The 57,671-nt window shown below is 61.1% G+C and carries 43 protein-coding genes (2 of these 43 only partly in view); 17 read left to right on the forward strand and 26 right to left on the reverse strand.

Annotation, left to right across the window (positions count from 1 at the left end):
* Window positions 1–1,069, reverse strand: the 5' portion of a protein-coding gene (oadA, locus tag AC1MEK_RS16615) for a sodium-extruding oxaloacetate decarboxylase subunit alpha (RefSeq protein WP_480397372.1). Its footprint begins 737 nt before the window's first position; 1,069 of the gene's 1,806 nt are visible here — the first part of the coding sequence; its start codon is at window positions 1,067–1,069; its stop codon lies off the left edge, out of view.
* Between the two features lie 11 nt (window positions 1,070–1,080).
* Entirely contained in the window at window positions 1,081–2,496 is a 1,416-nt protein-coding gene (locus AC1MEK_RS16620) for an acetyl-CoA carboxylase biotin carboxylase subunit (RefSeq protein WP_480397373.1), read from the reverse strand.
* 205 nt (window positions 2,497–2,701) lie between these two features.
* Here AC1MEK_RS16620 and AC1MEK_RS16625 point away from each other — a divergent pair, with 205 nt between their 5' ends.
* Window positions 2,702–3,652 (forward strand): LysR family transcriptional regulator, encoded by a 951-nt coding sequence (locus AC1MEK_RS16625; protein WP_480397374.1) that lies wholly within the window; start codon window positions 2,702–2,704, stop codon window positions 3,650–3,652.
* Here the strand turns inward: AC1MEK_RS16625 and AC1MEK_RS16630 are convergent.
* The 3 genes from AC1MEK_RS16630 to AC1MEK_RS16640 all read right to left on the reverse strand — a co-directional run bounded on the left by AC1MEK_RS16630 (window position 3,606) and on the right by AC1MEK_RS16640 (window position 7,075).
* On the reverse strand, window positions 3,606–3,824 hold the full coding sequence (locus AC1MEK_RS16630; protein WP_480397375.1) for a PA3496 family putative envelope integrity protein: 219 nt from the start codon (window positions 3,822–3,824) through the stop codon (window positions 3,606–3,608). The genes AC1MEK_RS16625 and AC1MEK_RS16630 overlap by 47 nt on opposite strands.
* A gap of 200 nt (window positions 3,825–4,024) precedes the next feature.
* Complete coding sequence (gene hexR, locus AC1MEK_RS16635) at window positions 4,025–4,891, reverse strand: transcriptional regulator HexR (RefSeq protein ID WP_480397376.1); 867 nt, start codon at window positions 4,889–4,891, stop codon at window positions 4,025–4,027.
* Window positions 4,892–5,035: 144 nt separating this feature from the next.
* Complete coding sequence (locus tag AC1MEK_RS16640) at window positions 5,036–7,075, reverse strand: putative bifunctional diguanylate cyclase/phosphodiesterase (protein ID WP_480397377.1); 2,040 nt, start codon at window positions 7,073–7,075, stop codon at window positions 5,036–5,038.
* Window positions 7,076–7,240: 165 nt separating this feature from the next.
* On the opposite strand from AC1MEK_RS16640, the gene uvrD reads away from it, so the two are divergent.
* From uvrD to AC1MEK_RS16655, 3 genes are all read left to right on the forward strand, one after another.
* Window positions 7,241–9,427 (forward strand): DNA helicase II, encoded by a 2,187-nt coding sequence (gene uvrD, locus AC1MEK_RS16645; protein ID WP_480397378.1) that lies wholly within the window; start codon window positions 7,241–7,243, stop codon window positions 9,425–9,427.
* Window positions 9,428–9,778: 351 nt separating this feature from the next.
* Complete coding sequence (locus AC1MEK_RS16650; protein WP_480397379.1) at window positions 9,779–10,627, forward strand: Tim44 domain-containing protein; 849 nt, start codon at window positions 9,779–9,781, stop codon at window positions 10,625–10,627.
* Window positions 10,628–10,758: 131 nt separating this feature from the next.
* The gene (locus AC1MEK_RS16655; RefSeq protein ID WP_480397380.1) at window positions 10,759–11,166 is read left to right on the forward strand and encodes an SMI1/KNR4 family protein; all 408 of its coding nucleotides are present in this window, start codon (window positions 10,759–10,761) and stop codon (window positions 11,164–11,166) included.
* A gap of 55 nt (window positions 11,167–11,221) precedes the next feature.
* On the opposite strand, the gene AC1MEK_RS16660 is transcribed toward AC1MEK_RS16655, so the two are convergent.
* Entirely contained in the window at window positions 11,222–12,985 is a 1,764-nt protein-coding gene (locus tag AC1MEK_RS16660; RefSeq protein WP_480397381.1) for a cation:proton antiporter, read from the reverse strand.
* Window positions 12,986–13,292: 307 nt separating this feature from the next.
* Here AC1MEK_RS16660 and AC1MEK_RS16665 point away from each other — a divergent pair, with 307 nt between their 5' ends.
* Window positions 13,293–13,778, forward strand: coding sequence for an acyl-CoA thioesterase (locus tag AC1MEK_RS16665; protein ID WP_480397382.1), 486 nt, complete (start codon window positions 13,293–13,295; stop codon window positions 13,776–13,778).
* A gap of 133 nt (window positions 13,779–13,911) precedes the next feature.
* Here the strand turns inward: AC1MEK_RS16665 and pdxY are convergent, their stop codons facing one another.
* On the reverse strand, window positions 13,912–14,784 hold the full coding sequence (gene pdxY / locus AC1MEK_RS16670) for a pyridoxal kinase PdxY (RefSeq protein ID WP_480397383.1): 873 nt from the start codon (window positions 14,782–14,784) through the stop codon (window positions 13,912–13,914).
* Between the two features lie 134 nt (window positions 14,785–14,918).
* Here pdxY and AC1MEK_RS16675 point away from each other — a divergent pair, with 134 nt between their 5' ends.
* Window positions 14,919–15,311: a DUF3301 domain-containing protein gene (locus AC1MEK_RS16675; RefSeq protein ID WP_274132142.1), complete on the forward strand. Its 393-nt coding sequence runs from the start codon at window positions 14,919–14,921 to the stop codon at window positions 15,309–15,311.
* A gap of 70 nt (window positions 15,312–15,381) precedes the next feature.
* Here AC1MEK_RS16675 and AC1MEK_RS16680 read toward each other — a convergent pair whose 3' ends face one another.
* Window positions 15,382–16,344, reverse strand: a complete 963-nt coding sequence (locus AC1MEK_RS16680; RefSeq protein WP_480397384.1) for a CobW family GTP-binding protein — start codon at window positions 16,342–16,344, stop codon at window positions 15,382–15,384.
* Between the two features lie 54 nt (window positions 16,345–16,398).
* On the opposite strand from AC1MEK_RS16680, the gene AC1MEK_RS16685 reads away from it, so the two are divergent.
* The gene (locus AC1MEK_RS16685) at window positions 16,399–16,770 is read left to right on the forward strand and encodes an NADH:ubiquinone oxidoreductase (protein ID WP_480397385.1); all 372 of its coding nucleotides are present in this window, start codon (window positions 16,399–16,401) and stop codon (window positions 16,768–16,770) included.
* 113 nt (window positions 16,771–16,883) lie between these two features.
* Here the strand turns inward: AC1MEK_RS16685 and zigA are convergent, their stop codons facing one another.
* The gene (gene zigA / locus AC1MEK_RS16690) at window positions 16,884–18,086 is read right to left on the reverse strand and encodes a zinc metallochaperone GTPase ZigA (protein ID WP_480397386.1); all 1,203 of its coding nucleotides are present in this window, start codon (window positions 18,084–18,086) and stop codon (window positions 16,884–16,886) included.
* An 89-nt stretch (window positions 18,087–18,175) separates the two neighbouring features.
* On the opposite strand from zigA, the gene AC1MEK_RS16695 reads away from it, so the two are divergent.
* Complete coding sequence (locus AC1MEK_RS16695; RefSeq protein ID WP_480397387.1) at window positions 18,176–18,568, forward strand: glutamine synthetase; 393 nt, start codon at window positions 18,176–18,178, stop codon at window positions 18,566–18,568.
* 111 nt (window positions 18,569–18,679) lie between these two features.
* Here AC1MEK_RS16695 and AC1MEK_RS16700 read toward each other — a convergent pair whose 3' ends face one another.
* Both AC1MEK_RS16700 and AC1MEK_RS16705 read right to left on the reverse strand, forming a co-directional pair.
* Window positions 18,680–19,927, reverse strand: a complete 1,248-nt coding sequence (locus AC1MEK_RS16700) for an N-acetylmuramoyl-L-alanine amidase (protein WP_480397388.1) — start codon at window positions 19,925–19,927, stop codon at window positions 18,680–18,682.
* Between the two features lie 253 nt (window positions 19,928–20,180).
* Entirely contained in the window at window positions 20,181–20,702 is a 522-nt protein-coding gene (locus AC1MEK_RS16705) for a DUF3617 domain-containing protein (protein ID WP_480397389.1), read from the reverse strand.
* A 167-nt stretch (window positions 20,703–20,869) separates the two neighbouring features.
* Here AC1MEK_RS16705 and cls point away from each other — a divergent pair, with 167 nt between their 5' ends.
* Complete coding sequence (gene cls, locus AC1MEK_RS16710) at window positions 20,870–22,309, forward strand: cardiolipin synthase (RefSeq protein ID WP_480397390.1); 1,440 nt, start codon at window positions 20,870–20,872, stop codon at window positions 22,307–22,309.
* Window positions 22,310–22,425: 116 nt separating this feature from the next.
* Here the strand turns inward: cls and cfaB are convergent, their stop codons facing one another.
* The 5 genes from cfaB to hflK all read right to left on the reverse strand — a co-directional run bounded on the left by cfaB (window position 22,426) and on the right by hflK (window position 29,985).
* Window positions 22,426–23,610, reverse strand: coding sequence for a C17 cyclopropane fatty acid synthase CfaB (gene cfaB, locus AC1MEK_RS16715; protein WP_480397391.1), 1,185 nt, complete (start codon window positions 23,608–23,610; stop codon window positions 22,426–22,428).
* A 294-nt stretch (window positions 23,611–23,904) separates the two neighbouring features.
* Window positions 23,905–25,776: a cation-translocating P-type ATPase gene (locus tag AC1MEK_RS16720; RefSeq protein ID WP_480397497.1), complete on the reverse strand. Its 1,872-nt coding sequence runs from the start codon at window positions 25,774–25,776 to the stop codon at window positions 23,905–23,907.
* A gap of 80 nt (window positions 25,777–25,856) precedes the next feature.
* The gene (locus tag AC1MEK_RS16725; RefSeq protein ID WP_480397392.1) at window positions 25,857–26,924 is read right to left on the reverse strand and encodes an SPFH domain-containing protein; all 1,068 of its coding nucleotides are present in this window, start codon (window positions 26,922–26,924) and stop codon (window positions 25,857–25,859) included.
* Entirely contained in the window at window positions 26,921–27,952 is a 1,032-nt protein-coding gene (gene hflC, locus AC1MEK_RS16730; RefSeq protein ID WP_480397393.1) for a protease modulator HflC, read from the reverse strand. The genes AC1MEK_RS16725 and hflC overlap by 4 nt, the downstream gene beginning before the upstream one ends.
* A gap of 11 nt (window positions 27,953–27,963) precedes the next feature.
* Window positions 27,964–29,985, reverse strand: coding sequence for a protease modulator HflK (hflK, locus tag AC1MEK_RS16735; RefSeq protein WP_480397394.1), 2,022 nt, complete (start codon window positions 29,983–29,985; stop codon window positions 27,964–27,966).
* A gap of 352 nt (window positions 29,986–30,337) precedes the next feature.
* Here hflK and AC1MEK_RS16740 point away from each other — a divergent pair, with 352 nt between their 5' ends.
* A complete protein-coding gene (locus tag AC1MEK_RS16740; RefSeq protein WP_480397395.1) occupies window positions 30,338–31,213 on the forward strand; it encodes a LysR substrate-binding domain-containing protein in 876 nt (291 codons plus the stop codon).
* Between the two features lie 157 nt (window positions 31,214–31,370).
* Here AC1MEK_RS16740 and AC1MEK_RS16745 read toward each other — a convergent pair whose 3' ends face one another.
* From AC1MEK_RS16745 to fae, 4 genes are all read right to left on the reverse strand, one after another.
* Window positions 31,371–32,732 (reverse strand): MFS transporter, encoded by a 1,362-nt coding sequence (locus AC1MEK_RS16745; protein WP_480397396.1) that lies wholly within the window; start codon window positions 32,730–32,732, stop codon window positions 31,371–31,373.
* 151 nt (window positions 32,733–32,883) lie between these two features.
* Entirely contained in the window at window positions 32,884–34,317 is a 1,434-nt protein-coding gene (locus tag AC1MEK_RS16750) for an NAD-dependent succinate-semialdehyde dehydrogenase (RefSeq protein ID WP_480397397.1), read from the reverse strand.
* The gene (locus AC1MEK_RS16755) at window positions 34,314–35,348 is read right to left on the reverse strand and encodes an aldo/keto reductase (RefSeq protein ID WP_480397398.1); all 1,035 of its coding nucleotides are present in this window, start codon (window positions 35,346–35,348) and stop codon (window positions 34,314–34,316) included. The genes AC1MEK_RS16750 and AC1MEK_RS16755 overlap by 4 nt, the downstream gene beginning before the upstream one ends.
* A 10-nt stretch (window positions 35,349–35,358) precedes the next feature.
* Window positions 35,359–35,871 carry a formaldehyde-activating enzyme gene (gene fae, locus AC1MEK_RS16760; protein WP_480397399.1) on the reverse strand — a complete coding sequence of 171 codons (513 nt, stop codon included), beginning with the start codon at window positions 35,869–35,871 and terminating at the stop codon, window positions 35,359–35,361.
* A 357-nt stretch (window positions 35,872–36,228) separates the two neighbouring features.
* On the opposite strand from fae, the gene AC1MEK_RS16765 reads away from it, so the two are divergent.
* A complete protein-coding gene (locus tag AC1MEK_RS16765) occupies window positions 36,229–36,870 on the forward strand; it encodes a CDP-alcohol phosphatidyltransferase family protein (RefSeq protein WP_480397400.1) in 642 nt (213 codons plus the stop codon).
* A 209-nt stretch (window positions 36,871–37,079) separates the two neighbouring features.
* Window positions 37,080–38,480 carry a dihydrolipoyl dehydrogenase gene (lpdA, locus tag AC1MEK_RS16770; protein ID WP_480397401.1) on the forward strand — a complete coding sequence of 467 codons (1,401 nt, stop codon included), beginning with the start codon at window positions 37,080–37,082 and terminating at the stop codon, window positions 38,478–38,480.
* Between the two features lie 57 nt (window positions 38,481–38,537).
* Here lpdA and AC1MEK_RS16775 read toward each other — a convergent pair whose 3' ends face one another.
* On the reverse strand, window positions 38,538–39,011 hold the full coding sequence (locus AC1MEK_RS16775) for an Lrp/AsnC family transcriptional regulator (protein WP_480397498.1): 474 nt from the start codon (window positions 39,009–39,011) through the stop codon (window positions 38,538–38,540).
* Between the two features lie 153 nt (window positions 39,012–39,164).
* Here AC1MEK_RS16775 and AC1MEK_RS16780 point away from each other — a divergent pair, with 153 nt between their 5' ends.
* Together AC1MEK_RS16780 and AC1MEK_RS16785 are read left to right on the forward strand one after the other, a co-directional pair.
* Window positions 39,165–39,794 carry a LysE family translocator gene (locus AC1MEK_RS16780; protein ID WP_480397402.1) on the forward strand — a complete coding sequence of 210 codons (630 nt, stop codon included), beginning with the start codon at window positions 39,165–39,167 and terminating at the stop codon, window positions 39,792–39,794.
* A 180-nt stretch (window positions 39,795–39,974) separates the two neighbouring features.
* A complete protein-coding gene (locus tag AC1MEK_RS16785; protein WP_480397403.1) occupies window positions 39,975–41,594 on the forward strand; it encodes a glucan biosynthesis protein in 1,620 nt (539 codons plus the stop codon).
* Window positions 41,595–41,691: 97 nt separating this feature from the next.
* On the opposite strand, the gene AC1MEK_RS16790 is transcribed toward AC1MEK_RS16785, so the two are convergent.
* From AC1MEK_RS16790 to AC1MEK_RS16810, 5 genes are all read right to left on the reverse strand, one after another.
* On the reverse strand, window positions 41,692–42,315 hold the full coding sequence (locus AC1MEK_RS16790) for a hypothetical protein (RefSeq protein WP_480397404.1): 624 nt from the start codon (window positions 42,313–42,315) through the stop codon (window positions 41,692–41,694).
* A 271-nt stretch (window positions 42,316–42,586) separates the two neighbouring features.
* A complete protein-coding gene (locus tag AC1MEK_RS16795; protein ID WP_480397405.1) occupies window positions 42,587–43,063 on the reverse strand; it encodes a hypothetical protein in 477 nt (158 codons plus the stop codon).
* Window positions 43,064–43,201: 138 nt separating this feature from the next.
* Complete coding sequence (locus AC1MEK_RS16800; protein WP_480397406.1) at window positions 43,202–43,441, reverse strand: hypothetical protein; 240 nt, start codon at window positions 43,439–43,441, stop codon at window positions 43,202–43,204.
* Between the two features lie 16 nt (window positions 43,442–43,457).
* Window positions 43,458–52,430: a hemagglutinin repeat-containing protein gene (locus tag AC1MEK_RS16805; protein WP_480397407.1), complete on the reverse strand. Its 8,973-nt coding sequence runs from the start codon at window positions 52,428–52,430 to the stop codon at window positions 43,458–43,460.
* A gap of 30 nt (window positions 52,431–52,460) precedes the next feature.
* Window positions 52,461–54,116: a ShlB/FhaC/HecB family hemolysin secretion/activation protein gene (locus AC1MEK_RS16810; RefSeq protein WP_480397408.1), complete on the reverse strand. Its 1,656-nt coding sequence runs from the start codon at window positions 54,114–54,116 to the stop codon at window positions 52,461–52,463.
* Between the two features lie 598 nt (window positions 54,117–54,714).
* Here AC1MEK_RS16810 and AC1MEK_RS16815 point away from each other — a divergent pair.
* The 3 genes from AC1MEK_RS16815 to AC1MEK_RS16825 all read left to right on the forward strand — a co-directional run.
* On the forward strand, window positions 54,715–56,019 hold the full coding sequence (locus tag AC1MEK_RS16815; RefSeq protein WP_480397409.1) for a hypothetical protein: 1,305 nt from the start codon (window positions 54,715–54,717) through the stop codon (window positions 56,017–56,019).
* A gap of 2 nt (window positions 56,020–56,021) precedes the next feature.
* A complete protein-coding gene (locus tag AC1MEK_RS16820; RefSeq protein ID WP_480397410.1) occupies window positions 56,022–57,305 on the forward strand; it encodes a hypothetical protein in 1,284 nt (427 codons plus the stop codon).
* 159 nt (window positions 57,306–57,464) lie between these two features.
* Window positions 57,465–57,671 carry the beginning of a substrate-binding periplasmic protein gene (locus AC1MEK_RS16825; RefSeq protein WP_480397411.1) on the forward strand. 558 nt of this gene lie beyond the right edge of the window, so 207 of the gene's 765 nt are visible here — the first part of the coding sequence; its start codon is at window positions 57,465–57,467; its stop codon lies off the right edge, out of view.

A 57,671-nucleotide genomic window follows, 5' to 3' on the forward strand; every position in this document is an offset into this window, starting at 1 on the left:
CGCCGGCCAGCACGTTGAAGAACGCCTGGGTGCCGACGATCTGCGAGGTCGGGGTCACCAGCGGCGGGTAGCCCAGGTCCTTGCGCACGCGCGGGATCTCGGCCAGCACTTCCGCCATGCGGTTCAGTGCGCCCTGCTCCTTGAGCTGGTTGGCCAGGTTGGAAATCATGCCGCCCGGCACCTGGTTGACCTGAACGCGGGTGTCGACTGCGGTGAATTCGCTCTCGAACTGGTGATACTTCTTACGCACGGCGTAGAAGTACAGGCCGATTTCCTGCAGCAGTTCCAGGTCCAGGCCGGTGTCGAATTCGCTGCCCTTGAGCGCGGCGACCATCGACTCGGTGCCCGGATGGCTGGTGCCCCAGGCGAAGCTGGAGATCGCGGTGTCGATGTGGTCGACGCCGTTTTCCACCGCCTTGAGCTGGCACATCGCGGCCAGGCCTGCAGTGTCATGGGAATGGATGAACACCGGCAGCGACTGCTCGGCCTTCAGCGCCTTGACCAGCTCGCCGGTAGCGAACGGGGTCAGCAGGCCGGCCATGTCCTTGATCGCTACCGAGTCGCAACCCATGGCTTCCATCTGCTTGGCCTGGGCCACGAACGCGTCGATGGTGTGCACGGGGCTGACGGTGTAGGCGATGGTCCCTTGAGCGTGCTTGCCAGCAGCCTTCACGGCTTCGATGGCCACGCGCAGGTTACGCACGTCGTTCATGGCGTCGAAGATGCGGAACACGTCGATGCCGTTGACCGCCGCCTTGGCGACGAAGGCCTTGACCACGTCGTCGCTGTAATGGCGGTAGCCCAGCAGGTTCTGGCCGCGCAGCAGCATCTGCAGGCGGGTGTTGGGCAGTGCAGCGCGCAACTGGCGCAGGCGCTCCCATGGGTCTTCCTTCAGAAAGCGCACACAGGCGTCGAAGGTCGCGCCGCCCCAGACTTCCAGCGACCAGTAGCCGACTTTGTCGAGCTTCTCGCAGATCGGCAGCATGTCTTCGGTGCGCATGCGGGTGGCGAGCAGCGATTGGTGAGCGTCGCGCAGGATGGTGTCAGTTACAAAAATCTTCTTGGACATTGTTGTGTTCCTCACAGGCCTGCGTGGGCGGCGATGGCGGCGGCGATGGCCAGGGCCAGCTCTTCGGGTTTGCGCTTGATCGAGTAGTTGGTCAGTTCAGGGTGGCTTTCCACGAAGCTGGTATTGAACTGGCCGCTGCGGAATTCCGGATTGCGCAGGATTTCCTGATAGTAGGCGGCGGTGGTCTTCACGCCCTGCAGGCGCATGTCGTCGAGCGCGCGCAGGCCACGGTCCATCGCCTCTTCCCAGGTCAGCGCCCAGACGATCAGCTTCAGGCACATCGAGTCGTAGAACGGCGGAATGGTGTAGCCGGTGTAGATCGCCGTGTCGGTTCGCACGCCAGGCCCGCCGGGTGCGTAGTAACGGGTGATCTTGCCGAAACTGGGCAGGAAGTTGTTTTTCGGGTCTTCGGCGTTGATCCGGAACTGCAACGCGAAGCCACGGTGAATGATGTCTTCCTGCTTGACCGACAGTGGCAGCCCGGACGCAATGCGGATCTGCTCGCGGACGATGTCGATCCCGGTGATTTCCTCGGTGATGGTGTGTTCCACCTGCACCCGAGTGTTCATTTCCATGAAGTACACCTCGCCCTCGGCGAGCAGGAACTCCACGGTACCGGCGTTCTCGTAGCCCACGGCCTTGGCCGCGCGCACCGACAGGTCGCCGATGTAGGCGCGCTGTTCGGGGGTCAGCTGTGGGCTGGGAGCGATTTCGATGAGCTTCTGGTTGCGGCGCTGGATCGAGCAGTCACGCTCGAACAGGTGCACCACGTTGCCAAAGCTGTCACCAATGATCTGCGCCTCGATGTGTTTGGGGTTGACGATGCATTTTTCGAGGAACACTTCGGCCTTGCCGAACGCCTTGGTCGCTTCGGAAATGACCCGCGGGAAGGCCTGCTCGAGCTCATCGCGGCTGTTGCAGCGCCGAATACCGCGCCCGCCACCACCGGAAGTGGCCTTGAGCATCACCGGATAGCCGATGCGGTCGCCTTCGGCCAGCGCCTCTTCGACGTCGGCCACGTTGCCTTCGGTGCCCGGCGTGACCGGCACGCCCGCCTTGATCATGCTGCGCCGCGCTTCGGTCTTGTCGCCCATGCGGCGAATGACTTCAGCGGACGGACCAATGAATTTGATTCCACGTTCGGCGCAGATCTCCGCCAGTTCGGCGTTTTCCGAGAGGAAGCCATAACCGGGGTGCAGTGCGTCGCAACCGGTTTCCACGGCCAGGTTCACCAGCTTGCGCGGGTTCAGATAACCCTCCAGCGGCTCGGAACCAATGCCATACGCCTCGTCTGCACGCTTCACATGGAGCGCGTGACGGTCTGCGTCGGAATAGATCGCCACCGAACGGATGCCCATTTCGGCGCAGGCGCGCACGATACGGACAGCGATTTCTCCACGGTTGGCGATCAGGATTTTTGTTATCACTGGCATTTCCTCGACCGATGTTCAGACGGACCGGTGAGCCGGTCAGTACGCGGCGACTTTGCGCATCAATGTTGCAGCATGTTGCGTCGCAGCGATGGGCTCACCCTATGACGAATCAGCAATTAACAAAAATGAGTAAAAATTGGGTTAAACATAAGTAAAACCTTATAGTCTGCCTTTCAGCCATTTGCGGAGCCTTTGAAAATTGCGTAAGTCATTGATGCGTATGACATTGCGTCAATTGCGGATCTTCAATGAAGTCTGCGATCTGCGCTCCTACAGCCGCGCGGCCGAGGAAATGTCGCTCACTCAACCGGCGGTCAGCCTGCAGATTCGTCAGCTCGAAGAGCTGATCGGCCAGCCCCTGTTCGAGTACGTGGGCAAGAAGCTCTACCTGACCGAAGCCGCCGAGGCGCTGCAACAGGCCAGCCGTGACATTTTCGGCCGCCTGGAGAACCTCGACATGCAGTTGTCCGACATGCAAGGCTCGCTGCAGGGGCAACTGAAACTCGCCATCGAATCCAGCGCCAAGTACTTCGTTCCCCACCTGTTCGCCGCATTTAAACGCCAATACCCCGAAGTCATGCTGAATCTGACCGTGGTCAATCGTGCGCAGGTGATTCGCAGGCTTTCCGACAACCGCGATGATCTGGTGGTGATGTCGATGGTGCCGCAAGACATGGGCCTGGAGTTTCTACCGTTCCTCAACAACCCGATCGTTGCCGTGGCGCGCCCGGACCACCCGCTTTCGCAGCTGCCCAACCCCTCGCTCAAGGATCTGGAAAGCCACACACTGGTGATCCGCGAGCAAGGCTCGGGGACGCGCAGGGCATGCGAGGAATATTTCAAGGAAAAACGCATCCACTTCGAACACACACTGGAGGTGTCCTCGGCCGAAGCGCAGCGCGAATGCGTGGTGGCAGGGCTGGGGGTCGCCCTGCTTACACGGCATGCACTGAGCCTGGAACTGGCCACTGCAACCCTCAAGGAGCTGCCGGTGGCCGAGTTGCCGCTGTATCGCAGCTGGTGCGTGGTGCAGGCTCGGGAAAAGCGGCTATCGCCCGTGGCTCACGCCTTTCTTGCGTTCATCCGCACCGAACGTGCACAGATCAGCGAGCTGATGTCACGCTTTGACGGCCAGCTTCCGACGCGCTAGCGCCTTGCCAGAAATTGCCGGCCACTTCCAGGTAATCGTCGTATTCGAGGGTCAGGCGGCGGTCTTCGAAACGGGTTTCAATCGCACGCCGAAACGCCATGCGGCGCTGGTCTTCCTGCTGACGGCGGGTTTTGACGCTGGAGTTCTGCGAGTCATCGTAGTGCCGAGGCATATCCTGTCTCCCATTGCGTGTGCGGAGTTACAGAGTGGCCGCAGGGAGTGACGATCAGGAGGCGAAAGCGTTACAAGTTGGTGAAGGATGTTTTTACACAATCTGTAGGAGCGCGCTTGCCCGCGATTGCAGAGTGTCAGACGCAACAACATTGCATGGCACACAGCAATCGCGGGCAAGCGCGCTCCTACAACGGGATTTCAGTCTTCAGCGGATTTGATCGACTTGGGCGACAACCGCAGGCTGCGCAAGCTGCGTTTCACGCTCTTGAGGTGGTTGACCAGGCTTGGGCCGCGCGCCATGGCCACGCCCATCGCCAGCACGTCGATCACCACCAGATGCGCGATGCGCGAGGTCAACGGCGTGTAGATCTCCGTGTCTTCGTGCACGTCGATGGCCAGGTTGACCGTCGACAGCTCGGCCAGCGGGGTCTGGCTCGGGCACAGGGTGATCAGGTTGGCGCCACTCTCGCGCACCAGGTTGGCGGTGATCAGCAGGTCCTTCGAGCGGCCGGACTGCGAGATGCACACCGCGACGTCGGTCGGCTTGAGCGTCACCGCCGACATGGCCTGCATGTGCGGGTCCGAGTAGGACGCCGCCGTCAGCAGCAAGCGGAAGAACTTGTGCTGCGCGTCCGCGGCCACAGCGCCCGACGCACCAAAGCCGTAGAACTCGACGCGATGAGCCGAAGCCATCACCGACACCGCGGCCTGCAGCGCATGGGGGTCGAGCTTCTCGCGGACCTCCATCAGCGTGTGCAGCGTGGTGTCGAAGATTTTCAGGCTGTAGTCGGAAACCGAATCGTCTTCATGGATCGCGAACTGGCCGAAACTGGCGCCCGCCGCCAGGCTCTGGGCCAGCTTGAGCTTCAGGTCCTGAAAGCCGGTGCAGCCGATGGCACGGCAGAAACGCACGATGGTGGGTTCGCTGATGCCGACGCTGTGGGCCAGATCGGCCATGGAGCTGTGCATCACGGCTGCCGGATCGAGCAGCACATGGTCTGCTACCTTGAGCTCCGACTTACGCAAGAGATGGCGGGACTGGGCAATGTGCTGCAACAGATTCAAAGGACAGGACTCATGAGAAGGATGGGCCGGGTTGTAGCTTTCTTGTAGTTATACTACATGACCTGCAAGCCGCACAGCTAAACGAGGCTGGATAACGCAAACGATCGTCCATGCAGGACTCGTCGCGATGGAGTGTAGGACTTTTCACGCATGACTCCAGGCATTCACTACACAATCGCGCAGGACATCGCCCATCGAACTCGCCTCCACCGGCCGACTGATCAAGTAGCCTTGCACCTCATCGCAGTGGTGCGCCTTTAGAAACGCCAATTGCTGCTCATCTTCCACGCCCTCGGCCACCACCTTCAACTCCAGGCTGTGGGCCATGGCGATGATGGCGCGGGTGATCGCGGCGTCTTCGGTGCCTTCGTTCAAGCCGCGGATAAAGGCCTGGTCGATCTTCACGTAGTCCACCGGAAAGCGCTTGAGGTAACTCAATGAGGAATAGCCGGTGCCGAAATCGTCGATGGCCAGCTTCACGCCCAACTCGCGCAACTGCTGGAAGGTGCTGATGATGTGCTCGACGCTGTCGAGCAACTGGCTCTCGGTCAGTTCCAGTTCGAGGTACTCGGGCATCAGCCCGGTTTCGTCGAGCACCTGGCGCACCAGACTCACCAGCTTGCCTTGGCGCAACTGATGCACCGACAGGTTCACCGAGACCCGTATCGGCGCCAGGCCACTGCGCTGCCACTCGCAGGCCTGGCGACAGGCGCGGCGCAGCACGAACTCGCCGATGTCGGCGATCAGCCCGGTTTCCTCGGCAAGCCCGATGAACTCGCCCGGCGGCACCATCCCGCGCACCGGATGGCGCCAGCGCACCAAGGCTTCGGCGGAACTCAGATGCCCGGTCGCCAGCTCCAGCTTGGGTTGGTAGAAGACTTCCAGCTGCCCTTCCTCGATGGCCCGGCGCAGTTGGATCTCCAGCTGCAGACGCTCCAGCGTGCGCGCCTGAAGGCTCTCGGTGTAGAACTGGAAATTGTTGCCGCCCAAATGCTTGGCGTGCTGCATCGCCATGTTGGCCTGGCTGACCAGTGCAGCAACGTCCCTGCCTGACTCCGGCAGAAAGGCGATGCCGATGGACGCATTGACCACCAGCTCATGCCCGGACACCGACAACGGCGAGCGCAGCTTGGCCAGCAGGCGCGTAGTGATGCGCGCCAGCGTGGTGAGGTTGCCGTAAGTGTCGAACAGCACAGCGAACTCATCGGCCGACAGCCGGGCGATGGTATCGGCCTCGGAGAGCTCGGTGCTCAGCCTGCGCCCGACCTGGCGCAGCAGCTGGTCGGCGACCTCCAGCCCGAGGCTGTCGTTGAGCAGCTTGAAACGATCCAGATTGATGTGCAGCAAGGCCAGGTTCTGCCTGCCCTGGCCCACGCGCAGATTGGCCTCGCGCAGCCGCTCGTTGAACAGCGAACGGTTCGCCAGGCCGGTCAGCTCGTCGTAGTGCGACAGGTAGCGGGTGCGTTCCTCGTAGTGTCGGGCCAGTTCCTGATTGAGCGCGTCGCTTCTGGCCTGCGCCTCCTGCAGGTGCTCGATCAGCGCCTGATTCTGGAAGCGCCGGGTCAGGCCGCGCTGGATCAGGCGGTTGACCTGGGCGGTCACCACGATCAGCGCCAGCAACAGAATCAGCCCCAGCCACGCCCAGCCGCGCAACGGCACGTCGCCGCCCCAGAACAGGTACACGATCGGCGGCAGCAGGCACGGCACGGTAAAGGTCAGGAAGGCCGGAATGCTCGCCGCGTAGGCCACGCTGGCCGACAAAGTCGCCGCGCCGACCAGGCCGAACACCCAGGCCTGCTGGATGAAACTCTCGACCGGCACCACCATCAGCGCGGCGCTGGACAGCGTGAAACCACTGACGCAGGCACCGGCCAGAAACATCCGCCGCCATATCGGCCGGGCCTGTTGCTCGGGCGCCGCGGCACGAAACGCCGCCACCTGCAGCACGCGCAGACACACCAGCGCCGACAGCCAGCCGACCCAGATGCCGACCAGCACATAGCGTTCCGGGCTCCAGAGCAGCCAGGCGCAGAGCATGCCGTTGATGAACATGAACAGGGTCGGCAGCAGCGACCCCTGATAAAGAAGACGGGTGCGCTCGACTGCAAGCTGGGTCGCGAACTGTTTGCGGATGACACGGCGTGTCGCCACAGAGTTGGCCGGGGCGTCTGAGCTGGTGGTCATGGCGATTCTTGTAATTAGTGGGCCTTGATCGTCAGCGGAGCATACACAAGCCACCGACGAGACCATACAGTCAGAAAAATTAATTCTGTGAATGGCTCATCGCGCACGACGACCGACCGGCGTTAGCGTTTGCCCGCCGTCCCCGCCTCACCCTAGAATGCGCCGATGCATAATGACGACCTCTCCCTCCTGCTCAATTCCCTCAACGATGCCCAGCGCCAGGCCGTAGCCGCCTCCGTTGGCCGTCAGTTGGTCCTGGCCGGCGCTGGTTCCGGCAAAACCCGCGTGCTCGTGCACCGCATCGCCTGGCTGATGCAGGTCGAGAACGCCTCGCCGCATTCGGTCCTGTCGGTGACGTTCACCAACAAGGCCGCCGCCGAGATGCGCCACCGCATCGAGCAACTGATGGGCATCAGCCCGGCAGGCATGTGGGTCGGCACCTTCCACGGGCTGGCGCATCGCCTGTTGCGGGCGCACTGGCAGGAAGCGGGGCTGAACCAGAACTTCCAGATCCTCGACAGCGACGACCAGCAGCGCCTGGTCAAGCGGGTGATCCGTGAAATGGGCCTGGACGAGCAGAAATGGCCCGCGCGTCAAGCGCAGTGGTTCATCAACGGCCAGAAGGACGAAGGCCTGCGGCCCAAGCACATCCAGGCTGCGGGCGACCTGTTCCTGAGCACCATGAAGGCCATTTACGAGAATTACGAAGCGGCCTGCCAGCGCGCCAGCGTCATCGATTTCTCGGAGCTGCTGCTGCGAGCGCTGGACCTGTGGCGCGACAATCCGGGCCTGCTGGAGCATTACCAGCGCCGTTTCCGACACATTTTGGTGGACGAGTTCCAGGACACCAACGCCGTGCAGTACGCCTGGTTGCGCCTGTTGGCCAAGGGCGGCGACAGCCTGATGGTGGTCGGCGACGACGACCAGTCGATTTACGGCTGGCGCGGGGCGAAGATCGAGAATATTCATCAGTACTCCGATGACTTCCCTGACACCGAAATCATCCGCCTGGAGCAGAACTACCGCTCCACGGCCAGCATCCTGAAGGCCGCCAACGGGCTGATCGTCAACAACAGCGGGCGTCTGGGCAAGGAATTGTGGACCGACGTCGGCGACGGCGAGCTGATCAGCCTGTACGCCGCGTTCAACGAACACGACGAAGCGCGTTACGTGGTGGAAACCATCGAAAGCGCGATCAAGACCGGCCTGTCGCGCAGCGATATCGCCATTCTGTACCGCTCCAACGCCCAGTCGCGGGTGCTGGAAGAAGCCTTGCTACGCGAACGCATCCCGTACCGCATCTATGGCGGCCAGCGCTTCTTCGAGCGCGCCGAGATCAAGAACGCCATGGCGTACCTGCGGCTGATCGATGGCCGCGGCAACGATTCTGCGCTGGAGCGGGTGATCAACGTGCCACCGCGCGGCATCGGCGAGAAGACCGTCGAAGCCATCCGAGAACACGCGCGCCACGCCGACGTTTCGATGTGGGAATCCATGCGCCTGCTGGTGGCCAACAAAGGCCTGACCGGTCGCGCGGCCAGCGCGCTGGGTGCCTTTATCGAGCTGATCGAAAACCTCGCGGCCAAGGTCACCGACATGCCGCTGCACCTGATGACCCAGACCGTCATCGAGCAGTCCGGGCTGATCACTTATCACCAGGAAGAAAAAGGCGAGAAAGGCCAGGCCCGGGTGGAAAACCTTGAGGAACTGGTCAGCGCCGCCCGCGCCTTCGAAACCAGCGAAGGCGAGGAAGACCTGACACCGCTGGCGGCTTTCCTCGGCCATGCGTCGCTGGAAGCCGGCGACACCCAGGCCGACGAGCACGAAGACAGCATTCAGCTGATGACGCTACACAGCGCCAAGGGCCTGGAATTCCCGTACGTGTTCCTGGTAGGTATGGAAGAAGGCCTGTTCCCGCACAAGATGAGCTTGGAAGAACCGGGGCGTCTCGAAGAAGAACGCCGCCTGGCCTACGTCGGCATCACCCGCGCCATGCAGCATCTGGTGCTGACCTACGCCGAGACCCGACGCCTGTACGGCAGCGAGACCTACAACAAGGTGTCGCGTTTCGTACGCGAGGTTCCGCCGAATCTGATTCAGGAGGTGCGCCTGTCCAACAGCGTCTCGCGGCCGTTCGGCGGCTCCAAGACGATGGCACCGAGCCGCCTGTTCGACGGCGAAGGCATTCCGCAAAGCCAGTTCTCCCTCGGCCAACGCGTGCAGCACGCGGTGTTCGGCGAGGGAGTGATCCTCAACTTCGAAGGCGCCGGTGCCCAGGCACGGGTGCAGGTGAATTTCGCCGAGGGCAGCAAGTGGCTGATGCTGGGCTACGCGAAGCTGGAGCCGGTTTGAAGCTTCGCCTCTAACCTATGTGGGAGCCGGCTTGCTGGCGAATGCGGCATATCATTCAACGCTAATGTGAATGAAACACCTCGCTCTGTAGCAGCACGGCTTGCCGGCGGGATCGGTCTCAAGATCGCCCCGCCGGCAAGCCGTGCTGCTACGGGGCGTATTGCGTTGGCCCCTTGCATTCCTACAACGCGCCCTCATCTTTCCTACAGAACTTTCTCCATAGCCCTACGACCCAAGTATTACGGGCGCTATTGAGATCCACGCAAAAGCCAGAAACATTTGGTCGCTGGTCAGACACATTTGTCCTGTTCAATATGGCGCGCGTGCAATCCACAAACGGGAAATCCCAATATGCAACGTTTTCTAAGCATCGCTTTGGCGCTGGTCATCGGACTCACCATGAGTCTGGATGCCAACGCAGCGCGTTTCGGTGGTGGCAAGAGCATGGGCTCGGCGCCTACCCACCAGGCGCGTCAGACAGCCCCATCCGCTCCTGCTGCCGCCCCTAACGCCGCTGGCCGTCCTGCGCCTGCTGCAGGCGGTGCTTCCAAGTGGCTGGGCCCATTGGCCGGTATCGCTGCCGGTGGCCTGCTGGCTTCCATGTTCATGGGCGGCGGTTTCGAAGGCATGCAGTTCTTCGACATCCTGATCATGGCGGTCATCGCCTTCGTGATCTTCCGCTTCATCGCGGCCCGTCGTCGCAAGCAGGAGCCACAGATGGCCCCGGCTGGCGCGCCGTACCAGCGTGAAACCTTCGAACAGCCTGCTCAGCCGAACAATTCGATGTTCGGTGGTTCTTCGGCCGCTGCGCGTCCGGTGATCAACGCCCCGGCCTGGTTCAACGAAGAGCGCTTCCTTGAAGCAGCACGCACGCACTTCCAGTCGCTGCAGCAGCACTGGGACGCGAACGAGATGGACAAGATCGCCGAGTTCGTGACCCCGCAGATGCTGCAGTTCCTGAAGAAAGAACGCGCCGACCTGGGTGACGGCTTCCAGTCGACCTACATCGACAACCTGACCGTGCAACTGGAAGGCCTGGACGATCGCGCCGACAAGACCATCGCCACCCTGACCTTCGCCGGCGTGGCCAAGACCTCGCGCTTCGACCAGGGTGAAGTGTTCAGCGAAAGCTGGAACATGGAACGCGCCCCGGGCGAAAACCAGCCTTGGCTGGTGGCAGGTATTCGCCAGAACGGCTGAAACTCTTTGCCGCTTCGCTGATCCAAAACCCCGACTCTGTTCGGGGTTTTGCTTTTTTGAACCCCGCGTTTAATTTGGTGATGTCTTTGAGCTACTGTATAACCCGCGCAAATCGTTAGAGGATCCACGTCGTGGAAGAAGTCATCGAACAACTCCGTGAAGCCAATGAGCCGGTTCCCGTCCCGCTTGAGCTGCCGGACGAAGATCAGCTGGTCGAAATCGAAGAAGAGCTGTTCATCAACATTCCTTTTGTCTTCAAGGAATTTTTGCTGCACGTGAGCGACGTGGTCTACGGCAGCCTGGAGCCCGTCACCGTCACTGACCCGGGTTCGCACACCTACCTGCCGGAAGTGGCGGCCAACGCCTGGGACGCCGGCGTGCCGCGCGACCTGATCCCGCTCTGCCAAGACGGCGACGACTACTACTGCGTGGAAGAAGACGGCACCGTGGTGCTGTGGTCCGGCGAAGAAGAACTCGTCACCGAGGAAAGCTGGGAATCAGTGTGGCACTGGGCGCGGGACGTCTGGCTGGAAAGCTGAGGACGCCCCCCCTTGAACCTTCGGAGGCCATGCTTCTGAATTCAGTGCTGCGAGCCTAGCGCTCCGAAGGTTCCTGATTGTTCCCCAGTGTCTCCAGCAGCGCGATCTGCATGCGCGTATGCACGCGGATGAACCAGCGCCACAGCACCGCGGCCACCACCGCCGCGACCATCACGATCAAGAGCAGCCACTCGCTGGTGGGCAACATGCTCGCCGAAAGCAGCGCGATCAGCACGAAAATCACCGACAGCGACAGCAAGGGGATCACCTCGGCGATCACCCGCCGCACCCGCTCGGTATGGCGCCCGGCCATTTCCGGCTTGACGCTCATCTCTGCCAGCAGCATCGACAGCGCCTTGAGCTTGCGATAGGCCGCGATCAGGAACGGCAGCGACAACAGCAGCGATGCGCCCCACACAGCGGCCTTCTGCTGACCGACTTCGCTGATCCACTCGCTGAACCAGTCACCAATGCGCTCGGCGAAATACACGCCGCAGAAGAAGATCGCCACCACCAACGCCAGGTTCACGCCCACCTGCAGCAGAATCCTGCGGATCATCGACGCCAGTAGTGCGCCCTGCCCCTGCGGCTGAATGCTGCGCAGCCATTCCCCGTACAGGCCGAACACTCGCGCGACCCGCTGCGGCACCACGGCGCCGAGGGAATGCGACAGCGGATCGGCCGCGCGAATCAGGTAAGGCGTCAGCAACGTGGTGATAGCGGACACGGCCACAGCCACGGGATAGAGGAAATCGCTGGTGACCTGCAGCGTCATCCCCAGCGCCGCGATGATGAAGGAAAACTCACCGATCTGTGACAGCCCCATGCCCACGCGCAGTGAGGTCTTGCCGTCATTGCCGGCGATAAACGCCCCCAAGCCGCAGGACAACATTTTGCCCAGCACCACCGCGACGGTGATCACCGCAATCGGCCAGGCGTATTCGAGCAAAATCTTCGGATCGATCATCAGGCCGATGGCGACAAAGAAGATGGCGCTGAACATGTCGCGAACCGGCTCGATCAGGTGCTCGATTTTCTTCAACTGCCGGGATTCGGCCATGATCGCGCCGATCAGGAACGCGCCCAGCACCATGCTGTATTCCAGTTTCACCACCAGCAGACAGAAACCGAAACACAGGCCCAGCACCGTGATCAGCAACATCTCGTTGCTCTCGAACTTCGCCACGTAAGCCAGCAGGCGCGGCACCAGCAGGATGCCGATGACCAGCGCGACGATCATGAACAACGAGAGCTTGCCCACCGTGGAGAACACTTCGCCGGAGCTGACCGTGCCGCTCACGGCGATACCCGAGAGCAGCGCGATGATGCCAATCCCCAGGATGTCCTCGACGATCAGCACGCCGAAGATCAGCTGGGCAAAGCGCTGGTTCTTCATCTTCAGGTCATTGAGCGCTTTTACGATGATGGTGGTCGAGGAAATGGCCAGGATCGCGCCCAGGAACAGCGAATCCATGGTGCTCCAGCCGAAGTATTGGCCGATCTCGTAGCCGATCCAGATCATCAGCATGATTTCGAGAAACGCGGCAATGAACGCAGTGGCGCCGACCTTGAACAGCTTGCGCAGGCTGAATTCCAGCCCCAGGCAGAACATGAGGAAAATCACCCCGAGCTCGGCGAGGGTCTTAATGGTCTCTTCGTCGTGAATCAGGCCGAACGGCGGGGTGTGCGGGCCGATGATGAAACCGGCGACGATGTAACCCAGCACCACCGGTTGCTTGAGACGATGAAAGAGCACCGTCACCACACCGGCCACGAGCATGATGACGGCCAGATCCTGAATAAAACTGATGGCGTGCATGGCGCGGCTCCTTGTCACAAGCAGTGATATGCGCGTTCTCGCCTCGAAGGGAAGCGACTGCTGTGCGAAAAGCCGCCAACGGTGTCGGAAAATTCTGACCGGAACGCAGGAAATACCCCATCCAAGGGTTTTCGCAGGTTAACACTGCACAAAAGAGCGTAAAGCCGGTGCAATATATAGAAACAGATAGGCATCAGGCGTGACGGCAACGCGGCGGTTTGCGTCCTGATATCGTTGGCTTTGATTGCCAATCAGAACCCGAGCACCAGCAAGGTGCCAACTTGACTCAATTGACCGTGAGCACGCTATGGAACCCGGAAACTCCCAGCTGTCGATGACTGTATTGATGACCCCGGACATGGCCAACTTTTCTGGCAACGTGCACGGCGGCACCCTTCTCAAGTACCTCGACGAAGTGGCCTACGCCTGCGCGGCCCGTTATGCAGGCCGTTATGTCGTGACGCTGTCGGTGGACCAGGTGATTTTCCGCGAGCCGGTGCACGTCGGCGAGCTGGTGACCTTTCTCGCCTCGGTGAACTACACCGGCAACACCTCGATGGAAGTCGGGATCAAGGTGGTGACCGAGAACATCCGCGAGCGCTCGGTGCGTCACTCCAACAGCTGCTTCTTCACCATGGTGGCCGTGGACGACCAGCGCAAGCCGGTGAGCGTACCGCCGCTGGTGCCCGAGAGCAGCGAAGGCAAGCGCCGCTACGTACAGGCCCAGCAGCGCCGGCAGATTCGTCAGGAACTGGAAAAGCGCTACCGCGAAATTCGCGAAGACGGGGTGTGATCGTCCTGGACGTCTGTTCTGGATAAATACGGTCCGTAGCAGCACGGCTTGCCGGCGGGTGCGATATGTCTGTGACGAACATGTCGCCTGACACACCGCCCCGCCGGCAAGCCGTGCTGCTACGGGCTATTTATCAGGCGTTCAAACGAACCGCTTCGAACTTCACCCGCGGATGCGCAATCCGGTCCTGCGCGCGCACCAGCTCGAGCTCGTAACTGCCGCAGGCCTGGGTCTCCAGCAGCACTTCATGCACCGCCGACGCCGTGTATTCAAAGGCGCTGCGCAAATCCTCCCCGAGCAACACCTTCGACAGAAAGAGCCCCGAGGTCAGGTCGCCCACGCCCACCGGCTGACGGGGGAAAGCCAGCAGCGGCCGGCGCAGGTGCCAGCTTTCCTGCTCGGTCACCAGCAGCATTTCGAAGCCGTCGGCGGGTTTGCCCGGATAATCCAGGTGTTTGACGACGATCGCCTTCGGCCCGCGAGCCAGCAGCGAGCGCGCCATCGCCAGGCAGTCGAGCAGCGAAGTCGGTTTGCGCCCGCAGAAGCTGTCCAGCTCCAGTTGATTGGGGCAGAGGAAATCCGCAACCGCCGCGGCTTCCTCCAGCAGGAAATCACTGACTTCCTGGGGCACGATGCAACCCTTCTCGGGATGGCCCATGACCGGGTCGCACAGGTACAGCGCGCGCGGGTTGGCGCGCTTGATCTGCGCCACTGCCGTCAGAATCGCCCGGCCCTGCGCCGCGCTGCCCAGATAGCCCGAAAGCACGGCATCGCAGTTGCCCAGCTCGCCAATGGCCGCAATCCCCTCGACCAGCGCAGGAATTTGCTGCGGCGCCAGCACTTCCCCCGCCCAGTGTCCATACTGAGTGTGGTTGGAGAACTGCACGGTATTGAGCGGCCAGACATTGATGCCGATACGCTGCATGGGGAACACCGCAGCGCTGTTGCCAGCGTGTCCGAAAACCACGTGAGACTGGATGGCGAGTAAATGAGGCGAACGTTTCATGACAGGTTCCTGAAGCCGGGAAAGCACCTTAGTAGTGAAGCCGGACGAAGTGAAGCGAAATTAAACGAACGGGCTATGGCTGTCGGCGACCTGACGCAGTTAAGCTGGACATCTTCCGTTGGAGCTCGATTCCCATGCTGACCCTGGGCAACATTTTCGTCCTGATGCTGCTGGCCACTGCTGGCGCCTGGCTGTGGCACTCCCACGGCCTGCGCGAACGCGCCCTGGAGCGCGTGAAACAGCACTGCGCCAAGCTCGACATCGAATTGCTCGATGGCAACGTCGCCCTGCGCCGCATCACCTTCAAGCGCGACAACGAAGGCCGCAAGCGCCTGGCCCGGGTGTACAACTTCGAATTCACCGTGACCGGTGAGCAGCGCCACCCCGGCACCATCACCATGTTCGGCAAGCACACCGCGCAGATCGAGCTGGCGCCCTACCCGTTCGAAATCAAGAACCCCAAGCCTACGGCCGAGATCATCCAGCTCAACGAATGGCGGCAGGAACATAACAAGTGGAAGCAATGAGTCGCTGCTGATACCCGGCTCGCACTCCCACCTCAATCCTGTAGCAGTCCGGCTCGCCGGCGGCCGCTTTTTAGACGAGACAACTGGCCAACTGCTTCTTCAGCTCAGCTTCATCCTGCCCCTGGGCAAAGATCAGCTCCAGCCGCGAATCCTTGCGCCACTCACTGGCTGCCCAGGCAAACGCCCCGCCCTCCAGCGCGTTGCCCGATACCCACCCGCGCTCGCTGTGGATAACCAGCTTGGCCCTCCGCCAATCAAGGCCTTGCAGCCACTGCTGCACCTTCGCCGCATCGAACACCCGCTCGGGATGCCAGCGCCAGCCAATGCTCCAGCCTTCGGCCTGCTGCTGACTCAGGCAGATCGGCGTCATCGGATCGGCCCAGACCGCCGGCAACTGCCCCAGGCTTTTGGGCGCAACGAAGTTATCCACACCCTCGATTGCCAGGGCCTCAACACCCGGCAGTTCAGCCAGCGGTAATGCGCCCGATTCGGTCCAGAACACAGGCCGGTCCGGCAACCTACGGCTGATCGACTCGCGCGCGCTGGTATCCAGCAGCGCCGATTTGTTGAGCACCAGCAGGCCCGCATCCGCGACCGCTTCCTGTTGCGTGGCAGGCAATGCATTGCCCGCCGCCAGCGCCATTGCGTCGAGCACCATCACGCCAGGCTGCACCGCCAGCACGCCCACCCAGGGCGCCTCACGCAATTGGGCCATCAACTGCACCGGGTGGCCCAGGCCGGAAGGCTCGATGAACAACCGGTCAGGCCGGGCCTTGCGCAACAGGCGCCCGAGGCCGATCTGGAACGGCGCGCCGTTGACGCAACACAGGCAACCGCCAGCCACCTCGCCAAGTGCGATACCATCCTCGGCCGTGCTGAGCAGCGCAGCATCCAGGCCGATCTGCCCGAATTCGTTGATCAGGATCGCCCAGCGCTCATCGGCGGGCTTCTGCCCAAGCAGGTGCTTGATCAGGCTGGTCTTGCCGGCGCCCAAAGGGCCAGCAATGACATGGGTGGGAATGTTCTGCAGCATGTCCGGCCATTGTTAAACGTCGCTCCCGAAAACGAGCGCAGACGGAGGTAATCGATGCGAGCAATCTGGCTGCCCGTGCGGCTGGCGTTGATGCTGTTGGCTGTGACGTCGGGCCAGGCGTGGGCCGAGTCCTGTGTGGTGCACAGCCAGGCCGAGCGACTGGACGTCAAAGTCTGTCAGGAAAATATCAACATCCCGCCAGAACTGTTCCACGACGGCTTCTGCAAACCTCAGTTGAAGGACCAGAAGGTGGAAGTGGCCTACATGGCGCAATGCCCGTCAGGATCGTTCGGCCAGTGCAGCAACGCGCAAGTCGCCAATATGCCCTATCGGCAGAACATTCACTATTACGGTGTGGCGAGTGATGCGGCGTTTCTCAAGCCGTTCTGCGAGCAGCAGAGCAAGGGTGTGTGGAAAACCCGATAACACACCACACACCCTGTAGGAGCGAATTCATTCGCGAAGGTCTGACAGGCGCTTCATCTGTATCGCCTGGACCATTTTCGCGAATAAATTCGCTCCTACAGAAAGCTGTTTTACTAGGCCGCTTCGCCGTGCCAGTCACCAAACGGATCATCCAGCTCGCGCCAGCTTTCCACGCCAGCAGCCATTTCGATGTCGGTCAGCAGGCAGGCGTCCAGATCGGCATTGAGCCGGTCAAAATCGATGTTCTGACCAATGAACACCAGCTCCTGACGGCAGTCGCCGCTCTGCGCCATCCAGTTGCGCATGATCACCTCGGTGCTTTCCTCGTCCTGCGGCCAGTGCTCCTTGGGCACGAAACGCCACCAGCGCCCGGCAAAGCCATAGCGCATCAGCCCGCCCGCCTGAGACCAGCTACCGGCCTCCTGGTGCTTGTTGGCCAGCCAGAAGAAACCCTTGGAGCGCAGCAGCTTGCCGTTGCTCCACTGGGCGTTGATGAAGTCGAAGAAGCGCTGCGGGTGGAACGGCCGACGCGCGCGGTACGCCGTCGAGGCGATGCCGTATTCCTCGGTCTCCGGCACATGCTCGCCACGCAGCTCCTTGAGCCAGCCCGGCGCCTGGGAGGCCCGCTCGAAATCGAATCGGCCGGTATCGAGGATCTTGCCCAGCGGCACGGCGCCCATCAACATCGGCAGGATTTCCGCCTGGCTGTTGAGGGTTTTCAGGATGGCCATCAGCTCCTGGCGCTCGCTGGAGCTGATCAGGTCGATCTTGCTGATGAGGATTACGTCGGCGAATTCCACCTGCTCGATCAGCAGGTCGGTGATGGAGCGCTCGTCATCTTCGCCCAGGGTTTCGCCGCGCGAATCCAGGCTTTCGGCGGCCTGATAGTCCTGCAGGAAATTCAGGCCGTCGACCACCGTGACCATGGTGTCGAGCCGCGCGATGTCGGCCAGGCTCTGGCCGGTTTCGTCACGAAAGGTGAAGGTTTCGGCCACCGGCAGCGGCTCGGAAATCCCCGTGGATTCGATCAGCAGATAATCGAAGCGCCCGTCCCGGGCTAGGCGGCCGACTTCTTCGAGCAGGTCTTCACGCAGGGTGCAGCAGATGCAGCCATTGCTCATTTCCACGAGCTTTTCTTCAGCGCGGTTGAGGCTGACATCGCGCTGGACTTCGCCGCCGTCGATGTTGATTTCGCTCATGTCGTTGACGATGACGGCAACACGCAGGTCTTCGCGGTTGCGCAAGATATGATTGAGCAGCGTACTTTTACCGGCACCGAGAAAGCCGGAGAGGACGGTAACGGGGAGGCGGTTCATGGAGATCTCATCAGGTAGCAGGTTTGGACGCCTTTTACGTTATAATATAACACTACAAATCTGCTAACTATTTTTGCAGGATCAGCTCGATGGTCAGGGTTTCCGGTTTTCTTTCAGCGCTCGCTCTGCTGCTGAGCACACAGGCTGCGTTCGCCGCTCCGCCCTCGCCCAAACTGGATCAGGCGCTGTGCACGCGCAGCGCAACGCTGCTGGCGTGCATCGATGCGTACGACAACAGCTACAGCGTGGCGATGGCAGGCACGACCATGTATTTGCGTGGTTACGAGAGCGAAGGCAGCCGCCGCTGGGCGCAGACCAATAGCCGCTATGGCTCGCTGACGTTCTTCACCGGGCTGGCCTCCGATGGCGAGGCCTGGGTGGGGTATATCCAGAAAGTCGGCTGGACGACGATCAGCCGGGTGTCGAGCTCCAGCGGGAGCCGGAGCAAGATTACCTGTGATCGGATAATGGGCTGCAGATAGCTGCTCTTGTAGGAGCGCGCTTGCCCGCGACTGCATTGGGTCTGTGACGACGTTATCGCCTGACACACCGCGATCGCGGGCAAGCGCGCTCCTACAGGGATTTGTGCAGAATCAGACGACTGCTTGCTGCGCCGCCTTCTCCGCCTGACGCCAGGCAATGTAGGACCCCGCCGGCGGATTGCGTTCGAAATACTGCTTCATCCCATCGAACAGCCCATCGGCCACCGCCTGTTGATGCCGCGCCGTGACCAGGCGCTGGCTGTCGCGGCTATTGGAGATGAAACCGGTTTCGACCAGGATCGACGGCACGTCAGGCGATTTCAGCACGGCAAATCCGGCCTGTTCCACGCGCTTCTGGTGCAGCGTGGTCACGCCTTCCAGGCTGCCGAGCACGGTATGGCCCAACTGCAGGCTGGCGGCGATGGTGGCGTTCATCGACATGTCGAGGATCACCCCGGCCAGCATCGGGTCCTTGTCCTTGAGGTTGAGCAGACTGTTGGCGCCGATCAGGTCCGCGCCGTTCTCGCGCTGGGCCATGAAGCGCGCCGTCGCCGAGGTCGCGCCGTTTTCCGACAGGGCAAACACCGAAGCGCCCGAGGCCGTCAGGCGCGGCGCCGCGTCGGCGTGCACGGAAATGAACATGTCGGCGTTGTACTTGCGAGCGATGTCCACGCGCTTGCGCAGCGGCACGAAGAAGTCGTCGTTGCGCACCAGACGCACGTCGAAACCCTTCTCGCGCTTGAGCCGCTTGGCCAGCATCTGAGCGATGGACAACACCACATCTTTCTCTCGCTCGCCCTTGGAGCCGATGGCGCCCGGGTCCTTGCCGCCGTGGCCGGCATCGACCACCACCATGATGTCGCGCTTGGGATGGTTCTTGTCCACCACAGGCGCCGGCGGCTCTTTCGCCACCGCGGCCGCCGGTGCGGCAGCCAGCTGCACAGGCGGTTTTGCGGCCACGTCATGCCCCAGGTCCACCACCAGTCGGTTGCCCTGAGCACCTTCCGGGCCGAGCAGGAAACTGTTGAGCTGCACCGGCGACGCGAGATCCAGCACGATGCGGGTATCGCCCTGGCCGAAGTGGCCGGAACGAATCGCCTTGATGGGCGAGTTCTCCAGCGCCAATTGACTGAAGTCACCTTCCAAGCGTGCGCCGCTGATATCGATGATGATGCGTTCAGGCGCGCTCAGGGTGAAGGTCTTGTACTGCACCGGACCACTGAGATCGAACACCAGTCGAGACTTGTTTTCGGAACGCCAGAGACGCGCGTTGCGGATCTGCGTGGCGTTGACAGAGAAAGGAAGCGCGAAAGCGGCGCTGGCCAAAAGCATGTTGAGCAGCATTTGACGTCGATGCATGGCACGTTCCGAAAAAAGACGAGCATCCCGGCTCTGAGAGGCATGAACATTGTTCGTAACAATATAACATGTTACCTGAAACCCGAAGATGAACCTTTTTTCAGAATTGGCGGCAGTTTTGGGAGATAAATCAGGGGTTAACGGCAAAAAACTCAAGTGAAACAAGAAGATGTTCCACGTGGAACACGTTCGGTGTTTTTACCGTAGAAACAAAAACGCCCCGTAAATACGGGGCGTTCGGACAAACGGTCACTCAGGTACGCGGTTTGACTGTTCCACACTGCTGGCCCAGCCAGACAGCCTTGGTGTCCATGCTGCCGTTCTGTTGCTGGCCGGTGGCGTTGAACGAGCCCACCACATGGGTGCTGAACTCGCGGTCGCTCTGGAACTGCGCAACGCCTGTGCCTTGTGCACGCGGGCAACTGAACCTGAATTTCCAGGTGGGCCCGTTGCGATCGGTGATCTGCTGGCTGCAGCCGGACTTGGGATCGGTCAGCGGGATCTGCTCGCTCTTGACCTGCTCCGGTGTCAGGCATACCCGCACGCCTTTGCCGCCCAGTGTAATACCTTGTTTTTCCAGCATTTGTTCCATGGCCGCGCGTTGCTGCGGGGCCATCATCTGCAGCTGGGCGAGCATGACCTGCATGTCGGGCATCTGTTGGCCGTCGACCTGCATGTTGCTCGACGTCAGCTCCCACAGTCCGGGTTGCAGCACCTGGGCCTGAACGAACGGCGCTGCCAGACCCACCATCAACGCCAGTACGCGCTTTTTCATGAACCCTGATTCCTCTTCTGAGACAGTTGGATTGCGGCCTGTCGACGCCGCCGGACAATGACGCTTAGACGACAAATCCGGTAACCAGTTGCAGGCTGAATTAAATAGCGACAATCGCGGCGGCCTGTGGTCTGTTAGACACAACAGGATCCGCCACAAGGTCGCTCATGGACTATCACAGCCCGTATTTTTTCGGCTATCTGATCGGCTTCACTCATCTGCTGGGCATCGTAGCAGCGATTCACGCATTGCTGACGGTCCGCACCGCGCAAGGCTCGATCGCCTGGGCGATGCCGCTGATCTTCATCCCCTATATCACCCTGATTCCCTACCTGGTGTTCGGCCGCAGTACGTTCGACGCCTACATCAAGGCGCGGCGCCAGGCCAACACCGAGATGCGCGACGCCATCGTCGATTTCAACTGGAAGCCCTGGATCGAAGAAGCCGTGGCCGCGAGGCGCTCCGATGCGTACGAGTCGTTGCGGGCGATGCCCAAGCTGGGCCGCATGCCGTGCCTGGCCAACAACGAGGTGAAATTGCTGGTCAACGGCGACGCGACCTTCAGCGCGATCTTCGACGCCATCAGCGCGGCGAAGCGGGTGGTGTTCGTGCAGTTTTTCATCATCCATGACGACGACCTGGGCCGCCGTCTGCAAACCTTGCTGCTGAACAAGGCGGCTGAGGGCGTGGAAGTTTTCGTGCTCTACGACCGTATCGGCAGTCATGCCCTGCCCGCCAGTTACGTCGAGAAACTGCGCGCCGGCGGCGTGCAGATCAAGGCATTCGCCACGCGCGGCGGCTGGCTCAATCGTTTCCAGATCAACTTCCGCAATCACCGCAAGATAGTGGTAGTCGATGGTATCCGCGGCTTCGTTGGCGGGCATAACGTCGGCGATGAGTATCTGGGCCTCAAGCCGCCCTTGGCGCCGTGGCGTGATACGCATGTGGCGATCGTCGGCCCGGTAGTGGCATGCCTTCAGGAGTCATTTGCCGAGGACTGGTTCTGGGCGACTCGCGAGTTGCCGCCGCTGATCCTGCCCGAGCGATACCCGGAAGACGGCGTGCTCTGCCAGTTGCTCGCCACGGGGCCTGCGGACAAGCAGGAAACCTGCTCGCTGTTTTTCGTCGAGGCGATTCATGCGGCGACCACGCGGGTGTGGATCACCACGCCCTACTTCATTCCCGACGAAGCGGTGTTTGCCGCGCTGCGCCTGGCAGTATTGCGCGGCGTCGACGTGCGCTTGTTGCTGCCGTCGCGCCCAGATCATTACACGGTGTACGCCGCCTCCAGCCTGTACGCCTTCGAAGCCGTGCGCGCAGGTGTGCGCATCTTTCGTTACCAGCCGGGCTTTCTGCACCAGAAGGTGGTGCTGGTGGACAACGAGATCAGCGCCATCGGCAGCGCCAACCTGGACAACCGCTCGTTCCGCTTGAATTTCGAATTGATGCTGCTGACCGTCGACGAGGAATTCGCCCGGGAAGTGGAGGCGATGCTCAGTGATGACTTTGCCCAAGCCGTTGAAATTTCGAAGGAAGACAGCCGCGAGACCCATCATTTGCAGCGTTTGGGGATGCGAGTGGCGCGGCTAATCTCGCCGATTCTTTGAAGGAGACACAGCCCGTAGCAGCACGGCTTGCCGGCGGGGCGATATGTCTGTGACGAAGATGTCGCCTGACACACCGCCCCGCCGGCAAGCCGTGCTGCTACGGAGCGTTGATAGCCTCAGGTGTAGAGATCGTCACGAGTCCACGGCAGGTCATGGCCGCCATCTGCACGCGGCTTGACCGCCAGAATCTGATGCAGGTTGATCCAGCCCTTGGAGAACGCATAGGCGCAGCCCGCCAGGTAAAGCCGGAAAATGCGCAGCGCCTGCTCAGGCACCATCGCCGCCGCCACGTCCAGTTTCTCTTCCAGGCGCAGGCTCCAGTGATCCAGGGTCTTGGCGTAATGCAGGCGCAGGCTTTCGACGTCCACCACCTCCAGCCCCGCCTCGCTGATGAAGCCGGTGATCATCGACAGGTGCGGTAACTCGCCGTTGGGAAACACGTAGCGATCGATGAAGTCCCCTGCCCCGCGCCCGACCGGGCGGCCGTCAGTGTGCTTGGCGGTGATGCCGTGGTTCATCACCAGGCCACCCTCCTTCACCGCCGCGAACAGGCACTGGGCATAGAGTTCGAGATTGGCGTGGCCGACGTGCTCGAACATGCCGACGCTCACCACTTTGTCGAAGCGGCCGTCCTTGGGCAAGTCGCGGTAATCCAGCAGCTGCAGCTCGACGCGGTCTTCCAGCCCCTCGGCCTTCACCCGCTCGCGAGCCAGCGCCAGCTGTTCACGGCTCAAAGTAATGCCAAACACCTTCACGCCGTATTCGCGTGCGGCAAAGCGTGACAGCCCGCCCCAGCCGCAACCGACATCGAGCAGGTACTCGCCGGGCTTGAGGCGCAGCTTGCGGCACAGGTGATGGAATTTGTCCTGCTGCGCCTGATCCAGCGTCTCGTTGCCGGTCTTGAAGTAGGCGCAGGAATAGACCATGTCCTTGTCCAGCCAGAGCCGGTAGAAATCATTGGACAGGTCGTAGTGGTAGGAAATCGACTTGGCGTCGGTCTCCTTGTCGTGTTGCGTGCGAGTGGGCAGGTTGGCGTCGTCTTCGTCGCCCAGCGCCTGGGTCAGCTCATCGCAGACCCGCATCACTTCGCTGATCGAGCCTTCCAGCTCCAGGCGGCCTTCGACGAACGCGCTACCTAAAAGGTCGAGGCTGGGGTGAGTGAAGTCGGACACCAGTGCCGGATCTTTCACCACAATGGTGACGCTGGGGTCGGACCCCAGATCAAACTCGTTGCCATCCCAAAGCTTGAGTCGTAGAGGCAAATGAAGCTTCTGTAACGCCGGTGGAAGTTGCGCAAGCATTGAGATATCCCCCTGATCCGGAAACACGGAAAAGGGTAGTCCAAAACCGGCTCCGCGAGAGGAACCGTCAGGCTATCGGCTTTGTTATGAAGTGCTGCGAAAAATCTGAAATCGAGTACGGCCCTGTACTCCGGATTTCCAGCCAATGCGAAGCCTGCGATGGAGCACCCTCTTCATGACTGACTGATAATTTGTTACAGAGTTCTTCAAAGCTCAAGCGAATTTTTATACTTAGGCGACGCCTGAAAACCAGTGCTCTGGGCGCAAGCACCGGCTGTCGAGGGTTGCGGGGAATTATGAAATTTTGCCGATGGGCTCGTGGAATCGCAGCAAGCGGCCTGCGTTGCCGAGCACCAGCAAAGTGCTGAGGTTGTGCAGCACGGCGGCGATCATCGCGCCTGCCGCGCCGAGTACACCGAATGCAGCCAGCGCGACGATGGCCAGCGTCCAGCCCAGGCCGATGATCACGTTGACCTGCAGCGTGCTGCGGCACTGCCGGCTCAGTCGCACACAAGTGCCCAAGCGACGCAGGTCGCTGCCGATCAGCACGATGTCAGCGGACGCCAGGGCGATGTCTGCCCCGCCCGCGCCCATCGCGACGCCTACCACACCGGCCTTCAAAGCCAGCGAGTCGTTGATGCCGTCGCCCACCACCATCGGCCGGAAGCCGCTTTTGATCTCGCCCATCACGCGATTGAGTTTGTCCTCAGGCAGGGCCTGGGCATGAATGTCGCTGATGCCGACTTCATGCCCGAGGCTGTCGGCCACGCTCTGACGGTCGCCGGTGAGCAGCAACTGACGGCCCATGCCCAGCTCGCGCAACTCGCCCAACGCCTGGCGCGCTTCGGGTTTGAGGCTGTCGGCCAGCAGCAGCCAGGCGAGGAATACGCCATCGACCGACAGCCCGGCGATCGGGCCGTCGTGTTGCGGCACTGGCGAGGTGGCGATGCCCAGCTGCGCGAACAGCTCGGGCCTTCCCAACGCGGCTTCCCCACGCTCGGTGCCGGCGACGACGCCCAGGCCCTGACGTTCGCGAATGTCCTGCAGTGCCAGCAACTGATCCTTCTCGACCAGCCCCGCGAGTGCTCGGCTGACCGGGTGGCTGCTGGCCGAACCGAGGCTTGCGGCCAGGGCGAGCACGTCGTCACCCGCGCCCTCCTCGGCCTGCACCGATTGCAGGCGCAAGCTGCCGTAAGTCAGGGTCCCGGTCTTGTCGACCACCAGCGAGGTCAGGTCAGCCAGCTCTTCGAGAAACGCCGAGCTGCGGATCAGAATGCCGTGACGCGCTGCCACGGCGATCCCGGCAATCGCTGTCGCCGGGGCGGACAACACCAGCGCACAAGGGCACGCGGCAACCAGCACCGCGAGCATGGCCTGGGCGTTGTTGGTGATGAACCAGGTGACGGCAGCGATCAGCAACACCAGCACCATGTAGCTGCCGGCATAGCGCTCCAGCAGACGAGTGATCGGCGGTTTGGAGCGCTCGGCGCTTTGCATCAGGGCGATGACCTTGCCCAGCGTCGACTCGTTGCCGATGCGCGTCACTTCAATGCGCAGCAGGCCGTCGAGGTTGATCGCGCCGCCGAACACTTCCATGCCTGCCCGCGCTTCCAGCGGCACCGACTCGCCGGTGATCGGCGCGGTGTCGAGGCTCGCCTGGCCTGACATGACCATGCCGTCGGCAGGCACGCGGTCGCCCGCGCGCACTTCGACCCGGTCGCCGGCCACCAGCGTGCCGTTGTCCACCTCACGGATGGTGCCGTCGGCCAGGATCAGCCGCGCGTGGCTGCGGGTCAGTTTGCCCAGCGCCTGAATCGCTTCCTGCGAGCCAATGACGCTGCGCTCTTCCAGCACGTGGCCGAAGATCATGATGATCGGCAGCAAGGCCGCGGTCATCAGATCGCCCGTGGCCCAGGCACCGAGCATGGCCAGGGCGATCAACTGATCGGTGATGCCGTGCAGGCTCGGATAGCGCAGGCTGTGCCAACCGGCACTGACCACCGGAATCGCCACCAGCAACGAGGCCGCACCCAGCAGCAACTGGCTGACGCCCGTTTGCTCAGGCGCAAAGAAACGCCAGACCAGCCCCAGCGCCAGCAGCCCCAGCGCGAGCATCGCCAGGGTCAGCTGGCGCGCGGCACTGCGCTGCTCGGTGCTGGTGAGCATGCTGCCGGACTCGGCATGACCATGGCCGTGATCGTGATCGTGATCGTGATCGTGGGAATGGTTGTGAACGGCTTCGCCACTCATTTGTCGGCTCCCTGAATGATCAGGCGTGAATCGTCATGGGGGTCGACCGTCGTCACCGACCCTGCCTGCTTGAGAATGCCCGGCACGCGCTCGCGGTAGATGCGCAGCAGCAAGCCGGGGTCGCTCTTGTTCTGGATCGACTGCGCCAGGCCCGTCACCGCAGCGGTGTCGGTCTGTGCCTTGGCCAGGCGTTCGGACGCTTGCGCATGGGCGACTTGCAGCGTGCGATCGGCTTGCTGATTGGCGGTCTGGTTCTGTTTTTCCGCATCGGTGCGGGCATTGGCCACGGCCTGATCGGCCTGCTGGCTGGCCGTCAGCACGGCATTGAATGCGTTGACGGCGGCCGCCGGCAGGCTGGATTGCACATCCACCCGCACCACCTCGACACCCAGGCCGACGCCTGTGGCGGTCAGCGCTTCGAGCCGCTGATTGATGCCCTGCACCAAATCGCCGCGCAGGCGTTCACGGCGTTCTGCCGACTGGCTGTCCGACCCGAGCAGCTCAGGCCGCGCCACCAGAATCGTGTCCAGATCCCGCGCAGCCGTGAGGCTCACGGCGCTGCGATTGACCAGCCGATCCAGCGCAGGCAGCACGTGTTCGCCCTGCAAGACGAATTCGCGAGGGTCGGTCACCTTGTAGTACGCCGTCACGTCCAGCTGTACGACACCGGCGTCACCGGTCAGCAGAAAACCTGAACCGGCCAGGGCATCGCTCATCGGCGTGGCAAAACTGGTGACCTTGTCGGCGGCCAGCGCCGTGGGCGAGCGCAGCAAAGTTTCGACATGGCGCTCGATCACCCGGTCGGCCGAAGGCAGCAGCACCACCTGCTCGAACGGCTGCGGCCAGGCCAGCAGGAGCCCTGCGTTCTGCACCCGATCCAGTTCGCCGAAGCGGAACACCACGGCGCGATTCTGCGGGTCGATCTGGCGCACGTTGGAAACGGCCCAGCCGAGCGCGGCGAGCAAAGTCACCACGTACAAACCCATGAAGGCCAGGCGGCTGGCCTGCAGCCACGGGCTGTTGACCGGCGGGCGCTCGATTTGCATCGAGTCGTGCTCACTCATGGCTGCGTTCCGCTTTTGTTGTCTGGCTTGCCATCGAGCTGCGGCGGGCCGTCCACCAGCACGCGGAACGGCGCGGCGTCAGTGCGCAGGATCAGCTTGGTGCTCGGGCCGACCACAGAGCCCAGCGTGTCCAGCGAGCGCAGCAAGTTGTAGAGCTGCGGCGAACTGGCGTAGGCGCGGCCGTAGATCAGCGCGGCCTCGACACGGGACTGCGCCTCGATGTCGGCGGCTTTCACGGCGGCATCTGCCTCGACAATGCGCGCGTCACGCTCGGCGGCGGAACGAATCTGCGCGGCTTCGCGCTTGCCGATCGCGGTGCGTTCGGTGGCGATGGTTTCGCGCTCAGCGCGCATGCGGTCAACCGTGGCGTTGAGCGTCACCGATGGCAATGTCAGACGTTCCACCCCCACCTGTAGGACGCGAACGCCGTAGGTGGTGAGCAGCTGCTTGTCGATCTGCTGGCGCAGCTGGTTTTCGAAATCGCCGATGCGCACCTGGCTGGCGTCGGTGTTGACCAGGCTCGACAGGTCGAAACTGGCCGCCGTGGTTTCCAGCGCCGAGCCGACGAAGGTACGAATCTGCCGCGCGGCTTCGTCAGGCTGGTTCTGCACCGCGCGCATGAAGCGCTTCACGTTGTCCGGGTCGCCCTGCACCTGCCAGGCCACATAGGCCTGAACGATGATGCGCAGGCCATCGCGGGTGCCGACGTCCTGCAAGCCACTGGAGGTGGTGCGCAGGCGCAGGTCCACGGGGATTGCCGCTTCGAACGGCGCCGGCCAGCGCCAGCTCAGGCCCGGGTCGAGCAGCACGCGGGCCGGATTGCCGAAGCGGGTGACGACCGTCGCCTCGCCGGAGCGCACCTGCACCAGGCTCGCCGCGGCCACCGCGAAGGCAATCAGCACCGCTGCCAGCCCCGCGCGACGCCACGGGAATGCAGCCGGGCCCGACTCGTCGCCGTGGTGATGATGGTGACCGTGGTGATGGCCGTGGCCGTGACCGGAATGATCGTGGGAATGAAACAGACTCAAGGGACGACTCCTTATTCAGCCACTGGCTGTTCGGCTGATTTGGGCGACGCCGCTGGGTCGACCGGAAGAGTGAAAGAACGCAGATCGATGGTCGGCGCGCTGCTGCCGCCCAGGCGATGATCCAGCACGAGCAATTTGGCGTGGGTCATGCCCTGGGTCAGCTGGCTCAGGTACTGCTCCAGCAGGAAGGCCTGGCCGGCCTTGGCATAGCCCTGCTGTTCGGCGCTAAAGCGCAGGTCGGCGCTTTGTGCCGTGGCCATGACTTCACGGGACGTCGCCGCCGCCTGATCGTGGGCGATGCTCGCATGCAGTTGCGCAAGGTTGGCCTGATCGGCCGCTGCGCCACGCTCGCGGGCGATCAGCGACTGCGCGCTGATCTGCGCCGCCTGCACCGAGTGATAGGCATTGGCCGCGCCCGCTGGCGGATGGATCGATTCGACCACTGTGGCGAGAATTTCCACGCCGCTGTCGAGCTTCTTCAGGTCGCGCTGCACGGCGCTGCCGATGTCGTCGGCCAGATCCGTGCGCTGCTCGCCGAGCAATTCGTCCAGCGTGCGCGAGGCGAAATCGTGGACCAGCACGCGGCTGGCGGTGCTGCGGATCAGGCTCGGAATGTCGGCGCTGTTGTAGGTCGCCGCCATTGCCGCCTCATCGCTCAGGCCGATGCGATAGACGAAGCGCACATCCATGTTGACGATCTGGAAGCTCTGCTTGTCGCCCGAACCGCTGGCGATGACCTGGGATTTGTCGTTGATGTGGGTGGCGTCCCACAGCCGGTTGGCAACCGTGGGCGGCGGGCCTTCGGCGGTATCGGGGGTCTGCTCGGCATTGCCGGGGCTCGCGTTACTGGCTTTGGTATTGCTGGCTTTGGCAGTGTTGTCCTTGCTGGCGTCTTCCGAAACGCTGGTTGCCAGCTCATGCACCACGCCGTTTTCGACCGCCAGAACGGTGCCGAACGGCCACGGCAAACCAGCGTGCAGCCCCGGCCCCATGACCTCGACCGGCTTGCCGAAGCGCTCGTAGATGCCACGGCCCTGCATGGGGATTTCATGCACGCCACTGAGCGCCCAACCGAGCAGGACGATAACGGCGAGCACAGGAACAAAGGCCCGGCGCATGTAGGTAAACGCCCAGACCTGGCGCAGGTCGATGCCGAAGCGGTTGTGCAATTCGTTCTGCAGCGCTGTCAGCGGGCGCGGCGGCCAGCGCAGCAAACCTGCGACGAAACTGCTGGCCACCAGCCGTGGCTCGAGCCGTTCGTTGCGCGGGCTGAACACCGAGAGCAATGCGCGGGTCAGCAACTCGACCGCCACCAGCCCCGGCAGCAGCCCGATCAGCACGGCCAGGCGCGCCGGCCAGATTCGATCCGGCGAAGAGAAGAACAGGCAGAACGCCGCCACCAGCAAGGTGCCGATCGACACCTTGGCGATTTGCGCCAGTTGCTCGGCTTCGGGCCAACTGGCTTTGGATTCGTTGCTGAACTGGCGCTCCAGCACCAGCAAGCCAAAGGCGATCAGCAGCAACAGCCCGGCGACGACGCTGCCTGTCAGGCCCACGCCGGTGCCGATCAACGTCAGGTTCCAGATCATCGAAATGCTTATTAGCGCCAGCAGCGACCAACCCGCCAGCCAAAACACCGGCACGCCAATCTGCCCGACCATCGACGCCCCTGCCCCGCCGATTCGCGCCAGCAGGCGGTCGTACCAGCCTGGCTCCGGCGCATCCTCGGCAGCACTTTCGCCTGTGGCCTCATCAGGCGCCAGCACCTGCGCGCGCCACAGGGCAACCACCAGCGTCGACTGCAACGCCGAAGCGAGCACCAACAGGCTGGCCGCGCTGTTGGTCAGCACCGCGGTCCACAACGAATTCGGGGAAAACAGATCGACGAACAGCGAGACCACCAGCCCCACCACGCCCATGCCACCCAGCACATAGGTCAGCCGGGACAGGCGCCTCGCCTGAAAGCCCGCTCGCTGAAACCTTGGCAGGCTTGCAGGTTCCACACCCTCGACATCATCCAGATCAACCCGCATCGATACTCCAGAACCCGCTGAACGCTTTGGTCATTACATTTACTGCCCCGCAGGCAGCCGTGGATTCACTGGCTGAAACAAATATCTACGGGGCGTTACGATATAACAGAAGTGGTGAAATTTTCGTCCCGCCATATCAGCTGAACATGACGAATTCTTCACCCAGACAGCCAGCAGACAGGTTAGCGCTTCAGGGGCATGAGCAAGCCGGTTTTTCTGCGTTCAGGCCTTGCATCGGGCGGCGCCACAGCGTCAGATACGCCGTACAAAAATCCGCCGAAAATAATACAGATCCACTTGTCCGGGTACGCGCGCGTCGCGGCCTCGCAAGTGGGTTCCGGAGCCCCGCCCGATGCGTCAATTGCCCTCGCTGAACACTCTGCGCATCTTCGAAGAAGTGGCCAGGCATCGCAGTTTCAGCAAGGCGGCCGAGTCGCTGAACGTCACCCAGGGCGCGATCAGCCGACAGATCAAACAGCTTGAGGACTACCTCGGTGTCACCCTGTTCATACGCACACCTCGGGGGCTTTCGCTCACGGAAACAGGCGCGGCACTGTCGCCGAATCTGGCCCAGGCCTTCGACCATATCGAACGCGCCCTGCAGGCCGTGCGCGTGCCGAACCTGCGCCAGCGCCTGCGCATCCTCGCCCCGCCGACCTGGGCCACGCGCTGGCTGTCGGTGCAGCTGCGCACCTTCGTGCAACGCTACCCGGACATCAGCCTGAGCGTGACCAATCAGGCCAGCCATGAAGGCTTTGCCGAAATCGACTGCCGGATCCGCTTCGGCCTGGACGCCGACCCCAATTGCGAAAGCCAGCTACTGGTGATGGAACGGCACGTCGCGGTCGCCAGCCCCGAGCTGTTCGAGAATGGCGAGCAACCGGATCTGCGGCGCTTTCCATTGCTGCATATCCTGCACGAAGGCAAGCGGCTGAAGGTGTGGGAAAACTGGCTCAGCGCGGTGGGAAGAATCGATGTCGATGCGACTCAGGGCCTGGAATTCAGCACACTGGATCAGGTGATCAATACCACCCTGGCGGGCGGCGGCCTGGCCGTGATCGACCGGCAGATGATCGAGCGCGAACTGGCCAACGGCAGCCTGCTGCCGATCACCCCGGTGGAAGTGATCGGCCCCTATGGCTACTGGCTGGACGTGCCCCATGACAAGCAGGGGTTGTCGAAGGTGAGGCTGTTTACGGAGTGGTTGAGTCTGGTAACCAATCCCTGATTCCGAAGTTCAACACCCCGCTGGAATTTACGAACCACCTGTGGGAGTGAGCTTGCTCACGAAAGGGCCAGTACATGCTCCATTGATGTTTGCTCTGGAAGTCCGCATTCGTGAGCAAGCTCACTCCCACAGTTTTTCATCGAACACACTCTTCGCGTCAGGCGCGGGAGGTCAACGCAGGCTCGGTCACCGGCGAAACATCTCCCTCCTTCACCGTACACGCCTGATTCAACGTCAGCGCCTTGGTCTCCGGCGCCCAGGCCCAAGAGATCAGCGCGCCGAGGGCGAGAATCGCGGCGAGGATGCCCATGGTCGGGCTCAGGCCGATGCCGGCGACGCTGATCGGCAACAGGAAAGTGCTGATCGCCGAACCCAGACGGCTCACCGCCGTGGCCAGGCCGATGCCGCTGGCGCGCACTTCGGTAGGGAAGCTTTCTGCCGGGAACACGCCCACCAGATTACTCACCGCCGACAGCACCAGGGTGAACAGCGCGAACGCCGCCACCATCAACACCGCCGAGCTGCTCGGCAACACCGCCAGCAGGAACAGCGCAATGGCCAGAATGATGAACGAGTTGATCAAGAAACCCCGACGGGTGAATTTGATCGTGCACCAGATGCCGATCAAGGCGCCGAGGATCAACAGCATGTTGAGCATCAGTTCGGTGCCGAAGCCTTCGGCCAGGCCCATCTTCTGCAGGATCGACGGCAGGAAGGTGTAGATGGCGAAGTACGGCATCACGATGCACACGAAGAACAGGCAGTTGAACAGCGTGCGGGTGCGGTACTCGGGGCTGAACAGGATCGCGTAGCCGGAACGGGTGTCGCTGCTGCGTTCTTCATCGAGCACCACGTTGTCGCCCAGGTACTTTTTGACGATGGCGCGGGCTTCCGCGACGCGGCCCTGATTGATCAGCCAGCGTGGCGATTCCGGCGTGCCGATGCGCGCCAGCAGGATCAGTGCGGCCGGAATGGCCGAGGACGACAGCATCCAGCGCCAGGCGTCGTCACCCAGCGACAGCATCGCGGTGCCGACGAAGGTCGAGGCTACGTAGCCGAAGGTCCAGATCACACTGAACGAGCCCAGCAAGACGCCACGATGTTTCTTCGGCGAGAACTCGGCGAGCATGGCGTGGCCGACGCTGAAGTCGCCGCCAAGGCCGATGCCGATCAGCACACGGCAGAGGAACAGTTGCATCGCGGTCTCGGCGTAGAACTGCATGACCGATGCGATGGTGATCAGGATGAAGCTGACCAGAAAGATCTTCTGGCGCCCCACCCGATCGGAAATCCAGCCGAAAAACAGGCTGCCCAGAAACAGCCCGATCAGCGCCGAGGCACCGATCAGTCCCTGCCAGAAAGCGTCCAGTTGCAGCTGCGGGCTGAGCAGCGTGAACGCGATCCCGATCAGACCCAGAATGTAACCGTCGGTGAAGTGCGCACCGAAGGTCAGGCCTGCGATCTTGATGTGGAATTTACCGATTGGCAGATCGTCGATTTTTACCGGTTGAACGGACATGTTTGCCTCCAGTTATTGTTATTGACGGAGAAGCGAAACCGATTCCCTCTGTGGGAGTGAGCTTGCTCACGAAGAAATGGATCACACACCAAGCGATGTCTGATCCTGCGCTTTCGTGAGCAAGCTCACTCCCACCGAGGGCCAATGAGACTTACAACCCACCCATCAGCAGGTATTTGATTTCCAGATAGTCTTCCAGACCGTAACGCGATCCTTCGCGCCCCAACCCCGACTCCTTGATGCCGCCAAACGGCGCCACTTCCGTGGAGATGATTCCCTCGTTGATCCCGACCATGCCTGCCTCCAGGCCTTCAGCCATGCGCCAGACCCGGCCGATGTCGCGGCTGTAGAAGTACGCCGACAGCCCGAACGGTGTGTCGTTGGCGCGCTGCAGCACTTCGGCTTCATCCTTGAAGCGGAAACACGCGGCGACCGGGCCGAAGGTCTCTTCCTGAGCGATCAGCATCCGGTCGTTCACTTCAGTGATCACGGTCGGCTCGAAGAAGGTGCCGCCCAGCGCGTGACGCTGGCCGCCGCAGAGCAATTTGCCGCCCTTCTCCAGCGCATCGCCCACGTGCTGCTCGACCTTGCCCAGCGCCGCGTTGTTGATCAGCGGGCCCTGCTCGGTTTCGCCTTCCAGTGCGTTGCCGACACGCATCGCCGCGACGGCTTCGGCCAGCTTGCGGGTGAAGGCGTCGTACACGCCGTCCTGAATGAAGAAGCGGTTCACACAGACGCAAGTCTGGCCGGTGTTGCGGAATTTCGACGCCATCGCGCCTTTGACGGCGGCATCCAGGTCCGCGTCATCGAAGACAATGAACGGCGCGTTGCCACCCAGTTCCAGCGAGACCTTTTTCAGGGTGTCGGCGGCCTGGCGCATCAGCAGTTTGCCGACGCGGGTGGAGCCGGTGAACGACAGCTTGCGCACCACAGGCGAGGCTTGCAGCGCGCCGCCGATGGCTACCGCATCACCCGACACGATGTTGAACACGCCCGGCGGGATACCGGCCTGCTCGGCCAGCACCGCCAGGGCGAAGGCCGACAGCGGGGTCTCTTCCGAAGGCTTGAGGATCATGGTGCAGCCTGCGGCCAATGCCGGGCCGACCTTGCGGGTGACCATCGCCAGCGGGAAGTTCCACGGCGTGATCGCCGCGACCACGCCGATGGCTTCCTTGGTCACGACAATGCGCGCGTCAGGCTTGTGGCTGGGAATCACGTCGCCATAGGCGCGCTTGGCTTCCTCGCCGAACCACTCCAGAAAGCTCGCCGCGTAGACCACCTCACCCATGGCCTCGGCCAGCGGCTTGCCCTGCTCACGACTGAGCAACGTCGCCAGCTCACGCTGATGGCTGAGCATCCGCTCGCTCCAGCGCTTGAGTTTGACGCTGCGCTCTTTGGCGGTGAGCTTGCGCCAGGCCGGCAATGCACGTTGAGCGGCGGCGATGGCCAGATCGGTTTCCTCGGCCCCGCCCTTCTGAACGTTGGCGATCAGCTCGCCGGTCGCCGGGTTGGACACCGGATAGGTCGGGCCGCCGACCGTCCACTGGCCGTCGATGTAATGCCCGTCTCGAATCAGCGCGCTCATGCCACGGCCTCGGTCAGGCTGAAGGCTTCAGTGGCCGGACGCGGCGTGCGCAGGATGCGCTTGCCGGCGGTGTAATCGTTGATCACGTCGCACGGCGTGTAATTGCGCTCCAGCTCGAACAGCTCGTCGGCGTCCAGCCTGGTTTCCAGTGCCGCCAGGGCGCTGTCGAATTGCTCGGTGGTGTCGGCACCGACCAGCATGCAGTCCACGCCCGGGTGATTGGCGACCCAAGCCTGGGCGATCTGCGCGTTGGACACGCCGCGACGCTGAGCCACACGCTGCACCGAATGGGCGATCTGGAACGAGGCTTCGTCGCTGTACATCTGCTGGGTGAAGAAGTCGGTCTGGTTGCGGGTCGACTTCACATCGCCGGTCAAAAGGCCCCGCGCCAGCGGGCTGAACACCGAAACGCCTAAGCCCTGATCGCGGCAGAACGGGATCATCTCGCGCTCTTCTTCGCGGTAGGCGCAGTTCAGTTGCAACTGCATGTTGATCGGCTTGACCCAGCCATTGCGCTCGCAGGCCATGAGGATCTTGGCCAGTTGGCCGGTGAGCATGGTCGAGACGCCGATGTAGCGCGCCTTGCCGGAACGCACGATGTCGTTCATGGCGCTCATGGTTTCTTCGACCGGGGTGTTCACGTCGAAGTAATGCAGCATGAACACGTCGACGTAATCCATGCCCAGGCGGCTCAGGGAGGCGTCGATGCTGTCCATGATGTGCTTGCGCGAGTGGCCGCTGGCGTTCTTGCCGGGGCGGGTGCCGTAGCCGACCTTGGTGGTGATGACCAGGTCTTCGCGACGGGCCAGGCGCTTGACGATGCGGCCGACTACTTCTTCGCCGACGCCGGCGGAGTAGAAGTCCGCGAGATCGATGAAGTTCACCCCGTTGTCCAGCGCGTGCTTCACGATCGGCTCGCTTTTCTTCTCGTCGAAGATCCACGGCTTCCAGTCAGGGGTGCCCATATTCATGGTGCCCAGGCACAGGCGCGACACTTCGAGGCCCGAATTTCCCAAACGAATGTATTGCATGGCGCGGACCTCAGGCTTTTGGCGTGTAGAAAGGGTTGCTGATGCGGTCGACCACGTCGGCCAGTTGCGAGCGCTCGGGCTTGCCGGTCAGGGCGGCGCGGATCGCGGTGCGGCAGGCGTTGTAGTTGTTCAGGTAGACGGCATCCAGGTCGTCGCAGGCCGGGTTGACCCAGTTGGCAGTGACGATGGCCCACTCGTCTTCGGCTTCGGCGGGCAGCGTGCCATCGAGCAGCGCTTCGGTGACGGCCTTGGCGATACCGGCCTGGGACGCGCCCCAGGTGGCGTTGCCGTGCAGATCGCTGCCGATCGCGGCCTTGTTCACGTAGAGGGTCATGGGTTTGACCGGGATGTTCGGCTGGGCGATGACCATGAACGGGCAGTGGCCCTGGCTTGGCGACGCCAGGCTGTTGGCGAACGCTTGGCCAGCCGGGCCGTTGCGCGGGCCGATCAGGATGTTGATGTGGGCAGCATTGACGCCAGGGCCTTCGAAGCCTTCGCCGATGTAGAGGTCGAGTTGTTTCATGAGCGTGTTCTCCGGGAAGGGACAATCGGAGAGCGCCGCAGGGGGCTGGAAGTCATATCGCAAGCGCTCTTTGTTGTTGTGGGTGAGCTGTGATGCGATTTGTATCACCGGGTTTTTGGCGGGCAGTAACCATAAAAACTCAAGGGGGTATGAGTTGCGGTAATACCCTGAAGCCTCACTCGATCTGTAGGAGCGAATTCATTCGCGAAGGATTTACCAGGCGCTACAGAGGCGTCGCTCGTACCGCCCAATCGCGAATGAATTGGCTCCTACCGGGTGAGCATTCAGCCGCTGCAGGCGCACCAACCTTGCACTATGCTCCCAGAAAGTTATCCACAGGGTCCGAGGCGCGCCGCGATGCTGACCACTCTCAATGCCTGGCTCCAGAAACTGCTGCATCCAGTGGCCAATATTCTGTTCGACGACGGCGTGCGGGCGATCCATGTCACGCTCTGCGCCGGGCTCATTTCAGTGGCCGTGGGCGTTCTGGTTGCCGCGTTCGCGTTCTACCCGTGGATGTTTCTGCTGATTCCGGTCTGGATGCTGATCCGCATGCTGTTCAACGCCGTCGAGGCGGTGCTGGCGGGCGAGTTCGGCCAGCATTCGAGATTGAGCACCTGCGCCCACGAGCTGAGCACTGTGGTGGCTGAAACCGCTCTGTTCCTGCCGTTTGCGGTGATTCCAAAGGTCAGCCTGTTGCTGGTGCTGCTTGTTACATTGCTGGCGATTCTCAGCGAATTTGCAGGCCTGCTGGGGCCCGCAATCAAAGCCTCGCGCAGGCTCGACGGGCCGATGAAACACGACATCCGCATGCTGTGTTTTGCCGTTTTCGGCGTCGGCATCGGCTCCGGTTACGTGCTGACCGCCCCCATCAATATCGCGCTGGCAGTGATGGCGATCTTGCTGCTGGTGACGATTTTCAAACGGATCCGCGGCGCCGTGGCGGAAGTCACCAAGCCTGCCGAAGTGACCGAACCCAAGGTTTATGCACAAGAGTGACCGGCACTGTTTCAACAGCTTTACACACACCCTGCCAACAGTTTATCCACAGGCCGTTTCCGGAGGCTTGAAAGCCCGCCTCTTGACCTCGAATCACTTTTCGAAGAAATATTACGATCGTAATTTTATTCAACCAAGGCATCTCGGAGCGCCGTCAGGGAGCGGCTACGCTTCCCTGCATTGTCGATTCTTCCTTCAGGAGTACAGCTATGAGTCAGTACGACGTTGTCATCATCGGCGGCGGCCCGGGCGGCTACAACGCAGCCATTCACGCCGGTCAGAAAGGCCTCAAAGTCGCCTGCGTCGAAGGCCGTGAAACCCTGGGCGGCACCTGCCTGAACGTTGGCTGCATCCCGTCCAAATCCCTGCTGCACGCCTCCGAGTTGTACGAAGCAGCTGCAGGCGACGAATTCAAAAAGCTCGGTATCGAGGTCACGCCCACCTTGAACCTGTCCCAGATGATGGCGCAGAAGGTCGAGAGCGTGACCGGGCTGACCAAGGGCATCGAGTTCCTGTTTCGCAAGTACAAGGCCGAGTGGATCAAGGGCTGGGGCCGCATCGCCGGGCCCGGCAAGGTGATCGTCAAGGACGCCAGCGGCAACGAGACCGAGCTGACGGCCAAGGACATCATCATCGCCACCGGCTCCGAGCCCACTCCCCTGCCCGGCGTCACCATCGACAACCAGCGGATCCTGGATTCCACCGGCGCCCTGTCCCTGGCCGAGGTGCCGAAACACCTGGTTGTGATCGGCGCTGGGGTAATCGGCCTGGAGTTGGGTTCGGTGTGGCGCAGGCTGGGGGCCAAGGTCACGGTGGTGGAATTTCTCGATCACGTCGCCCACGGCTCGGACCTTGAAACCGGCAAGACCCTGCACCGTTCGCTGTCACGTCAGGGCATGAACTTCAAGCTCAGCTCCAAGGTGACCTCTGCCGTTTCCAGCGACACCGGCGTGAGCCTGACCGTCGAGCCCGCCGCCGGCGGCGAAGCCGAAGTGATCGAAGCGGACTACGTGCTGGTGTCCATCGGCCGACGCCCGGTGACGAAAGGTCTGGGCCTTGAAACCGTGGGGCTGGAAGTCGACAAGCGCGGCGTGCTGGCCAACAACGGCCATCGCACCGCAGTGGACGGCATCTGGGTCATCGGCGACGTGACGTCCGGGCCAATGCTGGCGCACAAGGCCGAAGACGAAGCGGCCGTGTGCGTCGAACGCATCGTCGGCAAGAAGGGCGAGCTGAACTACAACCTGATCCCGAACGTGATCTACACCCGGCCGGAAATGGCCAGCGTCGGTAAGACCGAGGAGCAACTGAAAGAGGAAGGCCGCGCCTACAAGGTCGGAAAATTCCCGTTCAGTGCCAACAGCCGGGCCAAGGTCAATCACGAGTCAGACGGCTTCGCCAAGGTGCTGGCCGACGAGAAGACCGACGAGATCCTTGGCGTGCATTTGGTAGGACCCAGCGTCAGCGAGATGATTGCCGAGTATTGCGTGGCGATGGAGTTCGCGGCATCGGCCGAGGACGTGGCGCTAACCTGCCACCCTCACCCGACCCGCTCCGAGGCCTTGCGCCAAGCGGCGATGGGGGCGGGAGGGCATACCACCCAGGCTTAAGCCGAATTTTGCCCCCGTAGCAGCACGGCTTGCCGGCGGGGGGCGTGCTCAGGCGGATCAAACCGGCAAATGCGCAAGCGGCAGCGGCGCCTGGGACTTGAGCGTGCGAATCGCGAAGTTGCTACGGATGTCGCGCACGCTGGGCATTTTTAACAGCGTTTCGGTGAGAAATCGGTCATAGCTGCGCAGGTCAGGGACGACCACATGCAGCAAAAAATCCGACTCGCCCGACACCAGATGCGCCGCAATCACTTCAGGCAATGCCGACACCATCTGATGAAATTTCTGCGCCTCATCTTCGTGATGGCGGTCGACTTTCACCCCGATAAACACCGTCATTCCCAATCCCAGTGCATCGGCATCCAGCGTGGCCTGGTAACCCCGGATCACCCCGGCCTCTTCCAGCTGCCGCACCCGGCGCAGGCAAGGCGACGCGGACAGGCCGATTTCATCTGCCAGCTGCACGTTGGTCAAACGACCGTCCCGTTGCAGCGCATTGAGGATTCGGCGGTCGTAGGCGTCGAGCTTCACATTTTGGTTGTTTGGCATAACTGAAACCTTCAAGGCACCTGTAGAGGCAGGAAATGCCAATACTAGGCCACTCAAGGGTCAAACACGCAAGCACCTGCCTCGACCTTCAGTCGTAGAATTTTCCTCCATCACCCGCTCCCGGAGAGCCGAAAGATGGAAGGTTTGACCCTGTTTATCGTGGCGCTGTCGATGATCCTGCTGGTGCCCGGCCCGGACATGATCCTGTTGCTGCAGACCGGCGCCCGCCATGGTCGAGCCAGCGCACTGGCCACGGCGTTGGGTCTGGCGTTCGCCCGCGGCTGCCATGTTGCGCTGGCGGCGTTGGGCCTGGCGACGCTGTTCAAGGTCTCGCCCTGGACGTTCGAGGCGGTGCGTATCGTCGGCGCGGCCTATCTGCTGTGGCTGGGTCTGAAGATGTTCAAACCCGGCGCGATGCTGGCGCAGGCCTCGTCCGGCGCCGGGGAAAGCCGTATCTCCTGGCGCACCGCCATATTGCGCGGCCTGCTGACCAACCTGCTCAATCCCAAGGCGCTGTTGTTCTGCTCCGTGCTGCTGCCGCAGTTCATCGATCCGGCGGCCGGGTCAGTGCCAGGCCAGTTCGCCCGATTGGGGGCGATTCTGTTGGTGGTCGGGCTCTCTTTCGACAGCGTCTACGCCATGGCGGGCGGCTGGATTGGCCAGTGGATCGCGCGCAGCCACACTGCCCAGCGGGTCCAGCAATGGCTGTTTGGCAGCCTGTTGATCGGCTTTGCCGTGCGTCTGGCGTTCATACAACAGGCGTAGCATCATCCCCGGAAACAATTTGGCGATCTGCCAGTAGCGCCCTGAAACGATTTTTTCGCTTTTTTGCGAACAAGAAGCCGAGATTGTTATCTGTTTGTTGGTAATTTGCGTTCGGCAAGGATTGGGAAAGCGCACTTCATCGTGCAGGAAAGCACGGCATTTCTTCAGAGGCTTCACCTTATGAATCGCAGGAATCTCCTGAAAGCTTCCATGGCGCTGGCAGCCTATAGCGCGCTACCGGCTTCAGGGCTCTACACGGCACGCGCGCTGGCAGCAGCCGCCGACGGCGACGCCGAGCATTTCGACTTCAAGACCTTGCAGGACCTGGCCAAGCAAATGGCCGGCAAAGCCTACGTCAGCACCAAGCAGAACCTGCCGCCGACCCTGGCGAACATGACGCCGCAGCAGTTCAACGCGATCAAATACGACGCCGGTCATTCCCTGTGGAACGACGTCAAGGGCCAGCTGGACGTGCACTTCTTCCACGTCGGCGCCGGTTTCAAGACCCCGGTGCGCATGTTCAGCGTCGACCCTGCGACCCAGCAGGCGCGTGAAGTGCATTTCCGCCCCGAACTGTTCAACTACGAAGCCAGCCGCATCGACCAGAGCCAGCTCAAGGGCGACCTGGGTTTTGCCGGCTTCAAGCTATTCAAGGCGCCGGAAATCGCGATCAACGACATTCTCTCGTTCCTCGGCGCCAGTTATTTCCGCGCCATCGACAGCAACAAGCAGTACGGCCTGTCGGCCCGCGGCCTGGCGATCGACACCTACGCGCATCGCCCTGAAGAATTCCCGGACTTCACCAAATTCTGGTTCGAAAAGCCGACCAAGGACGCCACCCGCTTCGTGGTCTACGCGTTGCTGGACTCGCCGAGCGCGACCGGCGCCTACCGCTTTGACATCGACTGCCAGGCCGACCGCGTGGTGATGGACGTCGACGCGCACATCAATGCCCGCGCCGACATCGAGCAACTGGGCATCGCCACCATGACCAGCATGTTCAGCTGCGGCACCCACGAGCGCCGCATGTGCGACACCATCCACCCGGAAATCCACGACTCGGATCGCCTGGCCATGTGGCGCGGCAATGGCGAGTGGATCTGCCGCCCGCTAAACAACCCGGCCAAGCTGCAGTTCAACGCCTTCGCCGACAAGGACCCGAAAGGTTTCGGCCTGGTGCAGACCGATCACGACTTCAAGACCTATCAGGACACCGTGGACTGGTACCACCGCCGGCCGAGCCTGTGGGTCGAGCCGACCACCGCCTGGGGCGAGGGCTCCATCGATCTGCTGGAGCTGCCGACCACCGGCGAGACGCTGGATAACATCGTCGCCTTCTGGAACCCGCGCGACCCGGTGAAAGCCGGGATGTCGATGAACTTCGGCTACAAACTCTACTGGAGCCCGCTGCCACCGGTGAGCACGCCGCTGGCGCAGGTGCATGCAACGCGCTCCGGCATGGGCGGCTTCATCGAAGGCTGGGCGCCGGGCGAGCATTACCCGGATGTCTGGGCGCGGCGCTTTGCCGTGGACTTCAATGGCGGCGGCCTGGATCGCCTGCCCGAGGGCTCGGGCATCGAGCCTGTGGTGACGGTGTCCAATGGCAAGGTTCAGGATTTCAACGTGCTGGTGCTGCCGGACATCAAGGGCTTCCGCGTGACCTTCGACTGGTACCCGACCAACGATTCGGTCGATCCGGTGGAAATGCGCATGTTCATCAAGACCGGCGATCGCACGCTCAGCGAGACCTGGCTGTACCAGTACTTCCCGCCACCGGCTGACAAGCGGCGGTATACCTGAGGCATTCGCATGAACCGCCTCACACGCTGATTTGACGCACACCTGTGGGAGGGAGCGGCTGCCTCCCACAGGCCTTGCGGGCAGAAGCCCCGTGAAGTCACGCCGAGCCTGGCGATGACTCTTGTGCGATCACAGGAATACGCTGCTTGGGCTGCGTGATGTCATACACGTTTTGCTCACAGCCCTGCCCAACGATCATGAATTCAACCAGGTATGTTTTTTGCCGTTCAGGTGTGAACGTGGATCTCAGCGGGCCACAGTTATAAGCAAACTGTTTCTCAATTCCGGAGAGTTCCACGGCCAAACCAAGCAGGCCCGTTCGTATAGGCCTTCGGATACGAACACTTGAAAATCCATCAATCTCGATCGCCTCTCCATGATTGGCTGTTAACTCCAACTGCGGAAAATTCTTCACCACTGCGCTGTGGGTCACTTCACTCATTTTCGCAATCCAGCCGAACACTTTGCCGCGACCAGAATCCACCACGTTACCCAAAACTTCTGGACGACGATCAACGTCTTGACTACGCCGCACCGAGAACTTCACAGGGTGCGTGAAACCCGCTGACTTCATGATGACTTTGGCCTGATCAGCATTGGCGACCACGGTGTCTTGCTTGAGCTGGATTCCATCTCTAAGAAAGGTCGCGGAGGAATCTCGCGTGTTGGAACTGCATCCTGCCAGTGCAATAGAGGCAGCCAGCAATAGCTTGGTTTTCATAAAACTTCCTTTTATAGGTGTCCGTGGGATATTGCGTTAGAAATAGTTAAACGAGCGTCAATCCGGTAGTGCTGACTAAGCGTCCAGAAAGAACTCAATGCACCTATCTTCCAGCACATCATTTACCATCTATCAAAAGTAGCCGATTAAGACCAGAAACAATTGTATCTGGGCTAACATAGATTATTGAGCAGTGAACTTATTAAGATTCAAAAACTATGCAATTAGCTCCGACTGCATACTCGTAGGAGCGAAAAAAATAGAAAACCATCTAATCAACATTAGACAGCCCGTTTTCGTCAATGCGCTCTATCTGAAAAATCAAGGTGGAAAAGTCTACCAACTCAGTACCGCCACTGCACTCCAATTTCGTAAAACGTTCTCCTTCCGTAACTAAAATCCCCGAATTTCCAATCCAAGCCTGCACAATATCGTTCACCCGCCAAACGTTCCATATTTTTAATTCGCAATCTTGTTTGGACACTATCGAAAACAGGACTGATTCTGGGCTTGTATCAGACCATAGAATAACTTCGGAGTGGCGCTGGGCGTTAACATCCAATTCACCTTTCAGTACTTTTATACGCAATCCCGATGTTAGATGCGAGGAAAAATAAAGTCTTCGCGCTAAAAACATACTTCTTCCTGCTTTTATTTTTTTTTTAAAAATCGGATACACAAAACGCCCTGAACACTCAATCGGAGCACCGTGTGTTCTCTGAAAAATAGAAGAAAGTGTTTCCTTCATTGCTTAGCCCTCTGGCTTTCTTTAAGATTCAGCAGCCTGCCACTCACATAATATACCACCTAGATAATTAGTAATGATTTAGGATAATCATCAGCCCTTAGGGCTAGCAACTTTACTGCCACCACACTTTCGAGCTTCTTATCTTTGATTAAAAAGCTCATATACCCACTTCACCAATTCTTCTGGTGAAGTTGTTTCTTTTCTTAAGCATTCTTCACCGCGATCTTTCGCAACAATAGCATATTTTCCTGCATCATTGATTTCTATATATGGCGAGCCAAACTCATCCACCTCACTTCCTAATGGAAATTTTTCATATGGATCCCCTTGATCACGCGCGTATTTGAAAAAACACTCGGCTAACTGTTCAAAATCCATCGCTACTACCCTCAGATTACTCTATAGGCCGGATAAAACCATCCTTTATCAGTTCATCAATGCTCATAGGCAATTGATACTGAGTCCCCATGCCAGGTTTTCCAAACCAAGGAGCTGCGCTCCCAGAGCTCACCTCTGGGATAGACTTTAATACTTCATATTTTCTATACGGTGATTTCAAACTTGAGTCAGGCAAAGCGCGATGGTCAAATGGCACGTCTACGGGAGCCACAAACTTACCCCGATCAGTGAAATTACCTTTCTCGTCAAAACGGCCACCATACCTGTCAAATTTATGGCCCGGCTGAAGCGCAGTAATCTTAGGCGGTCCATTGAACCCTCCATCAAAACCATTATTTGCTTTTGTTGGCCAATCAGGATTTCCGTCAGACTTCACCCACCGAGGATCAACCCCTAACTTATCAGCAGTCGCAATCTGCGCGGGTGTCGGGTTGATTACTGGCCCCCGCCCCCCAACTTTAGGACCACTGGAGACAACCTCACCCACCACCTCATCTGCCTTTCCGAGCTTACCCCCACCACTCGCCCTAACACCACCGGAAACTGCCCCCACCAACCCCGCGCTATTCAGCACGCCCTGCGCCAGCCACCAAGCCCTTTCAGCGCCCGTCGCGACTTCGCCGGTGATCAGATTTTTGCCGCCGCCCGCCATGTGTAACTGGCAGCCAACACCCACCAGCCCCATGCCGCCACAACCCGCATCAAACATCTCCCGGGCTTTTTCGGACAGAATCGCGGTGACGGTTTCAATCTGGGCTTGATGGTCGGCGATGCCTTTGAGCGATTGCTCGTGGGTTGCCGGGGTCAACAGCCACTCGTGCCCCAGTTCGGTTTTCACCGACTGGTTGCTCACCACGCAATACTGGTTGCCTGAAATCGCGCACGGGACGATTTGGCCGGGTTTCACTTCAACGACTTGCGCCTGGATGAAATCACTTCCACCCAGCACTTCTTGCTTGAGCGTGCTGCTGGCTTTGGTCAGCAGTTGGTTGATGTCGTTGCGAAGGGTCTGACACTCGGTAGACGCCACTCCCGTGCAGGTTGCGGCGAGCTCGCGTTGTTTGTTTTTGAGGATCGTGGGCTCAAGGATGGACAGCTGGTTGTTTTCAACCGCGTTCTTTCCGACCTGCGCTGCCGCCACGGCGCTCAGTGCATCCTTGCCTACGGCAGAACCGGCGAGGCCCGCCGCCAGTGTCGACAAGGCCGAGATGGTTTGCTTTTGCTCGACTGTCAGCTCGGCATTGCTGACGTTGCCATATAGCCGCGCTCGAATCAGGCTGGCAGTGGCTTCTGCTGCGAGCGCTCCACCTGCTCCGACGAGTGCAGAGTTACCACCCGCCTCGGCCAGTACAGCTCCCAGTACGGCGTGGGCCATGAGGTTGGCTGCGTCGTCGCCCGCCGTGAGTTCCTTCACCCTTTGGGCGAGGAATGGCGCGGCGGCGCTGGCGATAACTGCGCCGGGGTTTGCACCGGCAATGCCCTGCAAGACGGCGGTGACGGTGTGCGTTGTGCGCTGGAAACTGCTGCCCGGCCCGTAATCGCGCTGGACCTGTGCCGTCACCTGTTCAGGCGTCGGATCGTGAATACCCTGTTGTCGTAGCTTCAGGCGCGCGGCCGCTGCGGTGTCGCTGTCGGGGTCCTCGGATTCCTTTTGTTTCAGGTCGCCTATGACGCCAGCGACACTGGTAGCCAGCTCCGCCGTGCTGTTGATCAGGTCGATGCGTTCGCGCATGGCCTTTTCATCCGGCTTGTCGAGCTGCTCGTTGGCGTTGGCCGTGTCGCGATTGAGCCCGACCAGATCGCTGGCGCCTTCGGGGCTGCGTACCACGATGGTGCCTTCGCTGATCGCAGCGCGGGTTTTGCTGCTCTCGGCATCACTCAGTACCAGGCCCATCGGCTTACCCATGCCGATGCTGTTGCCATCGCTGGAAATACTTGCGCTGGCCGAGCTGCTTTTGATCTTGCTGACGTTCTTGATGTCGCTGGTGAACAGGCGATCGGTCGTGAGCAGGTTCTTGTCAGCGCTGGCTTCGCTGGCAATGACCGCGCCATGGAGTGTGGTGTTCTTGCCGACATCGATGGCGTAACCACCCTGCCCTGCGAAGAATCCCGTTTGCTCGGTGACGGCTTTGAAGTCGCTGTTCATGTTGCCGGTAGACACGCTGCCGGACGCTGCCACAGTCGCGCCATAACAGAACGGCGGCACGCAGATACTGGCACCGGCACCGGCGCTGCCCTGTTTGCTTCTTTGGGTGTCGGTGTCTTGGCGCGAAGCGATGTTGAGATTGCCGCCGACGTGGGCGTTGATGCTGTCGGCCCGGACCTGGGCTCCGGCCAGAGTAGTGTCCCGCCCGCTTTTCAAGACCAGCGCGCCGGAGTCCAGCGTGCTGTTGACCTGTGTGACCGAGCTGCCCGAACCCATGCCCTTGGCAATCTGCGCACCGAGGTCGAGGGTGAAACCATTTTGCGAGCCGATATTGAAGCTGGCGCCGATGCTGGTTTTATCGTTCTTGCTGTCGTTTTTGCGCTCGGTCGTGCTCTGCGCGCTTTCCAGGGTGATATCGTTTTTGGCCACCAATGTCGCGTTCGCGGCGGTCAGCTTGCTGCCGATGACGTGGATATTGCCGAGGGTGTTCGGGGCGGCACCGGTGGCGACAATCGAAAGACCGGAACCGGCACTGAGGGTGCTTTGCTTGGCCGTCTCGCTACGATATTCGCTGGTGCGCGTACTGTTGGTTTTGCCCAGTTCGGTGCCGATTTTGATCAGTGAACCGTTGCTGGCAGTGCCACCTTGCTTGTCTTTGAACCCGCCGCTTTGATCCAGGGCGTCGCTTGTCTGGCCGCCCAATTTGTAGGCATTGAGCGCGACCTGAGCCATCTTCACCGCCGCAAGCCGCGGGTCCTCAGCGTTTTCGGCGGCCTCCACGCCGGCTCGAATGCTTTTGGCGGTATCAACAACCGCTCCGCCGATGACGCGCCCGACAGAGAGGCTCTTGTAAGTATCGACGGTGCTCTGGCTTGCAGTTTCAAGGCCCGCTGCGAGGGTCACGCTGGAGCCGCTGAGCGTCATGTCCCGGGTGCTAACGAGATCGCTGGCCGTGACACTGAGCTCACGTCCGGCGGTCAGCGTCACATTGCCTGCGCTTGCGCCGACCGTGCTGCCGGTGAGGGTCATTTCCTGAGCGGTGCCGTTATGTTTGCGGCTGCTGATCGATAAGTGGTGATTGCCTGTGAGGTCATCCAGACCCAGGTTGTTGGCGGTCAACATGCCGGTCAGGTCGCGGCTCTTTTCCTTGCGCATGTCTGTGCGCGAAAACGTGTTCTGCGCAGCGTCGATGGTCAGGTCACGACCCGCTTCAACGGCCAGGTCTGCGGTGCTGACCAGCGCCGAACCTGTCACGCGTACGTCCTGCCCAGCCGCGATATTGATCGTCTCGCCGGACACCATGCTGCCAACGGCTACGGTACGCTTTTCGTCGACCTGACCATGCACCTTGCTCGACTTGAAGCCGCCCCAACTGCTCTTGCTGTTTTTTCGTTCACTGCGTGCGCTTTCGGAGTCGCTCACCGCGAGGATCTGAACGTCCTTGCCCGCATTTAACGTCGCAGCCCCTTCGTCGGCCGCGACTACACTGCCCGCCAGCAACAGGTTCTCGCCCGCGGTCAATACGCTGTCGCCACCTGAATGGATCAGGCTGCCGATGTTGGTGACCCGGTCGCTTTCATCGAGGCGGAACGTGCTGCCCGAGGAGCTTTTTTTGGTCTTGCTGGAGAAGCGGTAGTCGTGGTTTTCAGCGGACTTGAGCGCGAGGTCATGACCTGCCACCAAATAGGCTTCGTTACCCGCACTGACAGTGCTGGCCACTAACGTCAGGTCATGCCCGGCGCCGAGCTTCACATCACCACCGGCTTTCACCACCGAGGAAACCTGGCTTGTGTGGTCTTCCTGACGGGTGCCCTTTTTGGTCTTGCCGTACGAATGCTGTTCATCCGCCGCCGAGGACAAGGTGAGGTTCTGGGCTGCGGTGATTGCTACGTCTCGCCCGGCATCGATCCGGCTGGCAATCAGGTTTACGTCCCGGCCCGAGCGGATATTCAGGTCGCCGCCAGTTGCAATACCGGAGCCGTGTTGGTGGGTGCTTTGAGCGCGATGATGCAGCTCGACGGCATCGCTGCTGGTCTGCTCGGCGGAGACGACATTGACGTCGCGCCCAGCCTTGATGCGTGTGCCATCCCCGCTTTGCATGAGACCGCCGACGTTGTGGACGTCGCGCCCGGCATACACGCTCAACTGGTTCGCGGCTTCTATCCGTGCGGCGGTGTCTGCAAAGCCGCGCTCTTCGGAACGTTGACCGCCACTGCTTTGATGGTGGGTCACGGTACGCTCGTTGAGCACATCGCCAAGACGCGCTTTAACACTGACGTTTTGCCCGGCGATGATGCCGCCCGCTTTGTTCGCGAGGTGGTTGCCCGCCTGCAGATTCAGTCGGTTGCCGCTCTCGATCAGCCCGCTGTTGCTCGCATTTTTCTCGGCGTGCGCAGACAGGTTGCTGTCCGCGCGCAGCGTTCCCACATTCTTCAGGTCCTGCCCGGCGAGCAGGTTGATATCGTTGCTGGCAATCAACGCGCCATTGGGCGCCAGGCGTTTTTTGGCGTGCGCCAGATACAGCACCGGCACTAATAGCGACTCGCCGTTGATTTCGCTTTTTTCGAGCCAGACGATGTCGTGAGTCAGCGCCGCGACTTGCTCGGAAGTCAAACTGACTCCCACCGCCAGGTTGAGTTGCTGCTTGCTACTGATGGCGTTGTCCATCAGGTGCTTGAACATTTTTTCGTCGGTGTTTTGCCCTGCGAGGAAACGCTGCCCGGTGCGGGCCACCACCGCTCGCTGGATCAGACGCTGCTCATAGAAGCCATCGCCCAGGCGCTTCACGCTGTCGTCGGGGTTGTAGCCCAGTTTGGACAGCAGGTAGTCAGAGCCCATGAATTGCTTGAGATTGGTGAGGGCCGGGTGGGTCTCGATCAGGTAATTGTGGCGACTCGAAGGGACGCTGGTGGAAGGCAGCCCTTTAACGCGAGTCACTGACCAGCCAGGGGATAATCCAAAATCTGCACCATCGGCTATCGAGTCAGTCGCTGGATTGTGTCTAAAACGGAACAGTCCATTGTTCCCCTTGGGCAGGCTGAAACCCGGCAGGCTCAATGGATTGACCTGCTGCTGGGCCAGTTCAGGAGGTAGCTGCTGGTTAATCGATATGCGCGTGGCGTATTCGCGGCCTGAGCTGCCAGCGCCCAATGCCGCAGTGTTTTTCGCCCCGCTGCCAACATAGATATAGCCGGGGCGAACAACCGAGTTATCGATATCGTTGGCTGCCGTGATGCTGACTGCGCCACCGGCCTGTATGACGCCTGCATAGCGCTGGTCGCCAGTCGACACTTGAGTGGTCTTGTGCAGGCTTGCGACTTCGCGTTCTACCTTGGTCAGGTAGAGAGCCAGGGCAGGCAGCAAGCCACCGGTATTGGACTCATTGAAACCTTTGCCCTCAACCCAGTATTTGTCGGTGAATTTTGCGGCCGAGGCCCGATGCCCACCCAACTTGTGACGCGCACTGACGTAGGTGCGGCTGTCCTCTCGCTCGCCTGTCTCGACGCCTTGATTGATGAAACTGTCGACGTGGGCAGTCAGGTTGCCGGCAGCGCCGACGGTACTGCTGCTGTTGAGAAACTGACCTCCTCGAATGTAGAGATCGCCCCCCGTGCTGATATCCGAGGCAGCACTGGCACCCGGGGCCACCTCCAGCCTGCTGCGTTGCACGACTTCGAAGAGGCCGTTTCGGTTTTTGCCCTTGCAGTCACCGACGTAGCGTCTGGTGCAGGGCAATTCGGTAATTTTTGCGGTGTAGACACCGTCATCCTTAACGTCCAGGACAGCGCGTACGTTCTGGATCGAATCGGCGGCCAGGCTCAAATCGCCGTCGCTTTGGATACTCGAAGACTGGTTGAGGATGCTGCTGGCCAACGCGCCCCGACCATCGCGGTCAATGGTCAGACGGCCTGCGCTGTAGATGTCGGCGTAGCGGTTGTGAAGGCTGTCGACTTGCAGGCTCATGTCACCGCCACTGAAGATCAGGGCGTGGTCATTGAGCAAAGAGCCGGTGTGGACCGTGAGGTTTTGCGCGCTGCCCAGCGTGGCGGCGTTATCTACGCGGGACGCCGCGACAGCTAGATCACCTGCAGACGTTATCTGCCCCTGGTTGCTGAGCATGCCCGCTACATTCACCGTGGCATTCCCGCCGCTGGCGATACTCGCGGACGGCGCCAGCATCAGCTCGCCAGCCGCAAGGTTCATCTCACCCTGGCTTGTAGTACGACCTGTACTGTGCAGCTTGCCACTGAGATTGAGGTCAAGGCGGCCATCGCTGGCGATCAGGCCATAGGTGGTCCAGTCGTGACCCCGGCCTGTGAAACGCTCCGAAGCCAGGAGCTGGCCGCCTGCCGTTTGATCCAGGGTATTGACGTTGACGTTCAGCCTGGCGGCCTGGATAACGCTAGAGTTGGTCCAGTTGTGCTGATCAACAGTCAAACCACCCTGGGTCACCAGGTTGCCGCCTGCACTGTTGAGGTTCGCCATGGCAATGCCAAGGTTGCCCGTTCCCACATGCAGCAGCTGGCCATCGGCGTTCTGGAAGCTGCCGGCCCGGAAATTCAAATCAGTGTTGGCCACCTCCAGCGCGCCGCTGCGGTTGTCGAAAAGCCCGCTGACCTCGACCACGGTTGTGCCGTCGGCACCCACCGCCCGCAGTTGGCCTTGCTGATTATTCACACTCGCAGCATTGAGGTTTAACGCGCTGCCGCTTTCGATAACGCCCTTGTGATTGTTCAGGGCCCCGCTGAGGTTGAGGTCAACCTGCCCGCCCGCGATTTGGCCACGGACCTGACCACTGTTATCGAAACTGCCTCCGGTAACCTTGGCGGTGCCCTTGGCGTGAAGACTTCCATCGCGATTGTCGAAGGCCTCAGTGGCGACGGTGGCGTCACCGGTCAGGGCCGAAATCCGACCGCCATTGTTGTTGATGCGTGCGCTGAGCAGATCAAGGCCGTGCGCCTCGATAGTGCCTGCCTGCCCGCTGTTGTTCAGGTCAGCGTCGTTGCGCAGCCAGCCACCGCGGGTCTGTGCTTTCAGCGCGCCCTTGAGGCTGGCCAAAGTGCCGCCTCGATTGTCGATACTGACGGCCTTGAGGTCGACATGACCTGTCTGGGCAATGACTGAGCCGCTCTGGTTATCGAGGCTGCCGCCCAGGTCCAGACTCACCCCGCTCTGGCCCTGGATCTTCCCCCTGGCGTTATTCAGGTGAGCCGCCTTGAGCTTGAGTTCACCATTCTGGCTATGGATAGAGCCGTTATCGCTGTTGTGTACGGGGCCGGCCGCAGTGATGGTCAGCCCCTCATTCGCGCTGATCAGCCCGTGCTGCCGGTTATCGAGTGCACCATTGATATTCAGCCGGGCATTGCCACGGCTGGTGAGCTGCCCGCCCTTGTTGTCCAGACTGTCGCTGACCACCTGCAGCGCACCGTTGGCTGAAACCGACCCACCCTGGGCGTTGCGCAGTTGGCCCGCGTTGATGTTCAAACTGCCGGAACTGTGGATCCGTCCGTTGTTTTGATTGTCCAGCGTTGCGGCCGTAACGCTAGCGTGCTGTTGGACAGCCAAGGTGCCACCCTGATTGTTCAGGGCCTGGGCACTAGCCGTCAGCGTGCGGCTGGCGATGATGCCGTTATTGGTATTGCTCAGGGTGTGGGCGACCAGGTTGATGTCACCCGCACCATTGAGGGTGTCATCGGCATTGACACCCGCTTCAATCGCCCCGCTGTTGGTCAATCGTCCGCCGCTGGACAGCTTGATGTGATCACGGGCGGCAAGCCTTTGGTTATTGTTCAGGTCATCGCGGACCTGCATATCCATTGTCGTTCCGGCATAGACCACCGCTTGAGCATCCAGACTCGCCGCTTTGACGTTGACTGCACCTGTGGCCCTGACCTGCGCCAGGCTCAACCGCCCACGGGTATCGAGCTGGATATCGCCCCCGCTGGCCATCAGCATGCCGTCCAGTTTCACGCCAACACCTGCCTCGGTGCCGACCAGCTTGATCGCTCCGGCGTACATGCCTCCCAGGGCACTTGAATCGATCGCCAGCGTCGGTCGAGCGCTGCCGTCATCGGCGCGTGCGACCGCATTCAGGGTCTGGGCATCGACGTCATTGCGACCGGTGATCAACGTCAGGTTTCGAGCATTGATCTGCGCGTTGATCCTTGCCGAGCGGGTGATGATTTCGAAGCGGTCGATGTTGTCGGCATTCAGGCCATGGCCGTCGATGGTTACAGCGCCGCCGTCGACCTGGTAACGATCCAGATGGCCGTTGTGGACCATGGGTCTGCCGGTGGTCAGGGTGACGTGAGGGGTGTTGATGAAACCGCAGCCGTTGCAGCTGATACCGTAGGGATTGGCGACAATCACTTTCGCCGACTGGCCCGCCACTTCGGTGTAACCGCGCAACTGGCTTGGGCTGCCGCCGGTGATTTCGTTGAGGATGATGCTGGCGGCACCGCCTTTGAGGTTCGGGTTACCCAGAATGATCCCGCCCAGTTGGGTGGGTTGGGTGCGGCTAGTGGCGTTGTTGAGAATCAGGCCGTTGGCGCCGACGTTGTAGTCCCTGAACTGGTTGTGGGACAAACCACTGCCATTGGGCGTGGCGATGTTCACCACCGGCACACCATTGCCCGCCTGACCGACCGTTGTACCGGGAGCGCTGACCTCAATGGCACTGGCTTGAACCAGCAACGGCTGCCAGAACATCGCATTGGCAAGAATCAGCGCCAGGCCGCGCTTTGGCACCCCCCAAGAATCGCCACGAGGTTTTAGAGCAGCCGAGGGCTGGCGAGCCAGGAAGGCATGGTGATGAACGTCCATTTAATGTTCTCGATGCAACGCAGGGCTTGGTTAGAGGAAAAAATCCATTCGGAAATAGACGGGCGTTTCGCGCTCTGCGAGTAATGCCGGTCGCTTCAAGGATCGTGACCACGTCACGCTGGTGCTGACGTGTTTGCCACGAGCGAACAACTCCACCGAGGTGCCGGATACCCTGCCGTGGGCGTCGTGGTTGTTTCGGTCCTGGCGAATGGCGCCCTGGTCATACCCCAGGCCCACGCCGTACTCAGCAATCACTGGGCGCAGCCAGCCCAGCGTCATTGCGCGAGTCAGGCGCAGGTCGTTGCGCCAGTAACCCCCGCTGTCGCCTGCCAGTTGCTGCTCCTTGAATCCGCGTACCGATGACAGGCCGCCCAGGCTGATGCGCTGGGGCGCGAACAGCACGTCTTCACTGCGTTGCCCGGTGAGCAGGCTGGTGAAGGCGAACGACTCGCCAAAGAGGGTGAACGGCTGCAAGTAGCTGGCGGTGGCGGTGTACTTGCGGTAACGGGGCGTGGCGCTGAGAGTGCCTTGGGGCAGGCGATGCTGATTGTCGCGCTGGGCCCCAAAGGCACCGATGCCGTTCTGTACGCCAAGATCGATGTTGAGAAAGCTGCTCTTGATCAGCCGTCCATGGCTGATACCCAGTTGCCATTCGCTAAGGCGATTGCTGCTGGTAGGAAGCTTGCTACCTTCAACGTAGTTATGGGTGCGCAGGTGAGACAGGCCTGAGTAGACCGAAGTCTTGCTGACATTGTCGCGATGGATGACCCGGTCCAGCTGTAGCTGATGGCTCTGGTTGTCGCCGCGCAACTTGAAGTCATGGCCGTCACCCTGTGCCACCGAGCGGTACCTGCCTTGGCTGTGGCTGTAGCTCAAGTTCCACCAACCCCAAGGCAGGTTGTAACTGAGCATGCCGTTGGTCGAGGTGTTCTTGTGATCGCTTATAGCGTCATGCCCGCTTCGCAGCACCAGTTGATCAGCCAGACCCGTAGGGCTGTCCCATTCCAATCCCAGTGCCCACTGTTGTTCACCGGTAGTTTTCTGGCCCTCGTTATCGCGAGTCAGCCGAGTACGCCAAGGCTTTTGCGGCGTGTTCTGTACCCGGACTTCACTGTCGCCAATCCGGCTCCCTGGGGCGATTTCCATTCTTGCCTGATTCGACGGTAGACGATTCAACTGGTCCAACAGCTGCTCAATGCTGCGCAGATTGAGCGGCTGGCCGACGCTCCCCGGAAAGGCCATCGCCAGCTCGAGGTCGCTTATGTTGCTGCCCTGGGCACCTTTCAAGCGTTCCAGCTTGCCCTCAACCACCAATACGATCAGATGCCCGCCGGACATATCCTGCTTCGGCAGATAGCCACGGCTGGTGACCCGACCTGTGTCGAGGTAGTGATGAGTGATGTCCTTGAGCAAGGCGTCCAACTGCAAGACGCCCAGGCATTGGCCAACATAAGGCTTGAGCAGCCGGTCCCGCTCACGGGCAGAAATGCTGTCGGCGCCTTGCAACGCTATGGTCGTGACCGGGAAGCACTGGGTGTCTGCAGGGCGTGTGATCGCCAAGGGTTGGTCCACTTTGCCGGGCAGGTCCTTGAGCTCCTCAAGACGCCGGTTGTGTTCGTCCAGCAAACGATTTTGCCGATCGCGAATCAGATCCTGATCGCCGGGAACCACCGGTGAAGCCGCCATTGCAAAGCTCAGCAGGCCCAAAGCTCCCACCGCTATAAACCAACAAAACCTCATCCCGAGGAAAAATGCCGACATGCGAACCCCATCCATGCGTTTACCGCTGGATTTCCCAATCTGATGAGTTAAAGGGGGGAGCAGCCGAGTGTCTGCCTGGCGTAGCGCTGGCCCCCACAAAAGAGGGCGCGATTGTTGTTTTTTAATTAAACGTTGTATGTAGGGCGTTTCTGAAAAGTGTAAATCGAGGTGACTTTTTTGGCGGTCTCACCCTTCACACCCTCGATCATCATCCGCCACAGACGCAGCTTGAGAACTGCCCAAACTGCATCGTGGGCTTATGAACGCACCGCCGTGCTGGCGAGATGCTTTTGGCGGTGTATCAAATGTGAGTCATAGGAAGGCTGCTTCTCGAATCTTCATTTGACTAAATAAACAGCGTCAAATTTCCATCCATCAATAAATTCAACAAGTTACAAATCAAGCAAAAACCGCCCTATTAATTCTGTCCGAATATTTGACGAATTCATTGACAGCCCCCGCCTCTGCGGCTGATATATCCCCGACCCATCCCGTTTCAGTTCTCCCCCGAGGGGCTGTATCCATGATGTCGACCTCACCCATTCCCGTCGAAAAGCCTTCGATCCTGTCGTTCGACAAATCCACGGCCATCGTGCTGGTCGCCATCAGCCTGATTCTGGTCGAGACGTTTTCCGGTGCCTTGCGCTTCTACCTCGACAAGGCCGGGCTTTCAGTGCTGTTGTACGGCCCCAAGGTTGCCTGCCTGTTGTTTTTCGCTCTGGAGCTGCGCAGCTTCAAGGCCAGCCCGGCCGTGTGGCTGAGCTTTTTGGTGCTGCTGCTCTCGGCGGGCTGGGCAATGCTGGGCGGGGCCAGCGTGAACAACTTTGCCTTCGCCCTGTACGGCATCAGTCCGCTGCTGTTCGGCCTGGCCTGCGGCGACCAGATCACGCACCACAAGCGCCTGTTCATGTGGGCGGTGGCCTTTGCGCTGATGGCTTCGCTGGTGGGCCTGGCGCTGGATAAATACACCGCGCTGCCCTGGAAAGGCTACAGCTACACCGTCGGCGGTACCGAGCTCTCCGCCAACACCTCATGGGCCGCCGAAGACATCGACCGCCCTGCCGGATTCGCGCGGATCTCCAGCGCCCTGGCGATCATCATCGCGATTTTCAGCCTGTACCTGATGGCCACCTTGCGCTCGAAAACCCTGATGCTGGCGGTCTGCGCCATCGGCCTTGGCGGGATCATCCTGACCACCAGCAAGGCGCCGGTGCTGGCGTTTCTCGGGGCGGTAGGGCTGATGATGATCACCCGCCTGCACTGGACGGCACGTGGCTACATCGTGTTCGCCGTGCTGCTGGGGATGTCGCTGCCCTTCATGGCCATCCTGTTCGACTTCGACCCCAACAAGATTTCCACCGGCGATTCGCTCTCCTCGATCTACGACCGCCTGGTGAACACCTGGCCCAACGTGATCAGGGCACTCACCCATGAAGGCCGCGCCTACACCGGCGCCGGTTTCGGCCTGGTGGGCAGCGCCGTGGCGGCGTTCCCGGTGGCCGGGGCCGATATCTTCATGGTGTCGGACAGCACCGTGGTCTACCTCTGGGCGATCTTCGGCCTTGCCGGACTGTTCCTCTACTCGCTGCACATTCCGCTGTTTTTCGTCCTGGCCCAGGCCAACACCCGCTACGGCCGCGCCATGCTTGCCACCGGCTTTTGCATCTGCATCGTCAGCTGGACGACAGACACCCTGGAAGTGACGCTCGCGAATTTGTTTCTGGGCATGGCCATCGGGCATGCGCTGTCAGCCAGATCACGGGCACACAGCGCCGCCCCAAAGCCCCATGAGCGGGCGCAATGGACAGGCTTGCCGGGCTTGAGCTGACCATGAGTTCATTCAGTATTGGCCGCAAAGGCCTGTGGTTGCTGTCCTGCCTGTTCGCCGCCCGGCTGGCCGTGGCCGAGCCATTCATCGTCGGCGTCGCCACTCATTCGATGAACAATCTGGCCCAGCCCCTGCGCAGCCTTGAGCTGGCGCGGGCGGCGGGCATCACGTCGGTGCGCGATGATGCGTTCTGGTCGACCGCCGAGCCTGCGCCCGACCAGTTGCAGGTGATTCCGCAGTGGCGGACCTGGCTGAGCACCGCCGGCGGGCTGGATCTGACGCCCATGGTGATCCTGGGCTACGGCACCTCGTTCAACGGCAATGCCAAGCCGCGCACGCCCGCCGTGAAAATCCCTTACCTGAATTATGTCGACTACATTTCCCGGCAATTGGGTAACCCGGTGAAATACTTCGAGGTCTGGAACGAGTGGGATATCGAAGGCCCGAAAGACCCACGCCTGAGCAGCGATTACGTGGCCCTGGTGCGGGATGCCGCGCCGATCATCCGCAAAAACAATCCACAGGCGAAAATCCTCGCCGGGGCGGTCACCTCGGCCGGGATCAAGGGCGGCTTCGTTGACCGGATGCTGGCGGCAGGCGTGCTCAAGTACGCCGACGGCATTTCGTTACACCCCTACGTCCATTGCGAGAGCCGCGACCGCAACACGCCGGAAAGCTGGATCGGCTGGATGCGCAGTGTCGATCACAGCATCAGCAGCAAGGCCGGCCGGTCCGTTCCGCTGTACCTGACCGAAATGAGCTGGCCCAGCCACGAGGGCAAATGCGGCATCACCCCGGTGCAGCAGTCGGCCTATCTGGCGCGAGCCTATTTTCTGGCGCGCACGGTGCCCAATATCAAGGGCATGTGGTGGTACGACCTGATCAACGACGGCAAGGTGCGCGACGATCAGGAACATCATTTCGGCCTGCTCAACGTCGACCTGAGTGCCAAACCGGCGTACTCGACCCTCAAGGCGATCAGCCCCTATTTGCGGGATTTCACTTACGACGCCAGCCACAGCCTGCAGGCCGATAACGTCTATAAGCTGGCGTTCAGCGACGGACGCGAGCGCATTCTGGTGGCCTGGGCCACGGGCCGCACGCGAGACGACCGGATCAGCGCCAGCGCCATGAACAACGCCCCGCTGCGGGTGCTGGATACACAGATGCCAGACAAGGGCATGCAGAACAGCAGCCAGCACTGGAGCTGCTCGGGGGATACCTGCAGCGCGCCCGTAACCCTGACCGAGTTTCCGAAGATCTTGCGCCTCAGCCCGGGCGCCTGACCGCTTCGCCAGACAAAATCCCGCCGGGATCTACCCGCGCGGGATTTTTTTGGTATTTTTGTCAGACAATTCGTAAATAGTGGCATTACGACATATACCGGACATTTCCGGCTGATAGTCTTGAGCTCTTTTTTGGATGCACCCGGAACGAGGGAATGTATGGGGTTGCGACGCGGACTGATCAACGGGTGGCTGCTGTGCCTGCTTGCACTGCCTGTGCTGGCCGACCCGTACGTGGCAGGCGGGGCACAATGGAGACCCTACGCCTTCGAAGACGACAACGGCCATCTGCAAGGTATCTCGGTCGACATCGCCCGGCGGATCGCCGAAGTGGCCGGGCTGGAAGTCACCTTCGTCACCTACCCG

It is taken from the genome of Pseudomonas sp. 2, assembly GCF_056627435.1.

Bases quoted from the DNA above. Each gene is read 5' to 3' on its own strand.
- AC1MEK_RS16695 (WP_480397387.1), top strand. From the start codon at position 18,176: ATGGTCAGGGTTTCCGGTTTTCTTTCAGCGCTCGCTCTGCTGCTGAGC.
- fae (WP_480397399.1), bottom strand. From the start codon at position 35,871: ATGAAACAACTCGACCTCTACATCGGCGAAGGCTTCGAAGGCCCTGGC.
- AC1MEK_RS16795 (WP_480397405.1), bottom strand. From the start codon at position 43,063: ATGAAGGAAACACTTTCTTCTATTTTTCAGAGAACACACGGTGCTCCG.
- AC1MEK_RS16740 (WP_480397395.1), top strand. From the start codon at position 30,338: ATGCGTCAATTGCCCTCGCTGAACACTCTGCGCATCTTCGAAGAAGTG.
- AC1MEK_RS16725 (WP_480397392.1), bottom strand. From the start codon at position 26,924: ATGAGTGAGCACGACTCGATGCAAATCGAGCGCCCGCCGGTCAACAGC.
- AC1MEK_RS16815 (WP_480397409.1), top strand. From the start codon at position 54,715: ATGATGTCGACCTCACCCATTCCCGTCGAAAAGCCTTCGATCCTGTCG.
- AC1MEK_RS16650 (WP_480397379.1), top strand. From the start codon at position 9,779: ATGCAACGTTTTCTAAGCATCGCTTTGGCGCTGGTCATCGGACTCACC.
- cls (WP_480397390.1), top strand. From the start codon at position 20,870: ATGGACTATCACAGCCCGTATTTTTTCGGCTATCTGATCGGCTTCACT.
- AC1MEK_RS16665 (WP_480397382.1), top strand. From the start codon at position 13,293: ATGGAACCCGGAAACTCCCAGCTGTCGATGACTGTATTGATGACCCCG.
- AC1MEK_RS16790 (WP_480397404.1), bottom strand. From the start codon at position 42,315: ATGAAAACCAAGCTATTGCTGGCTGCCTCTATTGCACTGGCAGGATGC.
- AC1MEK_RS16785 (WP_480397403.1), top strand. From the start codon at position 39,975: ATGAATCGCAGGAATCTCCTGAAAGCTTCCATGGCGCTGGCAGCCTAT.
- AC1MEK_RS16675 (WP_274132142.1), top strand. From the start codon at position 14,919: ATGCTGACCCTGGGCAACATTTTCGTCCTGATGCTGCTGGCCACTGCT.
- AC1MEK_RS16700 (WP_480397388.1), bottom strand. From the start codon at position 19,927: ATGCATCGACGTCAAATGCTGCTCAACATGCTTTTGGCCAGCGCCGCT.
- zigA (WP_480397386.1), bottom strand. From the start codon at position 18,086: ATGAACCGCCTCCCCGTTACCGTCCTCTCCGGCTTTCTCGGTGCCGGT.
- AC1MEK_RS16705 (WP_480397389.1), bottom strand. From the start codon at position 20,702: ATGAAAAAGCGCGTACTGGCGTTGATGGTGGGTCTGGCAGCGCCGTTC.
- AC1MEK_RS16630 (WP_480397375.1), bottom strand. From the start codon at position 3,824: ATGCCTCGGCACTACGATGACTCGCAGAACTCCAGCGTCAAAACCCGC.
- AC1MEK_RS16680 (WP_480397384.1), bottom strand. From the start codon at position 16,344: ATGCTGCAGAACATTCCCACCCATGTCATTGCTGGCCCTTTGGGCGCC.
- AC1MEK_RS16750 (WP_480397397.1), bottom strand. From the start codon at position 34,317: ATGAGCGCGCTGATTCGAGACGGGCATTACATCGACGGCCAGTGGACG.
- AC1MEK_RS16745 (WP_480397396.1), bottom strand. From the start codon at position 32,732: ATGTCCGTTCAACCGGTAAAAATCGACGATCTGCCAATCGGTAAATTC.
- AC1MEK_RS16685 (WP_480397385.1), top strand. From the start codon at position 16,399: ATGCGAGCAATCTGGCTGCCCGTGCGGCTGGCGTTGATGCTGTTGGCT.
- AC1MEK_RS16765 (WP_480397400.1), top strand. From the start codon at position 36,229: ATGCTGACCACTCTCAATGCCTGGCTCCAGAAACTGCTGCATCCAGTG.
- cfaB (WP_480397391.1), bottom strand. From the start codon at position 23,610: ATGCTTGCGCAACTTCCACCGGCGTTACAGAAGCTTCATTTGCCTCTA.
- AC1MEK_RS16780 (WP_480397402.1), top strand. From the start codon at position 39,165: ATGGAAGGTTTGACCCTGTTTATCGTGGCGCTGTCGATGATCCTGCTG.
- AC1MEK_RS16720 (WP_480397497.1), bottom strand. From the start codon at position 25,776: ATGCTCACCAGCACCGAGCAGCGCAGTGCCGCGCGCCAGCTGACCCTG.
- AC1MEK_RS16660 (WP_480397381.1), bottom strand. From the start codon at position 12,985: ATGCACGCCATCAGTTTTATTCAGGATCTGGCCGTCATCATGCTCGTG.
- AC1MEK_RS16755 (WP_480397398.1), bottom strand. From the start codon at position 35,348: ATGCAATACATTCGTTTGGGAAATTCGGGCCTCGAAGTGTCGCGCCTG.
- lpdA (WP_480397401.1), top strand. From the start codon at position 37,080: ATGAGTCAGTACGACGTTGTCATCATCGGCGGCGGCCCGGGCGGCTAC.
- AC1MEK_RS16640 (WP_480397377.1), bottom strand. From the start codon at position 7,075: ATGACCACCAGCTCAGACGCCCCGGCCAACTCTGTGGCGACACGCCGT.
- pdxY (WP_480397383.1), bottom strand. From the start codon at position 14,784: ATGAAACGTTCGCCTCATTTACTCGCCATCCAGTCTCACGTGGTTTTC.
- AC1MEK_RS16800 (WP_480397406.1), bottom strand. From the start codon at position 43,441: ATGGATTTTGAACAGTTAGCCGAGTGTTTTTTCAAATACGCGCGTGAT.
- AC1MEK_RS16820 (WP_480397410.1), top strand. From the start codon at position 56,022: ATGAGTTCATTCAGTATTGGCCGCAAAGGCCTGTGGTTGCTGTCCTGC.
- hflK (WP_480397394.1), bottom strand. From the start codon at position 29,985: ATGCGGGTTGATCTGGATGATGTCGAGGGTGTGGAACCTGCAAGCCTG.
- uvrD (WP_480397378.1), top strand. From the start codon at position 7,241: ATGCATAATGACGACCTCTCCCTCCTGCTCAATTCCCTCAACGATGCC.
- AC1MEK_RS16810 (WP_480397408.1), bottom strand. From the start codon at position 54,116: ATGGCGGCTTCACCGGTGGTTCCCGGCGATCAGGATCTGATTCGCGAT.
- AC1MEK_RS16805 (WP_480397407.1), bottom strand. From the start codon at position 52,430: ATGGACGTTCATCACCATGCCTTCCTGGCTCGCCAGCCCTCGGCTGCT.